This window comes from Bradyrhizobium sp. 63_E2_N1_3 (assembly GCF_052076005.1).
Classification (GTDB): Bacteria; Pseudomonadota; Alphaproteobacteria; order Rhizobiales; family Xanthobacteraceae; genus Bradyrhizobium; species Bradyrhizobium barranii.
Genome location: NZ_CP197235.1, coordinates 8,471,353 through 8,528,224, shown reverse-complemented (window position 1 = coordinate 8,528,224; position 56,872 = coordinate 8,471,353). Strand labels below are relative to the sequence as shown.

Annotated in this window: 51 protein-coding genes, 1 tRNA gene and 1 other RNA gene; 27 read left to right on the top strand and 26 right to left on the bottom strand. The window is 63.3% G+C overall.

Translation table 11 applies throughout. The features are described from left to right. Nucleotides 1-73: 73 nt before the first annotated feature. The 3 genes from AB7531_RS40605 to AB7531_RS40595 form a co-directional block, all read right to left on the bottom strand. On the bottom strand, nt 74-922 hold the full coding sequence (locus AB7531_RS40605; protein ID WP_063979827.1) for a transporter substrate-binding domain-containing protein: 849 nt from the start codon (nt 920-922) through the stop codon (nt 74-76). Nucleotides 923-1,364: 442 nt separating this feature from the next. Next, nucleotides 1,365-2,846, bottom strand: a complete 1,482-nt coding sequence (locus AB7531_RS40600; RefSeq protein ID WP_231143688.1) for a catalase — start codon at nt 2,844-2,846, stop codon at nt 1,365-1,367. Between the two features lie 115 nt (nt 2,847-2,961). Beyond that, nucleotides 2,962-3,603, bottom strand: a complete 642-nt coding sequence (locus AB7531_RS40595) for an HD domain-containing protein (protein WP_071909180.1) — start codon at nt 3,601-3,603, stop codon at nt 2,962-2,964. Between the two features lie 104 nt (nt 3,604-3,707). Here AB7531_RS40595 and AB7531_RS40590 point away from each other — a divergent pair, with 104 nt between their 5' ends. From AB7531_RS40590 to AB7531_RS40565, 6 genes are all read left to right on the top strand, one after another. Next, nucleotides 3,708-4,709, top strand: a complete 1,002-nt coding sequence (locus tag AB7531_RS40590) for a GlxA family transcriptional regulator (RefSeq protein WP_063985915.1) — start codon at nt 3,708-3,710, stop codon at nt 4,707-4,709. Nucleotides 4,710-4,815: 106 nt separating this feature from the next. Beyond that, nucleotides 4,816-4,912, top strand: an RNA gene (ffs, locus tag AB7531_RS40585) — signal recognition particle sRNA small type. Nucleotides 4,913-5,006: 94 nt separating this feature from the next. Next, the gene (locus AB7531_RS40580; RefSeq protein ID WP_063979824.1) at nt 5,007-6,845 is read left to right on the top strand and encodes a DNA polymerase III subunit gamma/tau; all 1,839 of its coding nucleotides are present in this window, start codon (nt 5,007-5,009) and stop codon (nt 6,843-6,845) included. A 123-nt stretch (nt 6,846-6,968) separates the two neighbouring features. Further along, a complete protein-coding gene (locus tag AB7531_RS40575) occupies nt 6,969-7,289 on the top strand; it encodes a YbaB/EbfC family nucleoid-associated protein (protein ID WP_028148995.1) in 321 nt (106 codons plus the stop codon). A gap of 1 nt (nt 7,290) precedes the next feature. Next, the gene (gene recR / locus AB7531_RS40570; RefSeq protein ID WP_063979823.1) at nt 7,291-7,893 is read left to right on the top strand and encodes a recombination mediator RecR; all 603 of its coding nucleotides are present in this window, start codon (nt 7,291-7,293) and stop codon (nt 7,891-7,893) included. Between the two features lie 26 nt (nt 7,894-7,919). Next, nucleotides 7,920-8,357 (top strand): hypothetical protein, encoded by a 438-nt coding sequence (locus AB7531_RS40565; protein WP_063979822.1) that lies wholly within the window; start codon nt 7,920-7,922, stop codon nt 8,355-8,357. Nucleotides 8,358-8,499: 142 nt separating this feature from the next. Here the strand turns inward: AB7531_RS40565 and AB7531_RS40560 are convergent, their stop codons facing one another. Together AB7531_RS40560 and AB7531_RS40555 are read right to left on the bottom strand one after the other, a co-directional pair. Beyond that, on the bottom strand, nt 8,500-9,864 hold the full coding sequence (locus AB7531_RS40560; protein WP_063979821.1) for an AmpG family muropeptide MFS transporter: 1,365 nt from the start codon (nt 9,862-9,864) through the stop codon (nt 8,500-8,502). A gap of 83 nt (nt 9,865-9,947) precedes the next feature. Further along, nucleotides 9,948-11,147 carry a DNA recombination protein RmuC gene (locus AB7531_RS40555; RefSeq protein WP_063979820.1) on the bottom strand — a complete coding sequence of 400 codons (1,200 nt, stop codon included), beginning with the start codon at nt 11,145-11,147 and terminating at the stop codon, nt 9,948-9,950. A 171-nt stretch (nt 11,148-11,318) separates the two neighbouring features. On the opposite strand from AB7531_RS40555, the gene def reads away from it, so the two are divergent. The 4 genes from def (at nt 11,319) to AB7531_RS40535 (ending at nt 14,001) form a co-directional block, all read left to right on the top strand. Beyond that, complete coding sequence (def, locus tag AB7531_RS40550) at nt 11,319-11,843, top strand: peptide deformylase (protein WP_063979819.1); 525 nt, start codon at nt 11,319-11,321, stop codon at nt 11,841-11,843. Between the two features lie 138 nt (nt 11,844-11,981). Further along, complete coding sequence (fmt, locus tag AB7531_RS40545; protein ID WP_063979818.1) at nt 11,982-12,905, top strand: methionyl-tRNA formyltransferase; 924 nt, start codon at nt 11,982-11,984, stop codon at nt 12,903-12,905. Continuing rightward, complete coding sequence (truA, locus tag AB7531_RS40540; RefSeq protein WP_231143687.1) at nt 12,905-13,642, top strand: tRNA pseudouridine(38-40) synthase TruA; 738 nt, start codon at nt 12,905-12,907, stop codon at nt 13,640-13,642. Before fmt ends, truA begins: the two co-directional genes overlap by 1 nt. 23 nt (nt 13,643-13,665) lie before the next feature. Further along, a complete protein-coding gene (locus AB7531_RS40535) occupies nt 13,666-14,001 on the top strand; it encodes a GIY-YIG nuclease family protein (RefSeq protein ID WP_063979816.1) in 336 nt (111 codons plus the stop codon). Nucleotides 14,002-14,142: 141 nt separating this feature from the next. Here AB7531_RS40535 and dapE read toward each other — a convergent pair whose 3' ends face one another. From dapE to rpmH, 11 genes are all read right to left on the bottom strand, one after another. Beyond that, entirely contained in the window at nt 14,143-15,309 is a 1,167-nt protein-coding gene (gene dapE, locus AB7531_RS40530; RefSeq protein ID WP_063979815.1) for a succinyl-diaminopimelate desuccinylase, read from the bottom strand. After that, entirely contained in the window at nt 15,306-15,944 is a 639-nt protein-coding gene (locus tag AB7531_RS40525) for a DUF805 domain-containing protein (RefSeq protein WP_063979814.1), read from the bottom strand. Before AB7531_RS40525 ends, dapE begins: the two co-directional genes overlap by 4 nt. A gap of 268 nt (nt 15,945-16,212) precedes the next feature. Further along, nucleotides 16,213-17,058: a 2,3,4,5-tetrahydropyridine-2,6-dicarboxylate N-succinyltransferase gene (gene dapD, locus AB7531_RS40520; protein WP_063979813.1), complete on the bottom strand. Its 846-nt coding sequence runs from the start codon at nt 17,056-17,058 to the stop codon at nt 16,213-16,215. Between the two features lie 233 nt (nt 17,059-17,291). Continuing rightward, complete coding sequence (locus tag AB7531_RS40515) at nt 17,292-17,984, bottom strand: pyrimidine 5'-nucleotidase (protein WP_063979812.1); 693 nt, start codon at nt 17,982-17,984, stop codon at nt 17,292-17,294. A gap of 206 nt (nt 17,985-18,190) precedes the next feature. Beyond that, nucleotides 18,191-19,177 (bottom strand): DUF1036 domain-containing protein, encoded by a 987-nt coding sequence (locus AB7531_RS40510; protein ID WP_063985919.1) that lies wholly within the window; start codon nt 19,175-19,177, stop codon nt 18,191-18,193. A 152-nt stretch (nt 19,178-19,329) separates the two neighbouring features. Beyond that, entirely contained in the window at nt 19,330-20,217 is an 888-nt protein-coding gene (gene argB / locus AB7531_RS40505; protein ID WP_063979811.1) for an acetylglutamate kinase, read from the bottom strand. A 192-nt stretch (nt 20,218-20,409) separates the two neighbouring features. Next, nucleotides 20,410-20,736 (bottom strand): DUF423 domain-containing protein, encoded by a 327-nt coding sequence (locus AB7531_RS40500; protein ID WP_063985914.1) that lies wholly within the window; start codon nt 20,734-20,736, stop codon nt 20,410-20,412. A 38-nt stretch (nt 20,737-20,774) separates the two neighbouring features. After that, entirely contained in the window at nt 20,775-21,428 is a 654-nt protein-coding gene (yihA, locus tag AB7531_RS40495; protein WP_063979810.1) for a ribosome biogenesis GTP-binding protein YihA/YsxC, read from the bottom strand. 139 nt (nt 21,429-21,567) lie between these two features. Beyond that, complete coding sequence (gene yidC, locus AB7531_RS40490) at nt 21,568-23,409, bottom strand: membrane protein insertase YidC (protein ID WP_063979809.1); 1,842 nt, start codon at nt 23,407-23,409, stop codon at nt 21,568-21,570. A 16-nt stretch (nt 23,410-23,425) separates the two neighbouring features. After that, the gene (rnpA, locus tag AB7531_RS40485) at nt 23,426-23,827 is read right to left on the bottom strand and encodes a ribonuclease P protein component (RefSeq protein ID WP_063979808.1); all 402 of its coding nucleotides are present in this window, start codon (nt 23,825-23,827) and stop codon (nt 23,426-23,428) included. A 28-nt stretch (nt 23,828-23,855) separates the two neighbouring features. After that, complete coding sequence (rpmH, locus tag AB7531_RS40480; protein ID WP_008542748.1) at nt 23,856-23,990, bottom strand: 50S ribosomal protein L34; 135 nt, start codon at nt 23,988-23,990, stop codon at nt 23,856-23,858. 362 nt (nt 23,991-24,352) lie between these two features. Here rpmH and AB7531_RS40475 point away from each other — a divergent pair, with 362 nt between their 5' ends. The 6 genes from AB7531_RS40475 (at nt 24,353) to AB7531_RS40450 (ending at nt 31,502) form a co-directional block, all read left to right on the top strand. Further along, nucleotides 24,353-25,852, top strand: coding sequence for an ATP-binding protein (locus AB7531_RS40475; RefSeq protein ID WP_094183985.1), 1,500 nt, complete (start codon nt 24,353-24,355; stop codon nt 25,850-25,852). Nucleotides 25,853-26,173: 321 nt separating this feature from the next. Further along, nucleotides 26,174-26,250 (top strand) — tRNA-Arg (locus AB7531_RS40470). A gap of 100 nt (nt 26,251-26,350) precedes the next feature. Beyond that, complete coding sequence (locus AB7531_RS40465) at nt 26,351-28,150, top strand: tyrosine-type recombinase/integrase (protein WP_441280274.1); 1,800 nt, start codon at nt 26,351-26,353, stop codon at nt 28,148-28,150. Between the two features lie 17 nt (nt 28,151-28,167). Beyond that, nucleotides 28,168-28,437, top strand: a complete 270-nt coding sequence (locus AB7531_RS40460) for a hypothetical protein (protein WP_441280273.1) — start codon at nt 28,168-28,170, stop codon at nt 28,435-28,437. Nucleotides 28,438-28,617: 180 nt separating this feature from the next. Further along, nucleotides 28,618-30,030 carry a hypothetical protein gene (locus AB7531_RS40455; protein WP_441280272.1) on the top strand — a complete coding sequence of 471 codons (1,413 nt, stop codon included), beginning with the start codon at nt 28,618-28,620 and terminating at the stop codon, nt 30,028-30,030. Between the two features lie 863 nt (nt 30,031-30,893). Next, nucleotides 30,894-31,502, top strand: coding sequence for a hypothetical protein (locus AB7531_RS40450; protein WP_441280271.1), 609 nt, complete (start codon nt 30,894-30,896; stop codon nt 31,500-31,502). Nucleotides 31,503-31,833: 331 nt separating this feature from the next. Here AB7531_RS40450 and AB7531_RS40445 read toward each other — a convergent pair whose 3' ends face one another. After that, nucleotides 31,834-32,379 carry a recombinase family protein gene (locus AB7531_RS40445; RefSeq protein ID WP_441280270.1) on the bottom strand — a complete coding sequence of 182 codons (546 nt, stop codon included), beginning with the start codon at nt 32,377-32,379 and terminating at the stop codon, nt 31,834-31,836. 248 nt (nt 32,380-32,627) lie between these two features. On the opposite strand from AB7531_RS40445, the gene AB7531_RS40440 reads away from it, so the two are divergent. Continuing rightward, entirely contained in the window at nt 32,628-34,004 is a 1,377-nt protein-coding gene (locus tag AB7531_RS40440; protein WP_441280269.1) for an ATP-binding protein, read from the top strand. A gap of 348 nt (nt 34,005-34,352) precedes the next feature. Further along, entirely contained in the window at nt 34,353-35,183 is an 831-nt protein-coding gene (locus AB7531_RS40435; RefSeq protein WP_441280268.1) for a DUF4145 domain-containing protein, read from the top strand. Between the two features lie 365 nt (nt 35,184-35,548). On the opposite strand, the gene AB7531_RS40430 is transcribed toward AB7531_RS40435, so the two are convergent. Then, the gene (locus AB7531_RS40430) at nt 35,549-37,621 is read right to left on the bottom strand and encodes a hypothetical protein (RefSeq protein ID WP_441280267.1); all 2,073 of its coding nucleotides are present in this window, start codon (nt 37,619-37,621) and stop codon (nt 35,549-35,551) included. A 169-nt stretch (nt 37,622-37,790) separates the two neighbouring features. On the opposite strand from AB7531_RS40430, the gene AB7531_RS40425 reads away from it, so the two are divergent. The 3 genes from AB7531_RS40425 to AB7531_RS40415 all read left to right on the top strand — a co-directional run bounded on the left by AB7531_RS40425 (nt 37,791) and on the right by AB7531_RS40415 (nt 39,563). Then, nucleotides 37,791-38,027: a hypothetical protein gene (locus tag AB7531_RS40425; RefSeq protein ID WP_063985912.1), complete on the top strand. Its 237-nt coding sequence runs from the start codon at nt 37,791-37,793 to the stop codon at nt 38,025-38,027. A 187-nt stretch (nt 38,028-38,214) separates the two neighbouring features. Continuing rightward, nucleotides 38,215-38,997, top strand: coding sequence for an alpha/beta fold hydrolase (locus AB7531_RS40420; RefSeq protein WP_063985911.1), 783 nt, complete (start codon nt 38,215-38,217; stop codon nt 38,995-38,997). Nucleotides 38,998-39,164: 167 nt separating this feature from the next. Beyond that, a complete protein-coding gene (locus AB7531_RS40415) occupies nt 39,165-39,563 on the top strand; it encodes a hypothetical protein (protein ID WP_063979804.1) in 399 nt (132 codons plus the stop codon). Nucleotides 39,564-39,700: 137 nt separating this feature from the next. On the opposite strand, the gene AB7531_RS40410 is transcribed toward AB7531_RS40415, so the two are convergent. The 5 genes from AB7531_RS40410 to AB7531_RS40390 form a co-directional block, all read right to left on the bottom strand. After that, the gene (locus AB7531_RS40410; RefSeq protein WP_063979803.1) at nt 39,701-40,120 is read right to left on the bottom strand and encodes a CBS domain-containing protein; all 420 of its coding nucleotides are present in this window, start codon (nt 40,118-40,120) and stop codon (nt 39,701-39,703) included. Nucleotides 40,121-40,235: 115 nt separating this feature from the next. After that, a complete protein-coding gene (locus tag AB7531_RS40405) occupies nt 40,236-40,706 on the bottom strand; it encodes an aminoacyl-tRNA deacylase (protein WP_028148973.1) in 471 nt (156 codons plus the stop codon). 203 nt (nt 40,707-40,909) lie between these two features. Then, complete coding sequence (locus AB7531_RS40400) at nt 40,910-41,230, bottom strand: hypothetical protein (protein ID WP_063979802.1); 321 nt, start codon at nt 41,228-41,230, stop codon at nt 40,910-40,912. Nucleotides 41,231-41,280: 50 nt separating this feature from the next. After that, a complete protein-coding gene (locus AB7531_RS40395) occupies nt 41,281-46,107 on the bottom strand; it encodes an NAD-glutamate dehydrogenase (protein WP_063979801.1) in 4,827 nt (1,608 codons plus the stop codon). A gap of 312 nt (nt 46,108-46,419) precedes the next feature. Then, entirely contained in the window at nt 46,420-46,605 is a 186-nt protein-coding gene (locus AB7531_RS40390; protein WP_193375933.1) for a hypothetical protein, read from the bottom strand. A 157-nt stretch (nt 46,606-46,762) separates the two neighbouring features. Here AB7531_RS40390 and AB7531_RS40385 point away from each other — a divergent pair, with 157 nt between their 5' ends. From AB7531_RS40385 to AB7531_RS40370, 4 genes are all read left to right on the top strand, one after another. Continuing rightward, nucleotides 46,763-48,913 carry a GumC family protein gene (locus AB7531_RS40385; protein ID WP_063979799.1) on the top strand — a complete coding sequence of 717 codons (2,151 nt, stop codon included), beginning with the start codon at nt 46,763-46,765 and terminating at the stop codon, nt 48,911-48,913. A 143-nt stretch (nt 48,914-49,056) separates the two neighbouring features. Then, nucleotides 49,057-49,215 (top strand): hypothetical protein, encoded by a 159-nt coding sequence (locus AB7531_RS40380; protein WP_187387830.1) that lies wholly within the window; start codon nt 49,057-49,059, stop codon nt 49,213-49,215. 609 nt (nt 49,216-49,824) lie between these two features. Further along, nucleotides 49,825-51,126: an aminotransferase class V-fold PLP-dependent enzyme gene (locus AB7531_RS40375; protein ID WP_063986745.1), complete on the top strand. Its 1,302-nt coding sequence runs from the start codon at nt 49,825-49,827 to the stop codon at nt 51,124-51,126. Between the two features lie 166 nt (nt 51,127-51,292). Then, nucleotides 51,293-51,733 carry a hypothetical protein gene (locus AB7531_RS40370; RefSeq protein ID WP_063979798.1) on the top strand — a complete coding sequence of 147 codons (441 nt, stop codon included), beginning with the start codon at nt 51,293-51,295 and terminating at the stop codon, nt 51,731-51,733. 26 nt (nt 51,734-51,759) lie between these two features. On the opposite strand, the gene AB7531_RS40365 is transcribed toward AB7531_RS40370, so the two are convergent. Together AB7531_RS40365 and AB7531_RS40360 are read right to left on the bottom strand one after the other, a co-directional pair. Next, nucleotides 51,760-52,782, bottom strand: a complete 1,023-nt coding sequence (locus tag AB7531_RS40365; protein WP_063979797.1) for an LLM class flavin-dependent oxidoreductase — start codon at nt 52,780-52,782, stop codon at nt 51,760-51,762. A 30-nt stretch (nt 52,783-52,812) separates the two neighbouring features. Beyond that, nucleotides 52,813-53,742, bottom strand: a complete 930-nt coding sequence (locus AB7531_RS40360; protein ID WP_063979796.1) for a LysR family transcriptional regulator — start codon at nt 53,740-53,742, stop codon at nt 52,813-52,815. A gap of 107 nt (nt 53,743-53,849) precedes the next feature. On the opposite strand from AB7531_RS40360, the gene styA reads away from it, so the two are divergent. Beyond that, nucleotides 53,850-55,100: a styrene monooxygenase subunit StyA gene (gene styA, locus AB7531_RS40355; protein ID WP_063979795.1), complete on the top strand. Its 1,251-nt coding sequence runs from the start codon at nt 53,850-53,852 to the stop codon at nt 55,098-55,100. A 24-nt stretch (nt 55,101-55,124) separates the two neighbouring features. Continuing rightward, entirely contained in the window at nt 55,125-55,610 is a 486-nt protein-coding gene (gene styB / locus AB7531_RS40350) for a styrene monooxygenase NADH-dependent flavin reductase subunit StyB (protein WP_063979794.1), read from the top strand. A 78-nt stretch (nt 55,611-55,688) separates the two neighbouring features. On the opposite strand, the gene AB7531_RS40345 is transcribed toward styB, so the two are convergent. Continuing rightward, nucleotides 55,689-56,780 carry an AraC family transcriptional regulator gene (locus AB7531_RS40345; RefSeq protein WP_224580953.1) on the bottom strand — a complete coding sequence of 364 codons (1,092 nt, stop codon included), beginning with the start codon at nt 56,778-56,780 and terminating at the stop codon, nt 55,689-55,691. Nucleotides 56,781-56,872 lie beyond the last annotated feature (92 nt).

The following is a 56,872-nucleotide window of genomic DNA, read 5'->3' as shown; positions in this document are numbered from 1 at the left end:
CCGCGGGTCAGACGTGGATGGCCGGGACAAGCCCGGCCATGACGATGTGGATACTTCAGGTGCTCATCACACCTTACAGCGAAACGCCCGGCGGAATGTCCGCTTCGGTCACGCCCACCAGCTCCATGTTGGTGATGATCGCGTTGCGGATGAAGCCGAGGCCCTTGTTGAAGTCGATCCAGGTGTTGACGTAGTCGCGGAAGGTCTTGTCGTTCTCGCGGCGGAAGCCGGCATTCGACGTGGTGGCGAAGATCGGCGTCGGCAGCACGAACTGGCCGAGCGAGGGATTCTTCTTCAGCACGGTCAGCGACAGCATGGTGATCAGGCACTGTGCGTCGACGCGGCCGGTTTGCAGCGCGGCGGTGGCATCGTCGGCGGTCTTCAGTCGCGAGATCTGCGCCTTCGGCGTCAGGCGGCTGACGACCTGGTCGTGGGACGAGCCCTGGTCGACGGCGATCTTGACGTCGGGCGAGTTCAGCTCGGCCCAGCTCTTCGGCTTGAAGTCCTTCTTGCAGAGGATGCCGAAGGCGTTGTTGAAGACCGGCACCGAGAAGTCGACCACCAGCGCGCGCTTCGGGGTCGGGTTGAGGCCGAAGAAGATGTCGATCTTGTTGGACTGCAGATCGAGCACCGAATTGCCCCAGGTGGTCTCGGTGATCTCGAGTTCAGCCTCCATGTCGTCGGCGAGCGCCTTGGCGATGTCGACATAGAAGCCCTTCCACTGGCCGCTGGCGAGGTCCTTCATGTAATAGGGCGCGCCGCCGCCGACCGCGCCGATCCGCATCTTCTTGGTGCGGCGAATGCGGGCAAAGGTCGATTCGCTGGGATCCGCTGCGGTCTGCGCCACGGCCGGTGAGGCCAGCGTGGCCGCAGCCATCGCGCCAAGTCCGACAATCGATGCGACATCACGACGTGTAACCATTTTGAGGAATCGCTTTTCTGGTTGGATGAAGGTGTGTGGTTGATCTCGCGCGAAAAATTCGCCCATCAATCGGCGTCAGCCGGCTGAAGAATGCTCAGGATCGGATTTTCGCGCACCCTTTGTTTCGGTTCCGGCAGGATTTCATAGAAAGGCGCTGCCGGGCGGGCCCTGTCAAGACTCGATTGCCTCAGGGATGTGCGGGGCCTCGAAGATAGGCAGGGAGCCTATCGGCTTGACGCATTCGGAGGCGAATTGCGGCGTCTGTGCTTCGCGGCAAAAATGCCGCGGCGATGCGCTACAGCACCGGCCGGCGGGCGCGTCGGCTCGAGCTATTTTCGCGAGAAAATTGATAGGTTTCGGCGGTTCGCTTTAAAAATGCGAACGGCGCCCTGTCGGCGCCGTTCGCCGAAGACGGCGAGAGCTCGGTGCGGATCGACCGACCCTATTCTGCGGCCTTTTCCGTTCCCTTGGCACGAACGGTCGCGAGGCGCGTCAGCGCGTCGCGGACGCCCGCGCCATAGGCGGGATCGGCCTTGGCGCAGTTGGCGATGTGCCGTTCCTGGATCGGGATGGCAGCGGCGCCGACAGCACGCGCCGTGTTGTCGAACAAGGCCTGCCGCTGGGCTGCGTTCATCTTGCGAAAGAGGTCGCCGGGCTGCCGATAGTGATCGTCGTCGATGCGGTGATCCCAATGTGCGGCTGCACCATCGATCTCGAGCGGCGGCTCGTTGAGATCGGGCTGGTCCGTCCACTCGCCACGGCTGTTCGGGAAATAGGTCGGCGTCCTCCCGAGATTGCCGTCGGTCCGCATTGCGCCATCGCGATGGTAGCTGTGATACGGGCATTTCGGCGCGTTGACCGGGATCAGATGATGGTTGACGCCGAGGCGATAGCGCGCCGCGTCCCCGTAGGAGAACAGCCTCGCCTGCAGCATCTTGTCGGGCGAGAAGCCGATGCCGGGAACGACATGGGCCGGCGAGAAGGATGCCTGTTCGACCTCGGCGAAGACGTTTTCCGGATTGCGGTTCAGCTCGAAATAGCCGACCTCGATCAGTGGAAAGTCCGCCTTCGGCCAGATCTTGGTCAGGTCGAACGGGTTGAAGGCAAACGCCTTGGCCTGATCGTCGGTCATGGTCTGCAAGAACATCGTCCAGCGCGGGAAATCGCCGCATTCGATGCTCTCGAACAGGTCGCGCTGGTGAGTCTCGCGGTCCTTGCCGATGAGGGCTTCGGCCTCGGCGTCGGTCAGGTTTTCGATGCCCTGCTGCGTCCGGAAGTGAAACTTCACCCAGGTCCGCTCGTTGGCGGCATTGATGAAGCTGTAGGTATGGCTGCCGAAGCCATGCATGTGCCTGAAGCTTCTGGGAAGGCCGCGCTCGCTCATCACGATGGTGACCTGGTGCAGAGCCTCCGGCAACAACGTCCAGAAATCCCAATTGTTGTCGGCGCTGCGCATTCCGGTTCGGGGATCGCGCTTGATCGCATGATTGAGGTCGGGAAAGCGCAAGGGATCGCGGAAGAAGAACACGGGCGTGTTGTTGCCCACCATGTCCCAATTGCCTTCCTCGGTGTAGAACTTCAGCGCAAAGCCGCGGATGTCGCGTTCGGCGTCGGCTGCGCCGCGCTCGCCGGCCACCGTCGAGATGCGCGCGAACATCGGCGTGACCTTGCCGATCTCCGAGAAGATCCTGGCCTTGCTGTAGCGGGAGATGTCATGGGTGACCGTGAAGGTCCCGAAGGCGCCGGATCCCTTGGCGTGCATGCGTCGCTCGGGAATCACCTCGCGATCGAAGTGAGCCAGCTTCTCGATCAGCCAGACATCCTGCAACAATGCGGGCCCGCGGCGGCCCGCGGTCATGATGTTGAGGTTATCGCTGACGGGCGCGCCCGTCGCATGGGTCAAACGTTTCGGCTCATCGGCCATGGGATGCTCCTGAATATGGGGTCATTGGCTATTGCGGCCCGCGTGCGAAATCTCAGGCTCGCATGGGTCCACAGCAGTCGATTTCGAGATCGCACTGTCCTTGCGCGAACGCCGGTCAGCCGTGCCAATGCGAGTTGCGGATGACGCTGCAGAAATTGCCGCGATGGAAATGCGGCTCCTTGTCGGCGATGACGTCGGCCTTGACGTTGCCGAACGTCGTATCGGGCCGATGCTTGATGCCGTCGTAGAAGGCCTGGATGATGTCTTCCTTGAAGTGCGGCGTGCGCGGAAACGCCTTCACGACCGCCTCGCGCTCCGCGTCGGAATATTCGTCGTAGGTGAGCCCGAGCACGTCCATCTCGACGCCCGCGGTCACCAGCGCGACGACGGGGTGCATGTGCTGGGGAACGCCCGGCGTGGTGTGCAGGGCGATCGCGGTCCAGACCGTGTAGGCGTCGGCTTCCGAAATGCCGTGGCTGCGCAGGAAGTCGCGCGCGGCGTGCGCGCCGTCGACCTCGAACCGCTCGTGCTGGCTGCCATGGCCCGGCATCAGGCCGATGTCGTGAAACATGGCGCCGGCGTAAAGCAGCTCGCGGTCGAATGTCAGCCCGCGGCGGACGCCGGCCATCGTGCCGAACTGGTAGACGCGGCTGGAATGGTTGAAGAGCAAATCCGTTTCGGTGTCGCGGATGTATTCGGTGATGGCACGCGCCAGCTTGCTGTCGGGAATGACGGCGGCCTCGGTGATTTCTGACATGAGCAGCTCCTGAAATTTTGGATCGCGTTTACTGTAAATCCGAGCTACGTTGTCTTAAATCAACGTAACACGTCAAAAACGGACAAATCCGGATCGAGGCGGACATGGGCGCAAAGCCGAAACCAAGGACGGTTGTGATCGTGGCACTGCCAGGCGTGCAGCTGCTCGATGTCGCAGGGCCGCTCGATGTGTTCGCTGAGGCGAACAACCAGGCCGGCTATCCCGCCTATGCCTTGTTCGTGGCGGGCGCGGAGCCGGGGCCGATCCGCAGTTCCTCAGGTATCCAGCTGATGCCCGACCGAATCGTCGACCGCGACTTCCAGGAGCCGATCGACACCTTGCTGGTGGCGGGATGCCCGAACGCGGCCGAAGTCCCGGCGGATGGGAGCGTGATCGACTGGCTGCGGCGGCGGGCTTCGCGGACCCGCAGATTCGGCTCGGTGTGCAGCGGGGCCTTCTTCCTTGCCGCCGCCGGTCTCCTTGATGGCAGGCGGGTCACGACGCATTGGGCGGTCGCAGACATGCTGGCCAGCAAATTCCCGTCGGTCACCGTGGACAAGGATGCCATCTACGTCACCGACGGCAAGCTCCGCACGGCCGCCGGCGTGACCGCAGGGCTCGATCTGGCGCTGGCACTGGTCGAGGAAGATCTCGGGCGCGATACGGCCATGAAGGTCGCAAGCCAGCTCGTGATGTTCTTCAAGCGTCCGGGTGGGCAGATGCAGTTCACCCGCAAGGGCGAGGCTGTTCCCGCCGGCCGCGCCGCGCTGCAGGAGCTGCAGCGCTGGGTCGCCGCCAATCCCGGGCTCGACCACAGCGTTGCGAGCCTGGCGACGCGCATGGAGCTCAGCCCGAGGCACTTTGCACGGCTGTTCCGCGCCGAGGTGGGCGTCACGCCTGCGACCTGGGTCGAGGAAGCCCGCGTCAATGCGGCGAGGCGGCTGCTCGAGTTTGGCAATGAAGCCCCGAAGCAGGTCGCGCTTCATTGTGGCTTCGCGGACGCCGATACGCTGCGTCGCGCGTTCAATCGTCACGTCGGCGTGACGCCCGCCGAGTATCGCAAGCGGTTTGCGCGAATCACGGAGGTTCCAGCTCGCCAGCACTGAGCCGGCTTCCGCGTCCAAATGGGCCGGCGGGGGCCGCCCAGCGGGGTGTGCGGGACCCACGGATACCCGCTTGCTTTCCCGACCTTTTGGCCCCAAATAGGGACCGGGAGATTGGCGGTGGACGAGCCACTCGCCAACCGGGTCAGGTCCGGAAGGAAGCAGCCCTAACGAGGTCCGGATCGGGTCGCTCGTCAGTCTCCTACCTGTTTTTCCGAGCGAATTGCGCCGGCGGGCTTCCCGCCAGCGCGCTCCTTTCCGCAAAAGCCGGGCGAAAGACATTCCATTGCGGATCGACCGATGACCGACGCTGGCGCCCCTCCCAACCCCGACAGCGCCGGCCAGGCCACCACGCCCTACCGGGTGCTGGCGCGCAAATACCGGCCCTCCAGCTTTGACGACCTGATCGGCCAGGAGGCTGTGGTCCGCACCGTCTCGAACGCGTTCGAGACCGGGCGCATTCCGCAGGCCTGGATCCTCACCGGCGTCCGCGGCGTCGGCAAGACCACCACCGCGCGTATTCTGGCCCGTGCGCTCAACTATGAGATGCCGGATGGATCGGTGAAGGGCCCGACCATCCACATGCCGACGTTAGGGGTGCATTGCCAGGCGATCATGGAAAGCCGGCACATGGACGTGCTGGAGATGGACGCGGCCTCGCACACCGGCGTCGACGACGTCCGCCAGATCAATGACAGCGTGCGCTACGCGCCGGCCAGCGCCCGCTACAAGGTCTACATTATCGACGAAGTCCACATGCTGTCGACGGCGGCGTTCAACGCCTTCCTGAAGACGCTGGAGGAACCGCCGGAGCACGCCAAATTCGTGTTCGCGACCACCGAGATCCGCAAGGTTCCGGTCACCGTGCTGTCGCGCTGCCAGCGTTTTGACCTGCGCCGGGTCGAGGCCGACGTGCTGATGAAGCACCTCGCCAATATCGCGGCCAAGGAGAACGTCGAGATCGAGCCCGAGGCGCTCGGCATCATCGCGCGCGCCGCGGAAGGCTCGGTGCGCGACTCTCTGTCGCTGCTCGACCAGGCGATCGCGCACGCGGCGGGCACCGTGAAGGCGGATGCGGTCAGGCAGATGCTGGGGCTCGCCGATCGCACCCGCGTCATAGACCTCTTCGATTCGCTGGCGCGCGGCGACATCGCTGCCGCTTTCAAGGAGTTCCGCGACCAGTACGACGTCGGCGCCGATCCGATCGTCGTGCTGTCGGACCTTGCCGAGTTCGTCAATTTCGTCACCCGCGTGAAGATCGTGCCGGCGACCGCCGACAACGTCGCCTATGGCGAGACCGAGCGCGTGCGCGCGCGGGATTTTGCCTCGAAGATCTCGATGCGCGTACTGTCGCGGATGTGGCAGATGCTGCTCAAGGGCATCACCGAGGTGCAGGCCGCGACGCGCCCGGCAGCGGCCGCCGAGATGGTGCTGGTGCGCATCGCCTATGTCGCCGACCTGCCGACGCCGGACGAAGCGCTCAGGATGCTGGAGCAGAACGGCGGCGGCTCGCCGGTCGTGGGCGGCGAAAGCGCCGCGCGCAGCGGCACGCCGGGTGCGCCGGTGGCCTCCGCGGCGCCGATTGCTTCGGCTGCACCCATGCGCGCACCGACCTCGTCACCGTCCGCGTTCGGCGGCGGCGCCGCCCGGCCGCAGATGGCGGCGCCCGCGCCGGATCCGCAAGGGGCCGCGCCCCAGCTGCGCATCACGAGCTTCACCCAGCTCGTCGCAGTCGCCGGGCAGAAGCGCGATCTCATGACCAAGGCCGCGCTCGAAGGCGACATGCGCCTCGTTCGTTTCGAGGAGGGCCGGCTGGAAGTCGCGCTCGAGCCCAACGCCTCCAAAACCATGATCTCCGAGCTCGCGCGAAAATTCGAGCTCTGGACCGGCCGGCGCTGGACCGTGATCGTCTCCAACGAGCAGGGCCAGCCGACGCTGCGTTCGGTGAACCACGCGGCGAAGCAGGAACATGCGCGCTCCGCCGAAGCCGATCCGCGCGTGCAGGAGGTGCTGTCGCGTTTTCCCGGTGCGAAGGTCGTCGAGGTCCGCAGGCTTGCCCCCGAGGCGCCGGAAACCAATATGAATGCGGACTATGGCAGTGACGATCCGCCCGATGGTTCCGACGGCGACGATCTCTAGAGCATGATCCGGACCCGAAGGGCCGCGTAGCGCAAAGTGTGAAGCGGTTTTCCGATTAGATCAGGCTCAAACCAAAAGTTAAGGCGCGATGACGAGTCATCGCGCCAACCAAGGACAGCACCGATGGTCGATATTTTCGGCATGATGAAGCAGGCGCAGCAGCTGCAATCCAAGATGCAGGAGATGCAGGATCAGCTCTCCAACGTCGAGGTCGAAGGCATCTCCGGCGGCGGTCTCGTCGCCGTGCGCATGACCGCGAAGATGGACGTGAAGGGCATCAAGATCGATCCTTCGCTGATGAAGCCGGAAGAGCGCGAGGTGCTCGAGGACCTGCTCGTCACCGCCCTCGGCGATGCCCGCCGCAAGGCCGAGACGGCCGTGCAGGAGAAGATGCAGGCGCTCACGGGCGGGCTCAGCCTGCCGCCGGGTATGTTCGGCCAATAAGATGGGTTCGGTTGCAGGTCCCGAAATCGAGCGGCTGGTCCAGCTCCTCGCACGGCTGCCGGGCTTGGGCCCGCGCTCCGCGCGGCGTGCGGCGCTGCATCTGATCAAGAAGCGCGAAGCGCTGATGATGCCGCTGTCCTCGGCCCTGCAGGTCGCGCTCGACAAGGTCCAGGTCTGCAAGACCTGCGGCAACATCGACACGCAAAATCCCTGCACGGTCTGTACCGATCCGAAGCGCGATGATGCAATCATCGTCGTCGTCGCCGATGTCGCCGATCTCTGGGCGCTGGAACGGGCCAATGCGACCCAGGGGCGCTATCATGTGCTCGGCGCGACCTTGTCGCCGCTCGACGGCGTCGGGCCGCAGGACCTCACCATCGACGCGCTGGTGGCGCGCGCGCATGCTGCCGAGGTGCATGAGATCATCCTGGCGCTGAACGCGACGGTCGACGGCCAGACCACGGCGCACTACATCACCGACCTGCTTCAGGACGCCAACGTAAAAGTAACCCGCCTGGCCCATGGTGTGCCGGTCGGTGGCGAGCTTGATTATCTCGACGAAGGTACGCTATCGGCCGCGATGCGGCAGCGGACCCTGTTCTAGCCATCCAGACTTACGGAACGGACGACATGACGAAACTTTTCGCCACACGATCGGCTTTGGTCGCGACGATGATAATGCTGGCGACCCCGGCCATCTCCGCGCAGCAGGACGACGGGGCGCCGCCGCCGCCGAAGCCCGGCAAGCCGATCAGTGCCGGCGAGGTGCTCTCGGGCGAATTGAACGCAATGAAGGTGCGCGACATCAAAAATGCCGGCAAGCGGATTGCGATGTACCAGATCACCTCGGAGCCGCGTCGACTGCCGGCGCCGAACGGGCTGTGCAATCTCGAGACCGGTCCTGAGACGTTCCAGCTCGTCACTTCGAGCGACGCGCAGGCCACGCAGCTGAAATCCTTCGTCGGCAAGGCGATCTCGGTCAAGGTCGACGAAGTCGCCTGCGCCAGCGATCCCGGCCAGATGAGCGAAGCCGTGATCACGAAGTGGAGCCTGATCAAGAAGCAGTAGGGGGCGCGGCTCCAGCCGAGCTACCGTAGGGTGGGCAAAGGCGCAAAGCGCCGTGCCCACCATTCTCCCGGCGACGATTCAGGTGGTGGGCACGCTTCGCTTTGCCCACCCTACGGCATCGCGGGCGTGGCGCGTGCCGAGTTTAAACCCTCACCGGCCCCAGCGCCTCAAAGTGCCCGCGCTTCTGCAGCCAGGCCAGTAGCACCAGGCTCGGGATCGCCACCAGCACGCAGATCACGAAGAACAGCGGCCAGCCCGTCGTGTCCGCCACGAAGCCCGCACTCGCTGACAGATATGTGCGCCCGACCGCGGCGAGCGCGGTGAGCAGCGCGTATTGCGTCGCCGTGTGCAGCGGATTCTGACACAGCGCGGAGAGATAGGCGACGAAGATCACGGTGCCGATGGCGCTGGTAAAGTTCTCGCAGGTGATGGCAAAGGCCAGCGCCCATTGGCTGGTGCCGACGAATGCCAGCCAGGAGAAGGAGAGATTGGCGAGCGCCTGCACCACGCCGCCGATCCACAGGCTGGTCGCGAGCGAATAGCGCCGCGCGAGGAAGCCGCCGGCAAAGCCGCCGATCAGCGTTGCCGCGAGACCAACGCCCTTCACGATCGCCGCATAATCGTTGCGGGAAAAGCCGAGGTCGATCACGAACGGCGCGGTCATGGTGCCGGAGAAGGCGTCGGTGAACTTGAACAGCACGACGAAGGCGAGCGCGGCGAGCGCATCCTTGCGCGACAGGAATTCCGAGAAGGCTCCGATCGCCGCGTGCAGCACGCGCGCGAACGCCGTCTCGGTTTGTGTCGCGGCTTCCGCCCGCACCGATTGCTCGGGCTCTGTCGCGGCCAGCGCGGTGATCGTGCCGATCAGCACCATCGCCGCCATCACCACGTAGCCCCACATCCAGGCCGACGCGCGCGGAATGCCGGTGCCCTCGAAGCCGGACACGATGAACAGCGCGCCCGCGGTCGAGACCAGCATGCCGATGCGGTAGGCCGCGACGTAGGAAGCCATTCCGGCAGCCTGCTCGCTCTCCGGCAGGCTCTCGACGCGGAACGCGTCGACCACGATGTCCTGCGTCGAGGACGTCGTCGCGACCAGCAGCGCGCCGAGCGCGACGTAGAACGGCGAGCGCGCGGGATCGGTAAGCGCCAGCAGCAGGATCGCGATGATCAGCAGCAATTGCGAGAACAGCAGCCAACCGCGCCGCCGCCCGAACGCGCGAGTGAACAGCGGCACATGCAGCGCATCCACCAGCGGCGCCCACAGGAATTTCAGCGTGTAGGGCGTGCCGACCAGCGCAAACAGCCCGATGGTCTTGAGGTCGACCCCGGCCTCGCGCATCCACACCAGCAGCGTCGAGCCCGACAGCGCCAGCGGCAGCCCGGACGAGAAGCCGAGGAACAGCACGATCAGCACCCGCGGTTGCAGGTACACGGCCAGGCCATCGCGCCAGGACGTGGGGGCCGTGTCGGGGCTGGCAGGGGAGGTCGCGTCGGGTGCGGTCATGGGGAGGTGTTAGCAGATTCTGGCTGCCACAAGTGAGGTGTCGTCGCCCGGTTAAGCCGGGCGACGACAGTGTGCCTCAAAACTCACTCCCCCGCCTGGAGCTTCCTCGGGAACAGCTCCGCGGCACCGGTTGCCACCAGATGCGGCCCCTCCGGCGCATCGGTCTTGCTGAAATCGAGCTCCTCGATTCGCCCGGCGCGCTTCTCGATCTTGTCGGCGGAGATCAGCACCTGCCGCACGTCCTCGTTGGCGTCGGCAAAATGCTTCTGCAATTTCAGCACGCGGTCGCGCAGGCGTCCCAAATCGTCGCCGAGCTTGATCACCTCGGTGCGGATCTGGTCGGCGGCGTCGCGCATGCGCGCGTCTTTCATGATCTGCTGCATCACCTGGATCGCGAGCATCAGCAGCGAAGGCGACACCAGCACGACGCGGGCGCGATAGGCCTTCTGGATCACGTCGTCGAAACCGTCATGGATCTCGGCGTAGACCGATTCCGACGGCACGAACATCAGCGCCATCTCCTGGGTCTCGCCGGCGACGAGATATTTGTCGGCAATGTCGCTGACATGCTTCATCACGTCGCCGCGCAGCCGCTGCGTGGCGATGCGCTTCTCCTCGTCGGTGCGGGCGTCGTGCAGCGCGGTCATCGCCTCCAGCGGAAATTTTGCGTCGATGCAGAGCGGGCGCTGGTCGGGCAGGAACACCACGCAGTCCGGCCGCTTTCCCGTCGAGAGCGTGAACTGGAACTCGTAGGCGCCCTTCGGCAAGCCGTCCTGGACGATCGCCTCCATCCTTGCCTGGCCGAAGGCGCCGCGCGACTGCTTGTTGGCGAGCACGTCGCGCAGGGTCGTCACCTGCGTGGTGAGGTCGGTGAGGTTCTTGTGCGCGTTGTCGATGATGCCGAGCCGCTCGTGCAGGGCGCGCAGGCTCTCCATGGTGTTGCGGGTCGAGTGTTCCATGGATTGGCCGACCCGATGGGTCACCGAATCCAGCCGCTCGTTGACCGCGCGCGCCATGTCAGCCTGGCGGCCGGCCAGCGCCTGGGTCATGGCGTCGGCTCGGCCGGCAGCCTCGCTCTGGGCGTGCAGCACCTGGCTGAGGCGCTCCTCGAGCTCGTCCGCGCGGATGGCATTGGCCATGGCGAGTTCCGCGCCGCGCCGCCCGGATCGCGCGATCACGACCGCGATCACCAGCAGCAGGATGACGACGAGGGCGCCGAAGCCGATCAGCGCATCGATCGTGCGGACCGGCCAGTCGCCAGCCAGGAAAATGATCTCGTTCATGGCGGCCCTTGTAGCCGATTCGACACCCTCCGCGAACGAATAGCGAACGCTTATGGTTAATAGCCCCCTAATTTTTATGGTTAACGAAACCTGAAGTTTTATGGTTAGCGGAGGGTTAACGGAGTTCCTCGCCGCATTGACCGCATCCGGCATGCGGCTTAAATCGCGGCCATGGCCCTCAGAGAAATCATCATCCTGCCCGACAAGCAGCTGCGTCTGGTCTCCAAGCCGATCGAGAAGGTCACGACGGAGATCCGCAAGCTTGCTGACGACATGTTCGAGACCATGTACGACGCGCCCGGCATCGGGCTCGCGGCGATCCAGATCGCGCAGCCCTTGCGGCTGATCACCATGGACCTCGCCAAGCCTGACCCGGACGGCGAGACAAAGCCGGAGCCGCGTGTCTTCATCAACCCTGAAATCATCGCATCCTCCGAGGATCTGTCGGTCTACGAGGAAGGCTGCCTCTCGATTCCCGAATATTACGAGGAGGTCGAAAGGCCCGCGAAGGTGCGGGTGCGCTTCACCGACCTCGACGGCAAGGTGCACGAGGAGGACGCCGAAGGCCTCTACGCCACCTGCATCCAGCACGAGATCGACCATCTCAACGGCGTGCTGTTCGTCGACTATCTGTCAAAACTCAAGCGCGACCGCGTGATCAAGAAGTTCGAGAAAGCCGCCAAGCGCGCGGAGTAGCCACGTCCTCCGCCGTCATGCCCGGCCTTGTGCCGGGCATCCACGTTCTTTGCCGCCGCGAGCAGCGAGAACGTGGATGGCCGGGACAAGCCCGGCCATGACGAGTAACTTGCTCGTTCCCGAGGATTGTCTCGTCATATGTCTCTCCGCCTGATCTTCATGGGTACGCCCGATTTCTCCGTGCCGACGCTGCTCGAGCTGGTCTCGCACGGCCACGAGATCGCGGCGGTCTATACCCGCGCGCCCAAGCCCGGCGGACGGCGCGGCCTGCAATTGCAGCCGACTCCGGTCGAGGAAGCCGCGCGAAAGCTCGGCGTGCCCGTGCTGACGCCGAAGTCGTTGAAGCCGCCCGAAGCGCTCGACGAGTTTCGTGCCTTTGATGCGGATGCCGCCGTCGTCGTCGCCTACGGCATGATCCTGCCGCAGGCGATCCTCGATGCGCCAAAGCTCGGCTGTTACAATCTGCACGCTTCGCTGCTGCCGCGCTGGCGCGGCGCCGCGCCGATCAACCGCGCGATCATGGAAGGCGATGCGGAGAGCGGCGTCATGGTGATGAAGATGGATGTCGGTCTCGACACCGGTGACGTCGCCATGGCCGAGCGCATCGCGATTCCCGACAACATGACCGCGGTCGATCTGCATGACCGCCTCTCCCGGATCGGTGCCGATCTGATGGTGCGCGCGATGGCCGCGCTCGCCCGCGGCGGGCTCCAGCTCAAGAAGCAGAGCGAGGATGGCGTCACCTACGCCGCCAAGATCGACAAGGCCGAAGCGCGGATCGACTGGTCCAGGCCGGCGCGCGCTGTGCTGCGCCACATCCACGGCCTGTCGCCGTTTCCCGGCGCCTGGGCAGAGCTTGAGAATGCGCGCGTAAAAATCCTGCGCTGCGAGCTGGCGAAGGGCTCCGGTGCACCCGGAGAGGTGCTCGACGACCAGCTCACGATTGCCTGCGGTGAGGGCGCGATCCGCATCCTCGAGCTTCAGCGCGAGGGCAAGGCGCGGATGCAGGCCACGGACTTCCTGCGCGGCGTGCCTGTGAAGCCGCCGATGCGGCTGGCCTGATGCCCCGCTACAAGCTCACCATCGAATATGACGGCGCGCCGTTCTTCGGCTGGCAGGTGCAGGACACGCTGCCTTCCGTGCAGGGCGCGCTCGAAGCGGCGGTGAAGGCGATGACCGGCGCGGATCTGCGCGTGCACGGTGCGGGCCGCACCGATGCCGGCGTGCATGCGCGCGGCCAGGTCGCGCATGTCGACATCGACAAGCAGTTTCCGCCGGGCCGGTTTCGCGACGGACTGAACGCGCATCTGCGCCCGCATCCGATCGCGGTGCTGGAGGCCGAGATCGTCCTTGACACCTTCGAGGCACGCTTCTCGGCCGTGAAGCGGCACTACCGCTACCGTGTCGTCAACACCCGCGCCAATCTCGCGCTTGATATCGGTCACGCCTGGCGCGTGCCGCGCCGGCTCGATGCCGATGCGATGCATGCGGCGGCACAACGCCTGCTTGGCAAGCACGATTTCACGACGTTTCGCGACACCGAGTGCCAGGCCAAGTCGCCGGAGAAAACGCTCGACCAGCTCGACGTGCACCGCGACGGCCGCGAGATCACGATTCTCACCTCGGCGCGCTCGTTCCTGCACAGCCAGGTGCGCTCGATGGTGGGATCGCTGGTCTGGGTCGGCGAGGGCCGCTGGACCGCGGACGATCTCACCGCAGCGCTCGAAGCCCGCAACCGCGCGGCGTGCGGCATCGTCGCGCCGCCTGACGGGCTGTATCTGATGAAGGTGGATTACTAGCGCCCGCTGCCGCCACAGACGTCATGGCCGGGCTTGTCCCGGCCATCCACGTGCGCCAACATGCAACCATGCATGGTGGATGGGTCTACATCCTGGCGAGCGCGCCAAACGGCATTTTGTATGTCGGTGTGACGAGCGACATTATTCGCCGCATCTATGAGCATCGAAACGGACTCGTTCCCGGCTTCACCAAGAAGTACGGCGTCAAGCTGCTGGTCTATTTCGAGCGCTATGAGGATATCCAAACCGCTATCCAGCGCGAGCACAACATCAAGCATTGGTCGCGGACGTGGAAGGTGAGGTTGATCCTCAGGGATAATCCCGAATGGAAGGATCTGTACGAGACGATTGTTCAATAAGTCGTGCCGAGCTCTCGCCACATCGTCATGGCCGGGCTCGTCCCGGCCATCCACGATCTTTCTTGTCAGGAGCGCCGAAGAACGTGGATGCCCGGGACAAGCCCGGGCATGACGGCGGTGGGTTGGGCGGCGATTAGCGCCCTACCCAAAATACCGCGCCAAAATCCCCCGATACACCTGCGTCAGCTTCTCCAGATCCACCACCGGCACGCGCTCGTCGACTTGGTGCATGGTCTGGCCGACCAGGCCGAACTCGATCACCGGGCAATAGCTCGAGATGAAGCGCGCGTCCGAGGTGCCGCCTGAGGTCGATAGTTCCGGCTTGCGCCCCGTCACCTCTTCGATCGCCGACACCGCAAGATCGGTGAACGGGCCGGGCTTGGTCACGAACACATTCGAGTTCGAGGGCTCCCAGACGATGCGAGCCTTGATGCGGTTGCCGCAGGCTTTCGTCAGGCGCGTCTCGACCAGCTCGCGCAAGGATGCCTGGGTGTGGTTGTCATTGTAGCGGATGTTGAATTTTGCGCGCGCCTCGCCGGGGATGACGTTGTTGGCCTTGTTGCCGACGTCCACCGAGGTGAATTCGAGATTGGAGGCCTGGAACTGCGCACTGCCATGGTCGAGCGGCTCGTCACTGATCGCCACGATCAGCCGCGAAATGTCAGGCACCGGATTGGCGGCGCGGTGCGGGTAGGCGACATGGCCTTGCACGCCGTCGACGAACAGCGTGCCCGATTGCGAGCCGCGCCGGCCGACCTTGATGGTGTCGCCGAGCGTCTCGACATTGGAGGGCTCGCCGAGCACGCAATGGTCGAATTTTTCGCCGCGCTCCGCGGCCCATTTCAACAGCTTGATGGTGCCGTTGACCGAGACGTCTTCCTCGTCGCCCGTGATCAGGAACGAGATCGAGCCCTTTCCATCGGCGCGCGGCGCGCCGCCATTGGCGGCGAGATGCTCGAGCACGGCTGCCACCGAGCAGGCGATGCCGCCCTTCATGTCGACCGCGCCGCGGCCGTGCAAAAAGCCGTCCTTCACCTCGCCCGAGAATGCGCCGACGCTCCAGGCGTTCTCGTCGCCGGGCGGCACCACGTCGGTGTGGCCGGCGAAGGTGATGTGCGGGCCCTCAGTGCCGATCCGCGCATAGAGATTGTCGACGTCGGCTGTGCCTGCTTCGCTGAAGGTCACGCGGTGGCAAGTGAAGCCGGCAGCGTTGAGGGCTTTCTCAAGCACGCCCAGCGCACCGGCATCGGCCGGGGTTACCGAGGGGCAGCGGATGAGATCGCGGGCAATCGAGAGAGCATCGGTCATGCGCCCCGCTTAACATGCATGCCGCCGGGTGGGCTAGCGCTGGGCGGCACCAATTCGAGCTCGCTTTGCTGGTCCCAGCTTTTTGCAGGGGACGAGCCGTCCTCGGTCTTGGCCAATGGATCAGGACCGAACCGGTTATCGCCGACGCTGCCTGATACGATGAACATCTCGACAAACCCCCACAGCCACGGGATGGACGCGACCAGCCAGAACGGAAGCATCCAGGTGGAGTTCGGCAGCAGGTCCGAGAACTGGTTGTACAGGCCGGGCAGGAAGAAGAACGGAACGAGCCACCAGCCACTCCTGTCGCGATCATGCAGCCGCTTGATCGCCGTCGCGAGATAGATCCAGAGGAACAGCGACAAGCCGAACGCCTTCAGGATCAGGTTGGTGCGATCAACGGGCGCCAGCGAGCGATAGGCCCGGGGATCGACCAGCTTGAAGAGGTCGTCGAGGCCGAAGTCGAAATCGAGTTTCAGGGATAGCTTCAACGCCCCCTCGGCGTTGATGAGGTGGATCACCTGACCGATCACCCCGAGCAGGGCCGCCAGCAACGCGACGATCAGCAGCGCCTGCCACAGCAAGGCGCGATTGATGCGGCCGTCGAAGCGAAAAAGATACCAGGTCCAGTCCATGGCGAAGGTTCCGGGCAGCGGAGGCCGTCCGGTGATTGGTCGCGATGGGGAGAAGGAGGGTTCGATACGGTAGCAAACCCGTCATCCCCGCGCAGCGGCGAAGCCGCTGTCGCTGGAGGTGCGAGTGGCGCGATGCAAAGCATCGCGCCGGGAGCCTCGAAGGATGGGCGGCCGGGATGTGGCGGCAGCCGGGCCGTCGCCCTTCGAGGGCCGCCGAAGGGGCGGCCACCTCAGGGTGACGGTAAGGGAATGGCGCTGGTGGCGCCGATCAATCCCGCAGCAGCTCGTTGATGCTGGTCTTCGAGCGCGTGCGCTCGTCGACGCGCTTGACGATCACGGCGCAGGCCGTGCTCGGGCCGATCTGGCCGTTCTTCATCGGCTTGCCGGGCAGCGCGCCGGGCACCACCACCGAATATTCCGGCACCTCGCCGATGAAGATCTCGCCGGTCTCGCGGTCGACGATCTTGGTCGAGGCGCCCAGGAACACGCCCATCGCCAGCACCGCGCCCTTGCGCACGATCACGCCTTCGGCGACTTCGCTGCGCGCGCCGATGAAGCAGTCGTCCTCGATGATGACGGGCTCGGCCTGCAGCGGCTCGAGCACGCCGCCGATGCCGGCGCCGCCGGAGATGTGCACGCGCTTGCCGATCTGCGCGCAGGAGCCGACGGTCGCCCAGGTGTCGACCATGGTGCTCTCATCGACATAGGCGCCGAGATTGACGAAGGACGGCATCAGCACGACGTTCTTGGCAATGAAGGCCGAGCGGCGCACCACCGAACCCGGCACCGCGCGAAAGCCGGCATCGCGAAAACGGTTCTCGCCCCAGCCCTCGAACTTCGAGGGCACCTTGTCCCACCAGGTCGCCTTGCCGGAACCGCCGGGAATGACACCCATGTCGTTGAGGCGGAAGGACAGCAGCACGGCCTTCTTCAGCCATTGATTGACCTTCCACTTGCCATCGGCCCCGCGCTCGGCGACCCGTGCCTCGCCCTTGTCCAGGATCTCCAGCGCCTGGTCCACGGCCTCGCGCACCTCGCCCTTGGTCGAGGTCGAGATGCCGTCACGCGCGTCGAAGGCGCTGTTGATGGTGGATTCGAGGGCGGACAGGGACATCGGGATTTCCTCTGGGGAATGAGAATTTTGGCGGATTGGGGCGCTTTTTCGGGATTTGGCGGGGAGGAGTCAAGGCATACTCCGCCGTCGTCCCGGGGCGCGCGAAGCGCGAGCCCGGGACCCATAGCCACGGGCAGTCATTTGGCGAGGATTCGGAGTAATCGATCTCGCGCCACAACCGCTCCCTGTGGTTATGGGTCCCGGGCTCGCTTCGCGCCTCGGGACGACGGCGGCTATTTGGGCGACAGCTTGCCCAAAAACCCCGTCAGGTCATCCGTGACGTGGTCGACATGGGGCGCGTCCCGGCCCTCCAGTTCCCAGTCCTCCCGCACCACTTCCTTGGTGCCATCAGGCACCACCAGCACGGTGGTCATGCCGAGCGCGTGCGGGACGGTGAGGTTGCGGGCGAGGTCTTCGAACATCGCGGCTTTGGTCGGATCGACCGCATGGTCGGCGAGGAATTTTTGATAGGTCTGCGGCGACGGCTTCGGCTCGAACCCGGCGGCGATGATGTCGAACACGCCGTCGAAATGCGTTGCCAGGCCGAGCCGCGCCAGCACGGCATCGACATGGTCGACCGAGCCGTTGGTCAGGATCAGCTTGCGCCCCGACAGTTTTGCTATGGCTTCGCCGAGCGCCGGGTTCGGCTCCAGCGGCGAGTGGTCGATCTTGTGGACGTAGGCGAGGTAGTCGTCGGCGTGCACGCCGTGCAGGGTCATCATGCCGCGCATGGTGGTGCCGAAGCGCTGATAATAATCCTTCTGGATCTTGCGCGCTTCCTCCGGGCCGACGTTCAGCCAGTTGCAGACGAACTCCCCGATCCGCGCGTCGACCTGCTGCCACAGATTGACGTGATGCGGGTAGAGCGTGTTGTCGAGGTCGAACACCCAGGTGTCGACATGGGCAAAGGTGCGCGAGGAGGTCATATCAAATCTCTATCGGTTGGGTGCAAGCGCCGCCCCACTCTCCGCTGTCGTCCCGGACAAGCGTAAGCGCAGATCCGGGACCCATAACCACAGGGAGGAATCGTTTGCGGGATCGTAGTTACATCGTGCCCAACAACTGCGGCCTGTGGTTATGGGTCCCCGCGTTCGCGGGGACGACAGCGGAGTTTGTGGCGCGGTCTGACCCATCACGGCATCGCAAAGCGCAGCGTCTTGCCGCCGCTCGACATATCCACCACGCCAAAACCCGTCGCCGCGAATCCGCGCGCGCCGCAATCGGCCTGCTCGTTGGTCTCGAACTTGGTCTCGCGCGTGCACAGCTGTTTGTCGCCGCCCCAGTTCAGCGGCTTGTCTTTCAGCTTGATGACGCGGTTGTCAGCATCGATGGCCTCCGCGAAGCTGAAGATCTGCTTCGGCTGCCCGGTCACATCGGGGTGCAGGCACGTCTTGGGATCGATGCGATACCAGCCGCGGCTGGTCACGGACTTGCCGTCGTCGGTGGCGACCGCCGCCATCACCTTGTGCGGCGTGTCGTTGCACCAGGTGAGGCCGGTTGCAGAAGGCGTCTGCACCGCATCGACCATGGTCTTGAAGAAGTTCGGCGACGACATGATGTCCGCCGCCAGTCCGCGGCTCTTCAGGAAGGCGGCAAGTGCTGCTTGCGTCTTCGGCCCGTCGACGCCGTCGATCGGCGCCGCGTCGTAGCCCGCGATCACCAGCAGCCGCTGGATGCCGGCGAGGCGGGCCTGCTCGTCGTCATATTCGGAATCCTCGGCGAGATAGGCCGTGAAATTGCCGTCCGCGGCTTGCGTCGGCGTGATCTGGGTGAACGCGGCCTGGGTCTGGCCGCTGCGGCATTGCCGCGCAGCCGCGATAACGAAATTGTCCTGTGCCACGCACAGCATGTCGCTGCCGTTCTGCGGGATTGGCGAGGCGCCGTAAACGCCGAGCGCGCGGGCGTTGAGCAGGATGCGGTCGGCGGTCAGCGTGCCCTGCACCACGACGCGGCAGGTGGCGGGATCGATCCTGAACCAGCCGCGCGTCGCGGTCGCCGCCTTGTCGTCGATGCCGATCGCGGCCTCGACAACATAGGACATGCGGTTGCAGATTTTCAGGTCGGCCAGGGCGGGCGCGGAGGAGAAGAAGAACGAGACGGCTGCCGCGGGCAGCGTCATCAGCAAGCGGGTCAGGGTCGAGCGGCGGGGACGACGCGCTCGCTCGACATGCCCGGCCTTGTGCCGGGCATCCACGTTCTTGGCGCGAGACGAAAGGTCGTGGATGGCCGGGACAAGCCCGGCCATGACGGCTTGCTTTGGCCCGCTCATCATCACTTATGGATCAGCGTTCCCGTGCCCGTGTTGGTGAAGAGCTCGAGCAGCACCGCGTGCTGCATCTTGCCGTCGATGATGACGACGCCCTCCACGCCCTGTTCGAGCGCGTAGATGCAGGTCTCGACCTTCGGAATCATGCCGCCGGAAATGGTGCCGTCGGCGATCAGCTTTCGCGCGTCCTTCACCGAAAGCTGCGGGATCAGCTTCTTCGACTTGTCGAGCACGCCAGGCACATCGGTGAGCAGCAGCAGGCGCTTCGCCTTCAGCGCGCCGGCGACCGCGCCGGCAAAGGTGTCGGCGTTGACGTTGAGCGTCTGGCCGTCCTTGGAGGTCGCGAGCGGCGCCAGCACCGGGATCAGCTCGTAGCCGATCAGCTGGTTGAGCAGCGTGAGGTCGACCTTCTCGGGGTCGCCGACGAAGCCGAGATCGATCGCCTTCTCGATGTTCGAACCCGGATCGACGATGGTGCGCGTCGTCTTCGACGCCTTCACCATGTTGGCGTCCTTGCCCGACAGCCCCACGGCCTTGCCGCCGGCTTCGTTGATGTAGCCGACGATCTGCTTGTTGACGGAGCCGGCCAGCACCATCTCGACGATCTCGATGGTCGCGGCATCGGTGATGCGCAGGCCCGCTGCGAACTCCGACTGGATGCCGAGGCGCTTGAGCATGGTGGCGATCTGCGGCCCGCCGCCATGCACCACCACCGGGTTGATCGCGGTCTGCTCGAGCAGCACGATGTCGCGGGCAAAGTTCTTCGCGGTCTCCTCGTCGCCCATGGCATGGCCGCCATATTTGATGACGATGGTTTCCTCGTCATACTGCTGCATGTGCGGCAGCGCTTCGGACAGGATGCGGGCCTGGTCGAGCGGGGAGATGTCGGTCATGAGGCGGATCTCGCTGGCGGGACTGTCGGTGCGCGTTCTATCCGATTGGCGGGCGCGGCGCAAAGTGTGACTGGCATGTCGCTCTCGTGTCCCCGGACGGAGCCTCGTAGCCCGGATGGAGTGCAGCGTAATCCGGGATTCTTACCGCAGGCACCGGCCCCGGATTACGCTGCGCTCCATCCGGGCTACAGGTCAGCGCTTTGCCACCACCGCTGCGAGCGTCACCGCCAGCCAGCTCAGGATCATCACCGTTCCACCCGTCGGCGCGGCATACGGAAACAGCGAGTGCCCCGCATATTGCCGCAAGGTGAGATCGCCCGCGAACAGCGCGGCGCCGATCACGAAGCCGAACGCCGCGATGAGGCCAATTCCGCCGTGCAGAAGGCCGCGCGCGAGCAGGGCGACACCTGCGAGTATGGCAGTTGCGTGAAACAGCAGCATGGCGCTGGCGGAGGCGAGCCGGCTGGCGTCGGCGCCGTGGGCCGAGGCGGCGGCCAGCGCGACGCCGGCGGCGCCCATCAAACCGGCAAGCCCAATCAGCAGGTGGAATGCAGGCGTCACGAGGTTCGCTCTTCCAGCAGCTTCGCCATCGCGGCGCGCAGTTCGGCCATGCCGGTCGAGCTCCGTGACGAGGTCGCGAGCACGTTCGGAAACGCCGCCGGATGTTTTGCCAGCGCGGCCTCGGTCTCGGTGATGCGGGACTCAAGCTCGGACGCCTTCACCTGGTCGGCCTTGGTCAGCACGATCTGGTAGCTCACCGCGGAACGGTCGAGCGTCCCCAGGATTTCGAGGTCGACGTCCTTGAGGCCATGCCGCGCGTCGATCAGCACGTAGACGCGTGCGAGTGAGGCGCGCCCCAGCAGGAATTTGTGGATCAGCTCGGTCCAGGACGCGACTTGCGTCTTCGGCGCCTTGGCGTAGCCGTAGCCGGGCATGTCGACGAGGCGCAGGTCCTTCTTGCCGGGGACCTCGAAGAAGATCAGCTCCTGGGTGCGGCCCGGCGTGTGCGAGGTGCGCGCAAGCGCGTTGCGGCCGGTCAGCGCGTTGATCAGGCTGGACTTGCCGACATTGGAGCGGCCGGCAAAGGCGATCTCCAGCCCGTCCATCGGCGGCAGCGTCGCAATCGAGGGCGAGGCCCAGATGAACTGCCAGTCGCGGGTGAACAGCTTTCGCCCGGTTTCGATCAGCTTCGCATCTTTGTCGTCGGTCATGCGAAGATCTCACCTCTCGTCATGGCCGGGCTTGTCCCGGCCATCCACGTCTGTCCACACGGTACCCTCCAAAACGTGGATGCCCGGGACAAGCCCGGGCATGACGATGTGGAGGCATTTGCGCCCAACAATGACTGCGCTACGTCGCCTTCTTCGCGAACGTCGCCTTGAGATTGTCGAACAGCTCCACCTTCACGCCGTTGCGGCGCATGATGAAGCTCTGCTGGAGCACCGAGAGCGTGTTGTTCCAGGCCCAGTAGATCACGAGACCGGCCGGGAAGCCCGCCAGCATGAAGGTGAAGATCAGCGGCATCCAGTTGAAGATCAGCTGCTGGGTCGGATCCGGCGGCGTCGGGTTCAGCTTCATCTGGAACCACATCGTGATGCCCATGATGATCGGCCAGATGCCGAGCGCGAGGTAGTGGCCGAACACCGGAATCGTCGTCGGATCGAACGGGATCAGGCCGAACAAGGTGAAGAGGTTGGTCGGATCGGGCGCGGAGAGATCCTTGATCCAGCCGAAGAACGGCGCGTGCCGCATCTCGATGGTGACGAACAGCACCTTGTAGAGCGAGAAGAACACCGGGATCTGGATCACCACGGGAAGACAGCCGGCGACCGGATTGATCTTCTCCTTGCGGTAGATCTCCATCATCTCCTGCTGCTGCTTCACCTTGTCGTCGGGAAAGCGCTCCTTCAGCGCCTGGAGCTGCGGCTGGACCGACTTCATCTTCGCCATCGAGGCGTAGGACTTGTTGGCCAGCGGGAAGAACAGCAGCTTGACGATCACGGTGACGAGCAGGATCGAGATGCCGAAATTGCCGAAGAAGCGGTAGAAGAAGTCGAGGCCGAGGAACATCGGCTTGGTGATGAAGTAGAACCAGCCCCAGTCGATCAACAGATCGAAATGGTTGAGGCCGAGCTCCTTGTTGTAGCCGCCGAGGCCGGCGAACGGGAACACGCCGACCACGCCGGCTTCCTTGGCGCCGGCGAACAGCCGCGCGTTCGCAGTCGCGGTGCCGCCGATCGCGACGGTGACGGGGTCGAGCAGATAGTCGGTCTGGTAGGTGTGGACGTTGCCGACCGGGTTCGACGAGAAACGCGCCTGGAGCTGCGCACTGGTGTCCGGCAGCAGCGCCGAAGCCCAGTACTTGTCGGTGATGCCGAGCCAGCCATTGGTGGCCTTGAAGTTCACCGCCTTGGCTTCGTCGATCTTCTTGTAGGCGTATTCCTGCAAGCCATCGAGATAGCCGATCAGGCCTTCATGCAGGATGTAATAGCCGGAGACCTGCGGCGTGCCGTGGCGCGAGATCAGCGCGAACGGGTAGAGCGTAACAGGCGCGTTGCCGACATTGCTCACCTCGTCCTTGAGCGTGAAGAGATAATGGTCGTCGACCGCGATGGTGCGGCGGAAGGTGAGGCCCTCGCCATTGTCCCATTTCAGCACCACCGGCGTCGTCGGCGTCAGGCTGCCGCTGCCGTCCTGCTGCCAGAGGGTCTGGGCGTCCGGCAGCTTGGCCGTCACGCCCGTCGCCGGCACCCAGCCGAACTCGGCGTAATAGGGTTCTGCGGTGCCCGAGGGCGAATAGAGCACGATCGGCGGCGACTTCGGGTCGACCGTCTCGCGGTATTGCACCAGCGCAATGTCGTCGATGCGGCCGCCCTTCAGCGAGATGCTGCCGGCAATCCGCGGCGTGTCGATCTTCACGCGCGGGCTGGCTGCAATCGCGCTTTCGCGGGAAACGACCGGCTGGGCCTGGTTCGCGGCCGGTGTTGCCGGCTGGGCCGCGCTGCCGGGCTGCGGCGCGGCGCCCGGCGTTGCGGAGGCCGTCGGCTGCGGCGTGTTCTTCTGGAGCTCGGCCTGCGCCTGCTGCTGGGCGCGCTGCTTCTCCATCGCCGGCACATTGTAGAAATATTGCCAGGCGATCAGGACGAGGCCCGACAGAATGACGGCGAGGATGGTATTGCGATTGTCGGTCATCACTATTGTCTCGTCATCAATCCGGTTTGCGGCTGGTCGCAGGAGCGGGGCCGGGCCTTGAGCCGTCGGTTCTTGAGCCGCGTCCCTTGTGCGTATGCCGCGCAGGCTTCGTGAACGCTATGCGCAGATCGTCGAGCATGGTGGCGAAGTCGCGCGAGAGCGCGTCCCTTCGGCCGACCAGTACATAGTCATGATGGGGCTGCATCGACACCGGGTCGAGCCGCTTCACCAATTCGCGAAGCCGGCGCCGGATGCGATTGCGCTGGGGGGCGTTGCCGTTCTTTTTGGTAACGGTGAAGCCGATCCGGATCGGGCCGCTGTCGTCGCGGCGGCGGCTTTGCAGGACGAACGCGGGACTATTCGCCCGCGCGCCATTGGCAACGGCGAGGAAATCCGCTCGCTGCCTCAGCCGATCCATGATGAAATCCCAAAAATGGGGGTCCGGCTCAGGCGCTCAGACGCTTGCGGCCGCGGGCGCGGCGGGCGGCGAGAACCTTGCGGCCGCCGGCAGTGGCGAGACGGGCACGGAAGCCGTGACGGCGCTTGCGCACCAGTTTGCTGGGTTGATAAGTCCGCTTCACGGGTTTTTCTCCGCTGACCGGGCAATTTGCCTGTAGAATTGATGATAAAGTCCGGAAGATGCGGCCCAAAACGGGCCCTTTTCGGCCCCAAGAGAGCCGCTCCCGGCGTGCGCACCGGGTCATCGCGGACAATTTGCGCGGCTTATATGCGAGCGTCTTCTTTTCGTCAACGTCGCAAGAGCGCGCTGTTCCGGTGAATATCACTGTTTGTGCGGGGTTTTTAACCCTTGAGGTGGCGACTCGCGATATCAGAGCTTACATCCCACCTTGAGAGATTAGCGATCCGTAATTTGACCGGCCCCCGGCCGGGTCGCATCCTTCATCAGCCAGGCTCTATTACAAAGCCAACAGGGGCGAATTTCGTGGCAGCGACAGACCTCCAGCCGGTCCATGATACGGATCAGCCGGGCCAGCCGGCGATGCGGCCGCGTGGGCCCAGCGGGCTCGGGCTATCCGGCAAGCTGCTGCTGCTCACCGTCCCCCTGGTGATGATCGCCGCTGTCCTGCTCTACGTGCCCGCCATCGCCAACTTCTGGGTCAACCGGCTCAATGACCGCGTCGCGGCGGCTAACACCGCCGCGCTGGTGCTCGACGCCGCCCCGCTCGGCATGGTCCCCGAGTCGCTGTCGCGCGAGATCCTGAAAAGCATCAATGCGCGTGCCGTCGCCATCAAGATGGGGCAGCAGCGACGGCTGCTCGCCAGCGACAACCTTCCCACGGCCATCGAGCATGACATCGACCTGCGCGACATGACGGTGTGGGAGGCGATCACCGGCTCGTTCCGGATGATGCTGGAGACCGGCAACCAGGCCATCCGCATCGTCGGGCCCGGCGTCGGCAATGCCCAGTTCATCGAGATCGTGACCGATGAGCTGCCGCTGCGGCAGCAGATGTATCGCTTCTCCCGCAACGTCGTGGTGGTCGCGCTGATCATCGCGGTGCTGACCGCGGGCCTCGTCTATCTCGTGCTGCATTATCTCTTCGTGCGCCCGATGCGGCGGCTGACCGCGAGCCTGGTCGGCTTCCACGAAAACCCCGAAAGCTCGGCGCGGATCATCGTGCCAAGCCAGCGCAGCGATGAAATAGGCGTCGCCGAGCGCGAATTGTCGGACATGCAGCGCGATCTGATGTCGATGCTGCACCAGAAGAGCCGGCTCGCCGCCCTCGGCCTCGCCGTCTCCAAGATCAACCACGATCTGCGCAATCTGCTCGCGTCGGCCCAGCTCCTGTCCGACCAGCTCGCCAGCGTGCCCGATCCGCGGGTGCAGCGCTTTGCGCCGAAGCTGGTGCGCTCGCTCGAGCGCGCCATCGCCTTCTGCCAGTCGACGCTGTCCTACGGCCGCGCCCAGGAAGCGGCCCCCGACCGCCGCATGATCATGATCGAGCCCGTGGTGCTGGAGGTGCGCGAAACCGCGGGCCTCGCCAGCGACGCCTCGATCGCCTGGGTCGCCGCGATCGAGCGCGGGCTTGCGGTCGATGCCGATCCCGACCAGCTCTTCCGCGTGCTGCTCAACCTCGTCCGCAACGCCGCCCAGGCGCTGGAAAGCCATTCGTCGGGCGACGGCGGCGCCCAGCAGATCCGGATCACGGGAAAGCGCGAAGGTGCCGTCGCCATCCTGGAGGTCTCCGACACCGGCCCCGGCGTCCCGCAGAAGACCCGGGACCATCTGTTCGAGGCGTTCCAGACCTCCGGCCGCCCCGGCGGCAGCGGGCTTGGCTTGGCGATCGCCGCCGAGCTGGTCCGTGCCCATGGCGGCGAGATCCATCTGGTCGAGGGCACCATCGGCGCCACCTTCCGGATCGTCATCCCCGACCGCCCCGTGGAACTCCTCTCCATCCGCAACGAGCGGCAGAGGGCGTAGTCGGCCAGCGACCGAGCCTCTTTCGTCATTCCGGGTATCGAGCACTCATCTATCCGTCATTCCGGGGCGCGACGAAGTCGCGAGCTATGGTGCGCTATTGCGCACCTGAGAATCCATAACCACCAGCCGGGGTTATGGATTCCGGGCCTGGCCCTTTGGGCCATCCCGGAATGACACCGAAACCCTCATCTCCCTACAAAATCTCCCCAATCCAGACCTTGCCAATCGAGGCAAGAGCGGTTAGTCAGAGCGCTCTTTCGCACCCCTCCGGCGCTGTCCGGAGGCTGCCTGCGGGCCTAGCCCGCACTGTTTGCGAAAAACGCGCCCGTAGCTCAGCTGGATAGAGCATCAGACTACGAATCTGAGGGTCGGACGTTCGAATCGTTCCGGGCGCGCCACTCAACTAACTTCCCATTGAGAATCAATAACTAGCGCAGATACAAGCACTTAGCTGCCGTGTGGTGGTCACAAACGGTGGTGCTAATTGTGCGTGTGTTGATGGGTGTCATCAAGGATAGACACGGGACTTATTGCGCCCGGAAGACGGTGCCGGAGAAGCCCGAGGGATTGCAGGCGGCGGTCGCTCGCGAGTTGAATAACGGCAAGGCAGCGCAGAAGCACCTGAAGAAGTCGCTGGGCACCAAGGACCTTCGTGAGGCCAACATACGTGCCAAGCCGGTGCTGGCTGAGTTCGACCGCATCATAGCCACGGCCAAGGCTCGCCTTGCTGAAACCACGGCGCCCCTAGCCAAGCGCACCAGCCTGAATGACACCGAAATAAAGCGTATGGCCGAGTGGGTGTACGCTACGGCGCTGAGGGAAGATGAAGCGCTAAGGTTTTCGGGCAGGCTAGAGACAATCGGACCAAATGGCGAGAATGTTAATGAGGATGCTCTGGGGGACATCTTACGCGATTGTCAGCAGCAGTTTGCTTTCGGTGATGTTTCTTTCGCCGAGCAGCGCGCCCAAAACGCCCTAGTAGCCTTCGATATCACGCTAGACCAAAGCAGCACGGCCTATCACGAGCTGTGCATCGAAAGCGCCAAGGCGTTCCTTCAGGCCCTTGATGACATTGGGCGCCGTTATGTGGGGGCAATTATTGAAACTCCGCGCCTGCCTGATCCGAAAGGCGTAGGCGCCCACGACGAAGGCGGAACGCTGCAAGATGCGCTAGCTGGCTGGAAGCGTCACAGGGCGCGCCCCAAGCGCACCGCGGACGAATTCGGGCGCAGTGTGGATATGTTTATCCAGCTTCACGGCAACACATCCGTAGCGGCAATAAAGAAGGCCCACGCGCTGGAGTTTCGCAAAACACTTCAGGACGTGCCCCGCCACCGAAATGGCGACTTGCTGGGCGCAACGCTGCCTGCCCAGGCCGCGTGGGGCAGAGAGCACCCAGAAGAGCCAAGGATCACCGCAGCCACAATCAACAAGCAGCTTGGCGCCGTCCAGTCCATCTGCATCTGGGCCAGCGACAATGGGCTTGTGCCGGATGACATTCAGTGGACTGACCCCTTCAGCAAGCTAAGACTGCCGGAGGAGCGTTCCGAGCGCACGTCCTTCGAGATTGCGGAGCTTCAGTCACTGTTCAATGCGCCGGTGTTCACTGAGCACGAGTTCCCGTTGGGGGCGCATGGGGCCGCTGGGTTCTGGTTGCCGGTGCTGGCTCTCTTCACAGGCGCTCGACAGGCTGAGCTTGGAAGCCTCTCCGTTGCTAATGTGCGGGTGGATGCTGAGACGCGAGTGCCATTGCTCTACTTCGTGACCGAACGAGCTCGGGGGAAGCGCGTCAAGACCGACGCCTCCGAGCGCGCTGTGCCCGTGCATCCCGAAGTGATCCGCTTGGGCTTCCTTAGTTACGTTGAGGAGCGGCGGAAGGCTGATGGTGCAGACGCTTGGTTATTTCCCTCAGTGGCCCCCGACAGAGGCCGCGCGGGCGTACCTGCATGGTCACAGTGGTTTGGCCGCTATCTGCGCGCTGCGGGCGTGACGGACAAGGCCAAGGTCTTTCACTCCTTCCGCCACACGGTGAAGGACGCGCTACGGCGTGGGCGTGCGGATAGCGAGATACGCGAAGCTTTGATTGGGCACGCACAAGCATCCTCGGTGAGCTGGGGCTACGGCGCCAACGCCATGCTGTCGCGGTTCGGCGCTGCTGGATTGTCTGACGCCATCAACTGCATTTCCTATCCCGGCCTTGACTTGTCGCGGGTCAAGCCACTGGGCGTACCACCGCGTACACGCGACAACACCAAGACAACTAAGGGACACCGGACGCATACCGGGGAACAAGGATAGCACGGAGGCTTCTAGATATGGCGTACGACGACGACGAAAATGAACTGGATCGTTTTGTAGATGCAGTTCGGGGAAACCGCTTCGATGCGGTCGCGAAGACCCTCGGTATGTCGAGCAACAACCTGTTCGACATCGTGGAGGCCGCGGCCGACCCTGAGAGCCTGAAGAACATGCTAATGTATGAGCAACAAGATGGGGCGAAGAAGAAGCGGCTCTTCGACATCTTAGCCGCAGGGATGAGCCGGAAAGGTGAGGAATTGCTCGCATGGATGGGAGGGCTGAAGTAATGGCGTTCGCGCACCCAGGAGAGCCCGACCGTCGCATGGGCCGCGCGTTCGGTAACAAGAAGCCGACGGGCGCGAACGAGTAAGCGGCGCAATAGCTAGCGAACACCTAAAGGTCGCGCCGGGGCAGCCTGTGCTTCGGTGCGGCCACCGTCACCTGATAGTAGAGCAGATGCAAGCAGAATGACCGACAATGCCGACTACAGCACGCTGACCGAGCGGGCCGCATGGGAGCCGAAGACTCCAAAAGAGGAGCGCGAGGCACTTGACAAGGCACCCTTGGCAACGCTGCGTGCCCAGCCAGCGAATGCGCAGGTAGCGGCGCTCGTGAGCGGGTTAGCCCAGCGCTACAGAAGGCCGAGCACTGCGAAGGGCAAAGCATACGCGCGGGACAAAACCCTGATGAAGCATGTGACAGCAGTGGCCGCGTTCATTGCCGATCTGCTGGCTGCTATCGAAAGTGAACGCAGCGAGGGCTGGCTTAGGTGCTCGCTCAAGAAAAGCGACTACACCAATCAGCGTGTCACGTGGCGGATGTTCGACGCGGTGCGCCAAGCGTTCACCGAGGCAGGGCTAGTGGAGCACAAGCCGGGATATCCGGGCTCTTATCAGTTCGACAATCCGGGACCGATGGTAGGGAAGCTCACGAGGTACAGGGCCACGTCGTCGCTCCTCGCCGCGTGCGAAGCTCATGGCGTTACGCCAGCGAACGTGCGGCAATGCTTCAAATTCGACGAGGTGATGCCTTCAGAGCTGGTGCAGCTAACCTCGCCATCGCACAAGACGCCGAACACCGAGAAAGTGCAGCAGCTCCGCGCACAGGTGGCTGAGTTCAACTCTTTCTTGGCTCAGCACACGCTCACGCACCCACAGGTTAAGGTGAAGCATCTTGGCTGGGTAAGGAAGTTTCACGAAGCGAGCAATCTTCAGACCTACAGGTGGGACAAGGGTGGTCGCCTGTATTCCTACCCGCGAGATGCCGAGTGCTATCAGCACCTAAGTGAGGTTACGCGACTTGGGATGCGGATCGACGGCGAAGGTGTGGTCGAGATTGACATCTCGTCCTCGTACCTCACCATCTTCTATGCTTGGTGCGATCAGCAACTCGACACCGACGCGGATGCCTACGCTGGCATCCTTGGGCCTAGTGAGCTTGATCGGCAGGTAGCAAAATTCTGGATCAATGCGTCATTCGGCAACGGCAATCTCCTGACACGATGGTCCAAGGAGTTCACTGAGGGTTTCCGAGAGCGCTTGGCAAAGAAGGGCATTCCGCCAGAGGCGTTCGACACCAAGGCGTACCCGATGTCCCTGATCAAGAAGCGCGCTCTACAGCGTCACCCCCTGCTTGAGCGATGGGGTGGAGAAATCCGAGGTCGGGTTAGTGGCTGGGCCGATCTGATGTTCGCTGAGAGCGAAGTCATCATCGCCACCATGCAAGAGCTGATTGGTAAGGGCGTTCCCAGTATGCCGGTCCACGACAGTTTGATCGTCCAAGCCAGCAAGGAAGCCTTGGCCGCAGATACCCTGTCACACCAATTCCGCGCCCATACCGGGGTGGTTCCAAAGCTAAGTGTAAGCAGGCCCGGCTTCTGATGCAGTCATCCATAAACGCACCAGCTAACTATCTATAATTGCTAGCTATAAGTCTCTGTTATTAGCCATTGTCTGGCTCCCCTGATCTACCCCCAGAGACCCCACCATATCGTGGAACGAATGTTTGGGGGGGGCGGGACCGAATGTCCGTATATGTGCATCGGGTGCTGCTACTGGCTTTGGGGCCGAACAGGGCTGAATCTACAAATGCCCTGTGGGACTCTAGGAAGCCCGTGGGCGCCTTTGACGTTATTCCTAGACAGCCCGGCGGCTCGCCGTAGCGCCCACCAGAGGACTCCGCTGAGTCTCCTAGGGGCATCGGCGCCAGTGCCATGCGGGGCGGCCATAGTCCCACCGGGGCCAGCTCCCGGGAGCCCAATCGGCACTCATCGCGAGGTACACCGCCCTCTTTAGCTGAGCAGAGGCCAAAGGCTTTAGCCCGGGCTTTTGGAAGCCGGGGCCCCAGCAACGATAGGCCAAGGGCCCCATCGGGAGCCGGAGTCCCTCAGCTTCCGATTAGCTGACGGCGGCTGGCTGCTGTTTCCCGTTCAAAGCCCGTTCGAGAATGTTTGCGATTGACTGCGCGTACCAGCTGCCCCTCGGGCCCTGGGGAGACCGCGCAGGCAGCACTAGCCCTTCACCGTCCCCACTGCGCTCCCACGAGCCATCTGAAGCCTCGGGTCGCCCAAGGTGAACCTCCGAGCCTTGGCGGCTAATGGAGCCTGCGGGACGCGACATGTAAGAACCGTCGTCTTAGGTGGAACTTTAGGTCGTTGACCTAATGTTGGATTTGAAGTAAGGTACGTCCCATTGGGGCCACCTAATTTGAAAAATCCCGCACCTAAGAAGATGGAGTATTACCTATGAGGATTTCTAATTCGCAACTGTTGAACGCTGGCGTTTCGCTGATGGAGGGCGCGGGCAAACCCCTCAAGCCCGTCTCGACGACAGATGGGCGCGTGAAGAAGTATCTTCTGCCCGATGGCCGCACCGTGCGGGGGCGAACCTGTAATCTCCACCAAGTTCCCATGGTCCGCACCAAGACCGAGGTTTCCTACGACGGCATCCCGGAGCGCATCCTACGGGGCGTAAAGGAGACGGACTTCATCCTTGCGGCAGTTCCGGAAGTGGAGCGAACACCGGGCTCGATCAAAGCATTCCTCATCCCGACGGAGGTGGTCTTGGAGCAAATCCATGCTGCTGAGCGAGTAGGGCGCAAAGACTGGTCCCTTCGCCTCAACGAGCCGATTTGGGCGAAGTACCGTCTGCCCGGTACAGCCTATTCAGCCACCATCCCGTCAGACAGCGAGGCTGACGACATGGACGAGGAGCCGGAGACCGAGGGGGAGACGGCACCGATCCGCTCGCTGTCGCTTGGCGAGGTGATTGCGAATGCGAGACAGGCCATCGCAGAGGTCGCCGGTGTGCCAGTATCGGCGGTGAAAATCAGCATCGATCTGTCGTCGACCTGACTACCTCTGCCGTCAAACAGCCTCATGGAATGGGTCGGGTTCTAAGCTGCCCGGCCCATTCATTCTCTACTATGCCCAGTTTACCCCTTTGTTGTTTTTCAATGTAACCGGGCTACCGGCGGCCCGGTGCTGATTTGGTAGCTGTTAGCTGCACGTCCGAAGCCGGTACTTTCAGCGGAGCACACCGCCCCGTTCAGCCGAGTAGCGGCCTTGGCCTTTAGCCCGAGTTTCTTGAAATAGGGGCCCCAAAAATCTCCGGGAGGGGCCCCATGTCGGCCCCGGAGTCCCTTAGCTAAGCTATGCGCAGCTAAAGTAGGCGGCGCTTTGATCCTCAGCCCTCCTCTAGAACCCGATAGACCGATGCGCGGCCAATCTTGAGGGTCTTGGCGATGTCCGACGCTCCCATGCCTTGTGCTCGCAACGCCTTGACCTGTGCAGGATCGATGGAAGCCTTGCGCCCTTGGTACACTCCGCGCGCCTTGGCATCCGCAATGCCCTCAAGCTGACGCTCTCTACGGAGGTTGGTCTCGAACTCAGCGAACACTGACAGCATGTCCAGGAAGCACTTGCCTGCTGCCGTGCCGGTGTCGATAGGTTGTTCGGTCGCCTTGAGGGATGCGCCGCGCGCCTTCACAGTGCGCACGATATCCTGAAGGTCTCCAACAGAGCGCGCGAGACGGTCAATGCGCGTTACCATGAGCGTGTCACCGTTACGCAGGAAGTCGAGAACGGTGCGAAGCTCCTCACGGCCCGCCGTCGTGGTGCCGCTACGCTTCTCCGAACGGATCAGGTCACAGCCTGCCGCGCGCAATGCGTTCTCTTGCAGCTCTAGATTCTGATCTGTGGTGCTAACTCGGGCGTAGCCGATGACGGTCATTGAGGGACGTTCCTGTCTCGTTAGGTTCTAGACCACGAGACAATGGCGTCTCGAAATAGAGAAGTCAACCCTAATAAGACAATATTTGCGTCTCGCGGCAATGTCTCGGGAGGGCATACCTAAACGGGACAGGCTGTTGAAGCAAAGTGGGGGAGAAGCTCTGGCGTCGGCGCAATGACAGGTTGAGGTTCCACCGGGATCTTCTACCCTGAGGGAATCTTGTCCCGCCTCATCGCCCTTTGGTTCACATGGACACACGGCAAATCACCACCGAAGAAGCCGACATTATCCTCGGCTACGACGAAAACCATTTCCGCGATGCCAAAGCGAAGGAGATTGCCCCAGCGAAGCTCTCGCGATCCATCTCCGCTTTCGCCAACACCGCAGGCGGTGAGCTATTCGTAGGCGTCGCCGAAAACGATGACGGCACCAGGACATGGAGTGGGTTCGAAAACGTCGAAGCAGCGAACGGACTGGTTCAGGTCCTGGAGAGCCTCTCTTCCTTGGGCAACCTCTACTCTGCGCAGTTCCTAAGAGCGCCCGACAAGCCAGGAATTGTGCTCCACATAAGCGTCCTGAAGACCCGAGAGATAATCAAATCAACGCAGGGTAATGCCTACGTTCGACGCGGCGCACAGAACCTCGGCGTCAATGGAGACGAGGCGCTAAGGCGCTTGGAGTTGGACAAGGGCCTCTCCACGTTCGAGGACGACACGGTCAACGTACCCCAGGACACGGTGACAAACTCGGTGACGACTATCGAGTTCGTGCTCTCACAGGTGCCGAGCGCGGAGCCTGACGTCTGGCTAAAGTCACAGTTTCTCCTGGTGAACGAAAAGCCGACCGTCGCAGGCGTGTTGCTGTACGCAGACGAACCGCAAGCAGCCCTTCCGAAGCGGAGTGCGATCAAGGTGTTTCGGTACGCGACTAAAGAAGAAGGAGGTGACCGCGAAACGCTCTCTTTCGTCCCCCTGACCATTGAAGGGCCAATCTACGACCTGATTGTCAAAGCCGTGTCCACGACCAAGGAAATCGTTCAGAGTATAAAGCGCATGGGTGAAACGGGTCTGGAGGAAGTCACCTATCCCGACGAAACCCTGCATGAAATCATCACCAATGCGGTGCTGCACCGCGACTACAGCCACCAAACAGACGTTCAGATACGCATCTACGATGATCGGATTGAAGTAGAAAGTCCCGGTCGGTTTCCAGGCCATGTGACCCCAGCTAACGTCCTGACCGAGCAGTTCGCTCGAAACCCCAAGCTCGTCCGGCTGATAAACAAGTTCCCCAATCCGCCGAATAAGGACGTGGGGGAGGGACTGAACACGGCCTTTGCGGCCATGAGGCGTATTCGCCTGAAGGAGCCTGAAATCACCGAGGCAGAAAACGCGGTCGTTGTTTTCATCCGTCATGAGCCGCTGTCCTCACCCGCCTCGACCGTTATGGAGTACCTGGAGAGCAATCCAACCATTACCAATGAAATTGGGCGAGGGATCACGGGTTTGAGGCGTGACGTGCAAATGAAGGACGTTTTCGTAGCACTTCGGAAACGGGGGCTGATCGAGCAAGTACCTGGGCAACGAGGGCGGGCTTCGGCGTGGCGAAAGAAGGACCCGAAGTAGCTCTGGTCAACAGCACAGTCGCGGTGGCTTTCCCAGTGATCAACGCGGGCCAGCGTTTGTATTGGCCGCCCCTCAAGCCAGAAGACCTCACGGAGCATGCTGCCTCTGTGCAGGCCGCGAGCCTTGGCTACTCGGGCGGTCGATTTACTTTCGGGCGATACACCTGTGCAATTCGTTGAGCGATCCTCCAGGGCTTGAGGCGCTTGGTGTCGCGGCCGTTGAGCACGAGCAGAAATGCCTGTGCGTTGCATGTGACGGGCGAATGGAAATCTTTCATGAGGGTAAGAAAGAGTGGGCCACTTGCCCGGTGTAGACGACGCTGCGCCGCCGCGTGGTGGGTGCCAGTAAATGCCCGTGAAGCCAAAGAATAGTGTGATCGCCGAGCGCCTTGAAAGCTTGCTCGCCTCAACAAAGCGGAGTGCACACAACGTGAAGTTAGGTTCGAACTGGACTTGTCCGTACTGTCGCCACGCGCAGGTCGTATCCGCCGAACGCATCCATGATGTGGACTCAGAGTTGGAGGTTCATGGATCCAGGTTAACTACGCCGTATCTCAGAGTAACGGCAGTAGTTTGTGCCAACGATCAGTGCAGGGAACTCACGCTTAGCGCCGGGCTCAGCTCAATAGTCGTAGCAAAGACACCGGTCGGCACTCACCGGCACGTACGTCGGCCGGGCAAAAGTTGGACTCTGTTGCCGCCGTCTACCGCAAAGCCGCAGCCCGATTGCGTGCCAGAACCGCTTCGCGCGGACTACGCTGAAGCTTGTGCAATCCGAGACCTAAGCCCGAAAGCATCGGCCACCATCATTCGACGCTGCCTTCAAGGGATGATCCGGGACTTCTGTGGCATCAAGAAGGGCAGGTTGATTGATGAAATCAAAGAGCTTCGAGCGCTCGTTGAAGCGGGGAACGCACCGCGAGGCGTTCAACACGACAGCGTAGATGCAATCGATCACGTAAGAGGGATCGGAAACATTGGCGCCCACATGGAGAAGGACATTAACACAATCATAGACGTTGACCCCGATGAGGCCCAGCGACTGATTGAGTTGACGGAAATGCTTTTCGAAGAGTGGTATGAAGCCCGGCATAGGCGTGAGCAGCGCCTCCAACAGATTGGAGCCATTGCGGCAGAGAAGGCGCAGGCCAAAGCGGCCCCCAAGGCAGGTGAACCTTAGACGAGATCATCACCCGCCGCTTGTAGGTGGTCACAGAAGGTGGTACGAGCGGCAAGGCAGTCGTGCTGATTTCTCGTTAGTTTTCAATGTGGAGAGCGTGCCTCGGTCGCCTCGTTCCGGGCGCGCCATTTGCAGTCTTGTTCCACTGCAGGAACCCCCTAGTTTCTAATGGCCCGTTATTCATTTGCCGTTCAAGGCATCGTTCCTATATTGTGCGCCTACGGAAATGGAGTGGGCCATGCTGCGCCTCTTCGGAATTTATGCTTTTGGGATGCTCCTGACGCTGGCTGCTCTGTCGCCGGCGTTGGCGACCGTGACGCCTCCGTAAGCCTGCGCCCTTGATCGGACCACGCGAACAGGTGAGCCTATCCGCTCAGGTCGGCTCGTGCCTTCTCAATCTTCAAAAGCTGCTGCCTTAGCAACTCCTGAACCGAGACGGCGAGGCTCGGTGCGATTCGCTCCAGATATGGCCGATGCGATCGTTCGCGATCGATCCTGGCCAGATCATCGACGACTTGCATTCCGAGTTTGACGGCGCGCTCGGCTTCGTCGAGCCGCTTTTGCTGGGCGACCTGGTCATCCAACTTGGCGCGCAGCATGGTATAGACAACGGCGTTCTCGGCGAACCCGAGCAGCGATTGCCCATAGATCACCTCCCGCTCCGGAAATTTGGTGCCGCACGACATGTCGAAATTGGCGAGTCGATGGGCGGCGTCGTTCACCGCTTCGGCAAGTTTCGCGGCGTAGTCTGGATGCTCCAGTGCCCGGTGGATATAGGTGTACTCCATGGTCACGTAGGACGTGTACAGGCCCCCCCAAAGCTTCATCCGTGTTTGCGATTCATCCGATTCGCATGTTGCCGGCCGCTTGAAGGTGAGCGGGCATGTCGTGGGACACTGCTTATTCAACGCCTGGAAGAAATCGACCTTCAACAACCGGCTCTTGAGGCCGTCGATTGTCTCCTGGAGATTTTGCAGGTGCTCCGTCCGGACGATGGTGGCTGCTTGTGAGTTCTGGTCTTCCAGCCATTCTTCCACATAGGTTACGAGCATCGCGCGTATGCGCAGGGCGAACCATTCGTCCCTGACCTGCAGCATTGGATTGGCCGCATATCTTCGCTGTTGTTCGTCGCTTGAATTTGTCTCCCGTCGTTCTCGGAGCCAGTTGTCCAGAACGGCGGCTGCAGCCTCGTGTTGTCCAGCTTGCGTCATCAGGCTAGCACGACCGATCGCGAAGTAAGGCAGCGTCTCCAGCCCGCGCCGGTTGGCTGGCTGTGGTGTGATCATCTTCTCCAGATTTCGGAAAACATAGTCGAGCCGGTCCTGGACATTGTCCGACCTGGCTGCGCCATCCGACCGGGTGAACTCGGACAGCGTTTCGCGCAGGCACCGACCGGCATACGTGTCGTCGTCGATTGACGCCGGTTTTTCGTTAGGAGGGCAATAGATATCATACCATGGCTTGCAGGCCTCGAAGGTTTTTGGAGACGTCGATGACAAGGCGATATCCACCGCCATGCGAAGGCCGTTATGAACGAAGTCCGAGCTGACCTGCTTCAATCCGGCTTCGAACTCCCTCGGGTCGATTGCCGGGCCGCGGGCGGCCGCTCGGCGATCGAGTGCTTCAAGTCGGCGGAATACGTTGCTGTAGCTTGCGAGATATCTTTCGACAGGACCGGAATCCGCGGATTGCTCGAACCAGGCGGACAGACACTGCAACGGAAGTGCGATGGTGGACTGCGTGAACGTCTCGCTGCTGCGCAAGTCGTCGACCGGCATATCCGAAACCGGCCTATCCTGCGGCCTTCGGGTGAATATCTCGGTCAAATAGTCCTTGTCGCGTCTGATGATGAGGTGAAGCCTCGCGAGATTTTGCAGGCCGTTCGGTCCCCCGGCCGCATATGTTTCCTTGCTGGCGCTCGGAATGGTCGTCGATGCGAGCCGATCCCGGCTGCCCTGCTCCTTGGATGCAAACGACAATTCGGCGACGCCGAGCTTCACGGATGACAAGCTTCTTGCGTACTGCTTGATCAGGCCCGACCCCTCGCCACCGAGGACTCCCAGGAGGAACAGGAGTGCCAAGCCCGCCCCTGCGAACATCTGGCCGCGGGTCAAGTCCTCATTGGCGCGGTGAACGACGACACTGTTGATCCAGATCGCAAACAGCGGGCCGAAGATGAAGCCAATGATGACGTTGACCTCATACCTCGCGAGTGTGCTGAATGGTGATGAGACCTCATGGATGGTCAGGACACCAAGCAGGATTACAAGGACAATCAGAAATTGGACCATCCTGCGCAACGCCCGTGCAGCAGGCCCTTGCAGACCCAGGGTTTCCTCGCTGAATTCTATGAAGCTTCCCTGTGGCGGCCATTGCGTGAATGCAATCAACTCGAACAGCGCGAATGCTATGGTGGCAGACAGGATGAATGCAGTCATTCGCGGTGCCCCTCTCGCGTGTCCCGACCAGCGGCGGACGCAGTCAACAGAGCTGCTCGATCGACTGCGCAAAAAAACCAATGCGGGGCGCATTATAGATATGGTGTAGCTTATGGTTGCAAATGCTTTCTGATGTGACTAAAATTTCGCGTGGCCGGGATTTCCACCAATGAAGCTTTTTTCGCAGATCATGCTGATTGTCGTGGGACTCGGTGTGATCTATTTCGGCTGCAATCTGCTGTTTCAGCACGAAACGAATGAGTTCGCGTTCCAGAAGAATCTTCTGGCCACGTTCCAGACAGAGTATCATTGGCGGTCGATCGGCGTTGCCTATGGCGGCATCGCCACGGTGATAGTCGGGGCTGCAATGATGGCCGTTGCAGCCATCGTGGCCCGCCTCGGCTGAAATCACCTCGGGTCGCAATCCGGTTACGTCGCGAGCGGCTGCCGGAGCGCGCTACTCGCGCCTGGCTCACTCCGGCAGTTGCACCGCGGCGAAGCGGCAGTGCCCATCTTTATCGGCCGTGTGGCGCCGGTTAGATTGAGGACCGGCCAGAGACGCCTGGACATTTCGGTGAATACGGAGATGACCCATGAAGCTCGCGCATAACGGAATCCAGCTGTCCTTCGACATTGCCGGCGCGGGACCGCTTCAATTCCTGTTCGTCCATGGCCTCGGCGGGGATCGCACGCATTTTGCGCCGCAGATGGAGTATTTCGCCCGTCAAGGTCGGGCATTGAATGCCGAGCTGCGGGGGCATGGTGAGAGCGACAAGCCGCAACAGGCGTATTCGATCGAAGGCTTCGCCGATGATCTCGTCTTTCTGTGCAACCGACAGCAGATCACAAAGCCGATCATCGTGGGTCAGAGCATGGGTGGCAACATGGCGCTCGAAATCGCCGCCCGCTATCCGGACTTTCCTGCAGGCCTGGTGCTGCTCGACTCAGGGGTGCTCTTCCCTGCCTCGGCAGGGACGGTGTTCGCCGGGTATCTGGAGGGCTTAAGGGGCGCGAATTTTGCGGACGAGGTACGGAAGATCGTGGCGGACTCCTGTCTGCCGACCGACCGATGCCGCGCCCATGTTGAACAGACCTTTCTGGCGACGCCACAGCACGTGCTGGTGTCCACGTTTACAAGTCTGTTTCCCTGGGATGTGCATCGGGCGCGTGAATGCGCCCAGGCGTGCCGGGTCCCGGTGCTCTACATCGAAGCGGCCCATCGGCTCGCGGATCTGGATCGTTTTGCGGAGCTGTGTCCGCAACTGGTCACGGCCAAGGCCGTCGGCTCCGGGCATTTCCTGTCGCTGGAAGTGCCGGAGCAGATCAACCCGATGATCGACCGGTTTATCTCGCTCTACGTGCGAAGACCCGGGTAAGCTTCGTCATCGGCCGTGACGCGCCGCGACCGGCGTCCGTCGGGAAGCCACAATGCGCTGCCGGGCAGGGACGAAACCCTTTGCAGGCCGGGTGAAGCCGGCCGGAAACAAACCGGGCCTAACCTCCCGGGAGCTTTCCCGTCCAACCCGATTCAAGGGAGGATTTTATGAAAGCAGCGCTCTTGGTCCTGTCGCTTCTTGGCCAGCCCACGATTCCGATTTCAGACCGTGTGCCCATCTTCAATGTGGAAGCCCTTTGCCGGGACGTTTCCGCCGACGACAAGGCCTCAGGGCTCACCCTGGCGCAGGACGCCGGCGAGTGCGTGCGTGACGAGACAATTGCGCAGCAACAGCTGAGCTCGACCTGGCTGACTGTTCCGGGCCCCGCGCGCGCTAGTTGCGAAGGCGAGGCTGCGGCAGGGGGAATAGAAAGCTATGTCGATCTACTCACCTGCCTGCAGATGGCAGGTTGGGCGAATCCGACTCCGCCGCCGAAGCCCCCGCTCAGGGGAGCGAGCAAGATGCGGAACGCCAAGAATGAGCTGCGGAACGAATTGAAGAATTAGCTGCGCAGGTGACAATGGGGACGAGAAGACGGCGGAGCAGCTTCTTGGCAGGTCGCGTATCATAGCCTGCGCGTTCGCCGGCAGCGGGGTCCTGCGAGCGATGCGACGAAGTTCCGGGCGCCGGGTGGCGGTCGCCATCAATGATGGGCCGACACGCCCTTGACGCATTGGGTCAACAGATCAACGCTGGCGAATTGGCTGACATCGCCCAGGCTGATCATGCCGACCATCCGCCTGCTCTTGTTGATCACGGGCAGCCTGCGGATTTTCAGCGTCTCCATGTGATGCACGGCTTTCGCCAGATCGTCGTCTTCCCGGCAGCAATGGATGCCTTCGGTCATCACGTCCCGCGCCGTCATGCGCGCGGCGTTGAAGTTCTTGCTCGCGAGGCCTTTGCAGACGATGTCGCGATCGGTCACCATCCCGATCAGATGGTCGTCATCGCCGATCGGAATGCAGCCGATGTCGTGCCCTTGCATCAACTTCGCGATCTCGGTGATCGGGGTGTCCGGGCTGACCCAATCGACACCCTTGTGCATCACGTCCTTGACCTTCATGGAGGACCTCCGTTGCGAACGCAGCCCCCGTGACGTGATTATACTACGAACCGGGCGCGACCGCACGCGCGCCGCGACGAAGGCGCAGGAAAAATCATCCCGCCGCCATGCTGCGTCAACCGTGCGTGCTGAAGCGTCCATGCGGCGCATTGGCCGTCAGCCGTTCAAACTGTGCATGCGTCAGGTGAAGCAGCGTCTCATGGTCGCCGGCTTCGATATAGATCTCGGGCTGCGCCCGGATGCTGTCATCGACGATGAGATCGAGCCCGTAGCATCGGCCTACCGCCGGAACGGCTCCATGCGCGCAGTCCGCGAACAGCCTGTTGATCTCGGTTTCGTTCGCCATCACGAGATCCGCGCCGAGCTTCTCCTTCAAGTCCGGCAAGTTGAGACGGTGCGATGCCGGAACGATCGCGAGCATATAGCCGCCGTCATGGCGCAGCACGACGGCCTTGGCGAAACGATCGCCCGAGACGTGGCAGGCCTGCGCCGTGCGCGCGGATGACATGGTGAAAACGTGCGGGATCTCGACATACTGGATGTTCTCGGCAGCCAGGTATCGGTGGAGCGTGGGGGCAATGGTCATGGCGTAGCCTTTCGGATGGATATGCGAGCCATCCATCGTGAGGCTGCCCCGCCGCACGATGGGCGGCCGCGTGATTGCCGGATGCCAGCATAGGCCTCGCGCTCGAATGCGGCAATCGAGTCGGGGGTTCAGATCGTTCCGGGCGCGCCTTTCCGCTTCGTTTGCCGCCGATCGATTGTGGCTTTTGCTGCGCTTCTCGTGTCCTACGGGATCCTTGCCACAACGTTGGGCCGGTTCTCCCTGAGCCACGCGACGGCCTCGGGTCCATCGACGACGCACGCGAAGGTTTCCCAGGTCGGGTCCTCCAGGGATTCCGATTGCAATCGCTTCGCCGCATATTCGACGAGGTCGTGCAAGCCTTCGTAGCCTCGCCGGTGTTCGAGGGACTCTGCAATCGCCGTGCTGGTCCAGCCTCGTCGGGCCAGATCGACAATGCTCGGAGCGTCAGCCTCGCTGAACCACGGTGTGGCATCGAACTCGATGCAGCGGACATTATCGGCGGTGTGGCAAGTGGCGTGGATCATGGGGTTCCTCCGTTCGCCGGCTCAGTTTCACATCGCTGCCTCGCACGCTCTCAGACTTTGACCAGGTCCCCCAGCAGGTTCGCCGCCACCGTCAGCTTGGCAAGCGTCAGGCCGCTGGCCGCAATCTCCTCGACCGAGCGGCGGATACGCGCCGCTTCGGGGTGAGCCGCAAGCCACGTCTCGACGGCCTGCTGGCCGGACTGGCCGGTTGCCAGCATATCCGCGGCCAGTCTTCTCTCGGCGCTGGCGATCTGCTCGACGGCGCGATCGACCGCCATGCGTTCGAAATAATCATTTGCCGGCACGCTGCGCGCGGCGGCGATGATGCGGTCGAGACGGAAATTGGCTTCCGCAGCGAAGAAGGTTGCGGCAGCATCGCCGATGGCGCGGGAGGTGCGCTCGGCGACCGTCACGATATCGGGTGCCGCAATCAGAGGGTCGAGATCGGCGAGCTCGCCGGCGAGGCCGGCCGGGACGCCGGCATCGGTGAGTTCCTGGCGCCGCTTGCCGCGCGCGGCCTGCAGGTCCGGCGGCAGTGTGGTGTCGAGGGAGGCCGCGATCTCGCGGATACCCGGGCCAAAACGCCCGATGACCGCCTCGAGGCCGTCCTTGAAATCGACATTGCGCACGTACCAGACCATGCGGGAAATCAGGAGGTCCTGGACCGTCGCGCAGAGGCCGAGCTGCACCTGCCCGTCGATCCGGGTGTCGAGCGCGTCGATCGCGTCATTGAGCCGCCTGAGCTCGTAGATCGCGTCCACCGCCACCTGCGCCATGACGATGGTGGAGATATCGGCGTCGGTCTCGTCGGTCAGGCGGACGACACACGCCGGGCCGCCGCGGTTGATCACGGCATTGACGAGACTGGTCGCGATGATCTCGCGTCGCAGGCGATGGAGCTCGACCGCGGCCGGGAATTTATCGGGAACCTCGCGCGGAAAATACAGGGACAGTCTGCGAGCGAGGTAAGGATCATCAGGCACGCTGGTGAGGAGCAGGTCCTCGTAGAGCGTCAGCTTGGCGTAGGCGAGCAGCACGGCAAGCTCGGGCCGTGTCAGGGCCTGGCCGCGCCGTGTCCGCTCGGTGAGCGCTGCGTCGTCGGGCAAGAACTCCACGGCGCGGCTGAGCAGGCCGCGCTGCTCGAGCGACTGCATCAGGCGGGTGAGGAAGCCGGTCTCGGCCACGCCCTTGCGCTCGGCCAGCGAGAGCGCCAGCGTCTGCAGATAGTTGTTGCGCAGCACCAGCGTGCCGACCTCGTCGGTCATCGCGGCCAGCAGGCTGTTGCGATCGGCGAAGCTGAGGCGTCCCTCGCGTTCGGGGCGCGCCAGCGCGACCTTGATATTGACCTCGACGTCGGAGGTGTTGACGCCGGCCGAATTGTCGATGGCGTCGGTGTTGAGCTTGACGCCCTTCTGTGCCGCTTCGATGCGGCCGCGCTGGGTGACGCCGAGATTGGCGCCTTCGCCGATCACCCGGGCGCGAACGTCAGTGCCTGCGATGCGGATCGGATCGTTGGCGCGGTCGCCGGCCTGATCGTCGCTCTCTGCCGATGCGCGGATATAGGTGCCGATGCCGCCGAACCACAACAGGTCCGTGCGCGCTTTCAGGATCGCCGTCATCACCTCGAACGGCGTGGCCTGCTCCTTGTCGAGATCGAGCAGGCTGCGGACTTCCGGTGCGAGCGGGATCGCCTTGAGCGTGCGCGAGAACACGCCGCCGCCCTGCGAGATCAGCGACTTGTTGTAGTCCTGCCAGCTCGATCGCGGCAGGTCGAACAGACGCTTGCGCTCGGCGAAGCTGGTCGAAGGGTCGGGGGAGGGATCGATGAAGATGTCGCGATGATCGAACGCGGCCACGAGCCTTGTCGCCGGCGAGAGCAGCATGCCGTTGCCGAAGACGTCGCCGGACATGTCGCCGACGCCGGCAGCCGTGAACGGCATGGTCTGAATGTCGGTGCCGAGCTCACGGAAGTGGCGCTTGACCGCCTCCCAGGCGCCGCGCGCCGTGATCCCCATCTTCTTGTGGTCGTAGCCCTGGCTGCCGCCGGAGGCGAAGGCGTCGCCGAGCCAATGGTTCTTCTCGGCCGAGATCGCGTTGGCGACATCGGAGAAGGTGGCGGTGCCCTTGTCGGCGGCGACCACGAGGTAGGGGTCGTCGCCGTCATGGCGCACGGTGGAATCGGGCGGCACGACGGCGTCGCCGTCGAGATTGTCGGTGAGCTCGAGCAGCGAGCGCACGAAGATGCGATAGGCCGCGGTGCCTTCCGCGAGCCAGGCGTCGCGATTGGACGGTGGCGGCAGGCGCTTGGGCACGAAACCGCCCTTGGCGCCGACCGGCACGATCACGGCGTTCTTGACCTGCTGCGCCTTCACGAGACCCAGGATCTCGGTGCGGAAATCCTGCGGCCGGTCGGACCAGCGCAAGCCGCCGCGCGCGACCTTGCCGAAGCGCAGGTGAATGCCTTCGACCCGCGGCGAGGAGACGAAGATCTCGTAGAGAGGCCGCGGCGCCGGCAAATCGTCGATCCGCCGCGCGTCGAACTTGAAGGAGATGACCGGACGCGGATGTCCATCGTCGCCGATCTGCCAGAGATTGGTGCGGATGGTTGACTGCACCAGATTGGTGAAGCGGCGCAGGATGCGGTCTTCATCGAGCGAGGCGACGGATTTGAGCTGCTCCTCGATCTCGGCAAGGAGTGCCGTCTCGCGCGCCGAACGCTCGCGATCGGTAAGCACGAGGCGTGGATCGAGGCGGGTCTGGAACAGTGCGACGAGGGTGGCCGTGATCGCGGCGTTCTTGCGCAAGGTCTCCCACATGTAATCCTGGGTGAACGGAGCGCGGATCTGGTGCAGATAGCGCGACAGCGCCCGGATCGTCGAGACCTCGCGCCAGCCCAGCGCGGTGCGCAGGATCAGGGCGTTGTATCCGTCGGATTCGGCGCGATCTGTGACCACCGCCATGATCGAGGCTTCCAGGCGATGGCTGAATTCCGGGTTGATCTCGATCGGCTGGCCGTCGCTGGTCTCGATCGTCATCTCATGCAGCCAGACCGGCTCCGGCCTGTTGCCGGGCACGATCTGATAGGTGCGTTCGTCGACCACGCGCAGGCCGTGATTTTCGATCACCGGCACGCGGTAGGACAGCGATAGCGGTGCGGCGTCGGAGAACACCTTGAGGCCGAAGCGCCTGGGATCGTCCTCGCCCTTGTCGCGGTGCACCGAGATCGTCACCGGGCGTGCCGGCGTCAGCTTTTCGATGGTGGCGATGTCGGCGATGGCCTGCTCCGCCGTGAAAACCTCGGTATAGCCGCCGCTAAAGGCCTGGGCATAACGATTGGCGATCATGCGCGCCCGCATGCCGTCGGTCGACGCGGTGAGCGCGGCCTTGAGCTTGTCGGTCCAGGTCGCGGCAATGGCGCTGATGCCGGCTTCGAGCGCGGCGCGCTCGACGACGGGCGTTTTGCCTTCATAGCGTCCGATGATGAAGTGGACGCGCGCCAGCGCGCCTTCAGGGAACGATACGTAGGACGCCGACAGGGTCCCCTTGTAGACCTGCGACAGGAAGGCTCCGACGCGCGTGCGGACGTCGGTGTCGTATTTGTCGCGCGGAATGAAGGTGAGGATGGAGACGAAGCGATCGAACTTGTCGACCCGCGCCAGCGCCCGGACGCGCGGGCGCTCGTAGAGGATCAGGACCTCGATGACGAAGTTGTAGAGCGTGTCGACGTCGATCTGGAACAGCTCGTCACGCGGATAATCTTCGAGGATATGCATGAGCGCCTTGCCCGAATGGCCGTTCGGGTCGAAGCCGGCGCGCTGCAGCACCCGCGCAACCTTGTGGCGCACATAAGGGATCTGCCGCACCGAGCGGGTATAGGCGCCGGAGGTAAACAGGCCGACGACGCGCAATTCGCCCTCGAGCCGGCCGTCGGGTGCATAGAGCTTGATCCCCACATAATCCATCCGGATGCGCCGATGGACGAGGCTTGAGACATTGGCCTTGATGACGATCAGCAGCGTCGGCTCGTGCATGAACTCGCGGATTTCCGATGTCATCACCACCATTTCGTTGCCGCGTCGCAGGACTTTCACGTCGGGATCGCGCAGGATGCCGAGGCCTTCGCCGGTGGTGATGTCGTCCGACGCGTCGCTGTCGGGCGAGAAGCGATATTCGCGCACGCCGAGGAAGGTGAAATTGTCCGCGCAGAGCCATTGCAGGAACTGATTGGCTTCGGCGACCTCGTCGATCGGCAGCGGCGGCGGATTGGAAGCGAACGTCTTGATTGCCTCCTCGACGCGGTCACGCATGGCGCGCCAGTCGGTGACGCAGGCGCGGACGTTGTTCAATGCCCTGGTCAGTCCGTCGATCAGCTTCTGGCGATCGGCGTCGGCGTCCAGGCGGGTGATGTGGAGGTGAATCAGGCTTTCGCGAACGCCTCTTGCTCCCTCCGGCAGTGCTTCGCCGTAGAATCTCAGCAGCTTGCCCTCGGCATCGCGCTCGACGGCGATGATCGGGTGGGCGACGAGGGTGACTTCGATGCCCTGCTCGGCGAGTTCCGCCATCGTGGAGTCGTACAGGAAAGGCATGTTGTCGTTGAGAATCTCGAGCACGGAAATCTCGCGCCCGTTCGGCAACGTCGGATTGACCACGCGGATATCGGCGCTGCCCGACGTGCGCCGCTGCACATGCTCCCAGGCTTGCTCCGCCAGGACGGCAAGCGAGGCGGCATCGTAATTGTCGAGATCCTCGATATTGCTGTAGCCGAACAGGGGCTCGGCAAAGGCCCGCGGGCTCTTGCCCGGCGGCACGCTGCCGGCTGCATCGCGGATCAGGGTTGCCCGGGCCTTGTCGTCACGCCACGCCATCATGTCCTCCATTTGCCGCGCCGTCCGACCGCAGTCGCGATCCTCAGCCTAATTCTGGAGTGCATCTCGTCGAGCACCGCGATCGAGTGGATACGCAAGATCCTCGGTCTCGTGCGTCGGCGACTTCCGGCGACAATACTACGATCCCGGAGCGAAAGGCGCACGCTGTTGTGAGGCGTGCCGAAATTCCCGACGGCAGCGGCGCTGACGGCCGCCGAATCATTGAGGCGAGAAAAATCACGAGCAATTTCAAATCTGTATGAGCTCGTGGTTTTATTCTGAATGGCGCGCTGGAGCTCCGTTCCGATTGCGCTGCAGCGGGCTCTAGTGAGTGCGGGTCAGCTCCACGCCATCGACCACCATTTTCCAGGTTCCCGCTTCCCGGTGAGGCGGCGTCGACACCTCGAATGTCGTCGAGAGGAATGCAATGCCGACGACGAAATGATCGCCCTCGAACTGCCGCAGCGGAGCGTTGATCGACGTCGTGGTGGTCGCGCCAGCCCGGTTCAAAACCGGACTCGCCGATGCAGCGCGGCGCATCGGCACGCGCGTTAACAGATTGTTCATTGAGCACGGCGCGCCAGCCGTAACCGCCGGTTAACCATGGATATTTACGGTGTAGCAAGCCTCTGAACCGGGGCTGTCAGTTGATTTCGAGTCCAACCTTATGGCGTTCGGTCGAAGCGCATCTCCGCGAAGCATCGCCCCGACGGAGCCTGCGGCTTCGTGGGAAGCGCCGCGGGCTGCGACGGCGAAGCCTGACAGCGCTGCTCCTGCGCTGATCAAGGGATCGCTGACCGTCACCGGTGCGCTCTCCTTCCTGCGCGAGAATGGCCGGCGCATCCTGACGCTGGCGCTGGCGCTGTTCGCCCTGGGCGTCATTGTCCTGATGGTCTTGCCGGTCCGGTATGCCGCGACGGCCCTGGTCGTCGTCGATCCCCGCGAGCTGCGCGTCACCTCGGAGCAGGACGTACTGCCGGGCATCGGCCAGGATGCCGCGGCACTTCAGAGCCAGATCGAGATCGCCAAATCGGACGGCTTTCTCCGCCCCCTGATCGAGCAGCTCAAGATCGCCGACGACGCGGACATCGCGGGTGGTTACACCGACATGACGCGCCTGCTCGAAAAATTCCGCAACCGTCTCGATATCTCGCGCCGCGGACTGACCTACGTCATTGCGATTTCATTCACCTCGAACAATGCGGAACGGGCCGCGCATTACGCCAATGCCATCGCCGAGGCGTTCGTCGCCAGCCAGGGCCGTGTCCGCACCGAGGCGACGGACGAGGCGGCCGACTGGCTCAAGGACCGGCTGAAGGCATTGAACGAGCGCCTGCGCGTATCGGAAGATGCCGTTGCCGCCTTCAGGTTCGAGCACAAGATACTCAATGCCGGCAAGGATTCCACGACCCAGCAATTGCGGGTGACCGATCTCAACCAGCAGGTCTCCGCTGCTCGCGCGCGCACCGAGGAAGCCAAGGCGCGTTACGAGCAGGTGCAACGCGATCTCAAGGCCAATGTCGAAGGTCCGGTGAAGCAGGACCTTCTGAGCATGCTGCGCGCGCAGCGCTCGACCCTGAACGATCAGATCGCGCAGAAGAAAGCGGTGTACGGCGACCGCCATCCCGACCTCGCGATCTCCTACAGCCAGCTGGCTGACATCAACAGGCAGATCGAGGTCGAGCGGAAGAAGAACATCGACACGGCGAAGTCCGAATATGAGGCTCAGCTGGAGCAGCAGAACGCGCTGGAAAAGCAGCTCAGGGCGGTCGAGACGCAGATGCTGGTCGACGGTCAGGCACTCGTGAAGCTGCAGGAGCTGCAGCGCGACGCCGATGCCAACAAGAACATCTACGAGCAGTTCCTGTCGCGGTTCAAGACGACCAACGAGCAGCGCCAGCTGCAGAGCTCCCAGACCAAGATCGCCTCGCTCGCCATTCCGCCGATGCGCTCGACGCGTCCGCCCCTCGCCTTGCTGCTCGCGGCGCTCGCGATCGGCTCGATCCTGACCTCGACGGCGGCCGTTGCGGCGATGGGAAGCATGTCCGACGGGCCTGCGCCTGCCGAGGCTCCTGCTCAAACTCCTGCTCAAACTCTTGCGCGTGCTGAAGCGGCGGAGGCGCAAGTCCAGCGACCGGCCCCGGCCGCGCGCCAGCCCGAGGCGATGCCGAACCTGCCTGTCTGGGCCCGCATTCCCGATCTGGCGCCTGGCGCCGTGGCCAACACTGTATGGCAAAGGCCAATCACTGCGACGGCCGAGCTCGATCTCGGCGCATATCTGCGTCCGCTTCTCGAGCGGATCGATCGCGCGCCGGTGCGTGGCTGCAAGGTCGCCCTCGTGTTGTCGGTCGGCAAAGGTGCCGGCGGCAACACCGTTGCGCGCTCGCTCAATCGCGCGGCGGTGAATCGGGGCATGATGAGCGTGCTGATCCGGCTCCAGCCGGAATTCGCCGGTGCCCAGCCTCCGGTGACCGAATGGCAGGACGGCTCCACCACGGCAGGGCTCCAGTCGATCGACGAGCTGCTGAGCGCCGGCAGAAAAGCCGATGCGCGGCCCGAGGACGATATTCGCTCGGAGTTCGATCTGATCGTCGTCCATGCGAGCAATCTCGCACTTCAGCCCGACGCCATCGCGCTGGCCGCGCACGCGGATCTGATCATCCCGGTGGTCCGCGCCGGCGAGCTCGGTTCGGCGGCGATGCGGCGGGTCACCGCTGCGCTGTCGAGGTACAACACCGTGCCGACCGGTCTCGTCGTCAATCACGCGCCGGCGGGTTCGGTGGCGCCTGAGGGCAGCGCGTTAAGCAGGGCGGTTTGACGATGCCGACCGGTGGCAAAGCTACGGCTTGCGTCTGAGGCGCAGCACGCAAGCGCACCTGTAATCTGCTTCACACGCAAACGCGCCCAATCACGCTAGATGAACCAGGGCCCGCCTCCGCGCGGCCCGGTTCGGAGCTGGCGATGATGGCTGCACTGGCAAAGGTGATATCCCGCGCGACGAGAACCAACGTTGATGTCGAAACCGTAAAGGTGCTCGTGATTTTCTCGGGCGCGGGCTTGCTGCTCTCCCTCGTCGCCGCGATGATCTACGGACAGGCCGTCAGCGCCGCCTTGTTCTGAGATCGCGCGAGTTGATCCCCAGGAGCCCGCCCAAAGCGGGCGTCTCGCAGGTGCCGGCCTTGCATTCGAGCCGTCATTGACGCCGCGAGGCGGCGCCCGCAGGATGCGGCGTCTCCAATGCGCGACTATTTCGGCTCGGGATTGCGGCGATGACTTCTCAAGCTCACTCCGCAACGTTGGTGCTCATTGCCCGAATACCGCCTGAGGGTATCGAGGCCTTCCGCGCCTACGAGGATGCCGTCTTGCCGCTATTCGCTGCGTTCAACGGGCGTGTGTAGCGTCGTCTTCGAAATCCGGATGGCACGATCGAGGTGCACATCGTCAGCTTCGCATCCGATGCGGACTTCCAAGACTATCGCAATGATCCCCGGCGCCTTGCGCATGCCTCATTGTTGGAAAAATCGTCCGCGAAGCTGGAATTGCTTTCGATGGCGGACGTCTCGCAATGGCCGGTGACATCGGCGCCGGGATGATCGACGGGGCAATGACCGAAATGTAACCGGGCGGCCGGGCATCATCGAACTGTCATCCCTTCGTCATGCGCGCTCTATGGATCGCTGCTCCCTTCGCCGCGCATCGTGGGGGGCTGATATGCATCTGAATGAGACAATGTCGTCCGACCGCCGGTCGATCCTGAAGGGCCTCGCGGCCGCAGCCGTCACGTCCCTGGCGGCACCGGCCATGGCAGCCGACGGCCTGCCGGCGCAGCCGACCGGAGCGGCGGCCGCCATCGCCACCGACAATGCCTATTGGGCGGCGGTGAAGGGGCTCTATTCAGTGACGCCGGATGTCGTCAATCTGGAGAACGGCTTTTGGGGCATTATGGCCGAGCCGGTGAGGCGCGAGTTCATTCGCCAGACCGATATGGTCAACTATCAAAACACCTACTACGCGCGGCAGCGCGCGGGTGCGGATTTCGAGGCCGTGCGCATCAAGGTGGCCCAGGCGGTCGGCGCGGCGCCCGAGGAGATCGCGCTCACCCGCGGCGCGACCGAAGCGCTGCAGCTCCTGATCGGCGGCTACAACATGCTGAAGCCCGGCGACAGCGTTCTCTACGCCGACCTCGACTACGATTCGATGCAGTACGCGATGAACGCGCTTAAGGCGCGCCGCGGTGTCGACGTGGTCAGGTTCGATGTGCCGGAGCCGGCCACCCGCCAGGCCGTGCTCGACGCCTATGCCCGCGCCCTCGAGGCGAATCCCAGGACCAGGCTCCTCCTCCTCACCCATGTCAGCCATCGCACCGGCCTCGTCATGCCGGTCGCCGAGATCGCCCGCATGGCCAGGGTCAAGGGCATCGACACCATCGTCGACGCCGCGCATTCCTGGGGGCAGATCGACTTCAGGGTAGGCGAGCTCGACGTCGATTTCGTCGGCTTCAACCTGCACAAATGGATCGGCGCGCCGCTCGGCGTGGGCTTCCTCTACATCAGGAAGGATCGCCTCGCCGACATCGATCGTGACATGGGCGACGAGGATTTTGCGGAGACCGATATCCGCTCGCGGGTGCACACCGGCACGGTCAATTTCGCGACGGTCCTGACGGTGCCCGCGGCCGTGGCGCTCCATCAACAGATCGGCGCGGCGGCAAAGCAAGCCCGCCTCCGCTATTTGCGCGATTACTGGGTGAGCCGCGCCCGCGGATTCAAGGACATCGAGATCCTGACGCCGGATGAGGTCGGCTCATATGGCGCGATCACGTCCTTCCGTCTCGCCGGCAAGACCAGCAAGGCGGACAACGATGCTATCGTCGTGAAGCTGAGGGATAGCCACAAGGTCATGACGGTGCGCCGGGCGGGCGTCGCCAAGGGCCAATGCATCCGTGTGACGCCGGCGCTCTTTACCGACGAGGCCGATCTCGACCGCCTCGTCGAGGCGCTCGCCGTCGTCACGGGGACGAAGACGGGGTAGGCCCGGGCGCGGGACTGACATCACCACGAATTCACGGGACTTCATCCTCCGCGCATCTGACAAATGTGAGATGCGGGGGCGTCCATGAGCCCTGGCCGCCCCATTTTATCGGCCCACGGTCTGGTTTATCTCTGTCACTCCGGTGCCCTGCGCAAGGAGGAGACGCGTGCTCGACCATATTCTCAGATTCGTGACGCTCGGATCGATCATCGTTGGCATGGCTGCGATCTATGCGGCGCTACACACCAACAATCGGCGTCTGGGCGCGGACATCTTCCTTCGATATTCCGACCGGGTCTCCGACCTGCGACGCCGCCTTCCGGTCGCGGCATTCCTCGAGCGAGGGGCTGCCGGCGACATTGAGATCACACCGGAAGAGCGCCGGGCGGTACACGAGATCATTCATTCGATCTTCGAGCTCTACGAACTCAAGGTGCATGGCTTCTTTCCGCCGGCGATCTGGAAGATCAGGGAGCCCGATATCGAACGGCTGCTCTCGCTGCCGGTCTTTCAGCAGGAACTGGCGGGCCTGGAGGGCCGATATACGAGACATCCGCGTTTGACAGCTTGGCTTGAGAAGATCAGGGGCCAGCGCGAGACGGCCTGACTTTCGCAGTGAATCGGTCGGCGGTCTCACCGCCAGCCAAGCGCCGGCGCGACGTGCTTCAAGATCGCCTCGATCGCATGTGCGCAATAGTCGACGCCGAGCTGGTTCGGAATCGTCAGCAGCAGCGTATCGGCCTCGGCGATCGCCTCGTCCTGCCGTAGTTGCTCGATCAGTGCCTCCGGCTCGGCCGCATAACTCCGGCCGAAGATCGCACGCGTTTGCGGGTCGATGAAGCCGATCTGGTCTTCGCCTCCGCGCTCCCCGCCGAAATAGGCGCGGTCGCGATCATTCATCAGCGCGAAGATGCTGCGGCTGACGGACACGCGGGGCTCGCGGGCGTGGCCGGCCTCCGTCCACGCGGCGCGATAGCTCCGGATTTGCGCCGCCTGCTGCACATGAAAAGCTTCGCCGGTCTCGTCGTTCTTCAGCGTCGAGCTCTGCAGATTCATGCCGAGCTTCGCTGCCCACACCGCGGTCGCGTTCGAGCCGGCGCCCCACCAGATCCGTTCGCGAAGGCCCGCCGCATGCGGTTCGAGGCGCAGCAGCCCCGGCGGATTGGGAAACATCGGTTGCGGATTGGGCTCGGCAAAACCTTCGCCGCGCAACAGGTCCAGAAAGACCTCCGCATGGCGCCGGCCCATGTCGGCATCGCTCTGGCCGTCGGCCGGGCGATAACCAAAGTAGCGCCAGCCGTCGATCACCTGCTCCGGCGAGCCGCGGCTGATGCCGAGCTGGAGCCTCCCGCCGGCGATGAGATCGGCGCTACCCGCATCCTCGATCATGTAGAGCGGGTTTTCGTAGCGCATGTCGATCACGGCCGTGCCGATCTCGATTGTGCTGGTTCTCGCGCCGACGGCGGCGAGCAGCGGGAAGGGCGAGGCCAGCTGGCGCGCGAAGTGATGCACGCGGAAATAGGCGCCATCCGCGCCGAGCTGTTCCGCCGCGACGGCCAGCTCGATGGATTGCAGCAGCGTGTCCGCCGCCGAGCGGGTCTGCGATTGCGGCGAGGGCGTCCAGTGTCCGAAGGACAGAAATCCGATCTTTTTCATGGGCGTCATTTAATGATGGCGGGGGCGGCGTCAACCGCCTGCGCCGGCGGTGCGGGTATGCGACGGGGCTGGCGCGAAATGCTCGGCGCGGTCGACCAGGAGATCCAGAAAGCTTCGCGCGCGCAACGACATCCACTGCGTCTCCGGATAGACCGCGTGCAGGGGCAGCGCGGCGATGGTGTACTCCGGAAGCACATGTTCGAGCTCGCCGCTGCGAAGGCCCTCCGCGGCATTCCATTCGGGCAGGATCGCGATGCCGAGATGCTGCATCGTCGCCTCCTGCATCGCATCGGCGTCGTCGACGTGAATGGGTCCGTTGATCGATGCGACGTGACGGCCATGCTCGGATTCGAAGGCCCATTGCTGCGCCGGCGACATCCGCGAATAGACGATGCACTGGTGCGAGCTGAGATCGTCAGGTGTCCGCGGCAGCGGGCGGCCGTGCAGATAGGTGGGTGTCGCAACAAGATGGCGCTGCACGGTCCCGAGCCGGCGGGCGACCAGCGTGCTCGCTTCCAGGTTTCCAATGCGCAGCGCCAATTCGATGCCTTCTTCCACCAGATTGACGAACCGCTCGCTGAAGCGGATGTCGACCCGCACTTCCGGATAATTCCGAACGTACTCGGCGATGACGGGCATCACGTAGCGCCGTCCGAACGACGACGGCACGCCGATCCGGAGCGTGCCGGTGGGGCGGGGTGCGGCCTGTTCGACACTCGACCGCGCCATGTCGAAGCTGTCGAGGATCTGCCGCGCGAGATCGTAGATCCGGTGCGCTTCGGCCGTCGGCTTCAGTGTGCGCGTCGTGCGCGAAAACAGCTGCGTGCCGAATTCGCTTTCAAGCATCGCAATGCGCTTGCTGATCGCGGGCTGGCCGATTCCGAGCTCCTTGGCCGCAGCCGAGAAGCTGCCGCCCTCCAGGGCGCGAACGAAAGCGCGCAGGCAATCGATCCGGTCCATAATTCATTCCGATCTGGAATAAATTATATCCCATTTATTCCGTAGTGCGCAACTCGGCGGGTCGCTAGGCTCCCTCAAAACAAGCATTCACAGGGGAGGAGACGAAATTGGCACGCCATATCGGAATTGTCGGCGCCGGCATCGCCGGCCTGCATCTCGCGCTTTACCTGCAGAAGCACGGCGTGGACGCGACGATCATCACGGATCGACCGCCCGAGGAATACAAGAACATCCGCCTGCTCAACACCGTCGCGCATCACCACGTGACGATCGCGCGCGAGGACTATCTCGGCGTCAATCACTGGAGCGATCCGAAGGACCATTATTACTACCACGATCACGTCTTCAATTTTCCGCAGCCGCTGAGCTTTCGCGGTGATTTCTCGAAGCCGAGCCGCGCCGTCGACTACCGGATCTATCTTCCTGCCCTGATGCAGGATTTTGTCAGCCGCGGCGGCAAGATCGAATATCGCCGCATCGAAGAGCGCGACATCCGTCCGCTGGTCGCCCGTTTCGATCTCCTGGTCGTCTCGACCGGCAAGGGTCCGCTGGGCCAGCTCTTCACTTACCGGCCGGAGCACACCCCCTATTCGCAGCCGCAACGGCGGCTGTGCGTCGGGCTTTACACCGGCATGCGGCAGCCCGATCCCATGAACGTCACGCTCTCGGTGTCTCCAGGCCATGGCGAGATGATCGTGATCCCGACCATTACGTTCGGCGGTGTCGCCAACGCGCTGCTGATGGAGAATGTGCCGGGCGGCGACATGGAGGAACTGGCCACGCTCAGCTACGACGACAACCCGAAGCACTTCTTGAAAGTGCTGCTCGGCAAGCTCGAGAAGCATCACCCGACGACCTACGACCGCATCGACACCGCGCGCTTCGATCTCGCGCAGCCGCAGGATCTGCTGCAAGGCGGCGTGGTCCCGACGGTGCGCAACACTGTGGTCGAGTTCGACGACGGCAAATGCGCGATCGCGCTCGGTGACGTCCATGCGATCGTCGATCCCATGATGGGCCAGGGCGCCAATGTCGCCTCCTATGCGGCCTTCGTGCTCGGCGAGGAGATCGTCAACGCGGATGCGCTCGACTTGCGCCTGTGCGAGAAGATCGAGCTGAAACGACAGGATCGCGTGCTGGCGGCCTCGCGCTGGACCAATGTGATGCTGCAGCCGCCGACGGAAGCGCTGGGCATGCTGATCGGCGCGATGAGCCAGAACCCGGCGCTGGCCAACGAGTTCACCGAGAATTTCAACTACCCGGACCGGCAGTGGGACCGCATCTGCACGCCGCAGCGCATCCAGGCCTGGATCGAGCGCATGTCGGCGCCGCCTGAGCCGGTCAGGGCGATTGCGTGAGGACCGATGCGAGTGGGGATTGACATGCCGCGCGCCAATCCGGCCTCATTCCGCGAGGCCGCATCGCGCTTTACGACCGGTGTCGCGGTGCTGACCGCGCTGGACGAGCACGGCCGCGTCTGCGGCATGACCGCGAACAGTTTTGTCACCGTCAGCCTGTCCCCGCCGACCGTGCTGGTGTCGGTCATGCCAGGACGCATGCACCGGGCGATCTCGGCGACTGGACGCTACTGCGTCAACGTCCTGCCCGAGCATGGCCGGGACCTGTCGCGGCACTTCGCGAGCCAGCCGAACACCGGCGCGACGCCGGATTACGTCATCGTCGACGGCCTGCCGCGTCTGTCGGGCTGCATGGCCTGGTTCGCCTGCGAGGTCACACGCCACGTCGATGTCAGCGACCACACGCTGATCATCGCCGAAGTTTCGAGCTGCGACTATCGCGACACTACGCCGCTGGTGTTCTTCTCGAGCCGGTATCATCTCGGGCCGGGCGTGCCGGTGGATCGGTGAGGGTTGCAGCGGTCCGCGGCTTGAGTGGATCTGGTGTTTTCCTGGCTGCATCGGGGCGCTTTGGCGTTACCGCCGGGACTAGCTTGCCCTGGCGTTCTTTGCGCGAGGGGGCGTATCGTTGACGTTGTCGGCGCGCTTGGGATCGTCCGCGGCACGCCATTGTCGTGGCGTCATTCCGGTCCAGCGCCTGAAGGCGTGGGTGAATGCGCTGACTTCGCCATAGCCGAGCAGCCAGGCGGTTTGCGAAATCGGCAACTCGTCCTTTTTCAAATAGCTTTTGGCGAGGTCGATTTTCAGCTCGTCCATAATGCCGGTGAAGGTCAGTCCTTCCGACGCGAGGCGCCGCGCCAACGTGCGGTGGCTCATGCCGAGCCGGCGCGCGATCTCCTCAGCCCGTGCCTCGCGATGGGGAAGCAGTGGCGCGATGGCATTCTCGACGCTCGATCTGAGCGAAACTCCCCCAGGCTTCCGATGTGCAAGCGCCTCCTCGCAGAAGGTCACCAGCAGATCGTTCAAGTGGTGATCGGCACTTTCGATGGGCATCTGTCCCACGGACTGAGGGAAGGCGATCTCATCGACGTCTGATCCGAACTCGATCTCGCAACCAAGGAACGACCTGACCTCCGCGGGCATCGCTCGACGGCGATGGGCGACTTTGACACGGCTTGGCACCACGCGGCGGTTGGTCAGTGCGCGGTTGATTCGAATGATAGAGGTCACCCAGAATTCGATCTGGTGCCGATCCGACCGCCGTTCCACGCCGACATAGCTCAACGCAATCGCCATGTCCTTCGCGGCAAATCGCAGTGAAATTCCCTCGTTCGCGAGGCGGCAATAGCGCTCCGTCTTTGACAATGCTTCAGCGACTGTCCCGGATGAGGCCGCGACATAGTAGAGCAGGCCGATCTCACGAAGGTCGAAGTCCCGTGCCAGGTGAAATCCCAGGGCGTCGTCGTGCAGCGCCTCGGCACCAAGCTCCAGAAACTTGATCTGGCTTTCAACGCTAAGCCGCGCCTTGCGGTCTTGGATCTGCTCGAGGGTCAATCTGGCCTTGGACAGCAAGCCGTCCGCCTGAATGCCGGCTTCGCGCAGGCGGGCCCACACCAGGCGGGCGATGCCGCCGGTCGCACTGGGCATGGCTTGCAATTGGGGCGAACGGGCAGCAGCCACATCGAACCCTTTCGTCGTTGCCGCTGCGGCCTTGAGTCCTCGGCTCGCGCATCGGGATCGCGGCATAGAAAATCAAGTTATTGGCTCACGAT

Bases quoted from the DNA above. Each gene is read 5' to 3' on its own strand.
- AB7531_RS40445 (WP_441280270.1), bottom strand. From the start codon at position 32,379: ATGACCGTCATCGGCTACGCCCGAGTTAGCACCACAGATCAGAATCTA.
- AB7531_RS40425 (WP_063985912.1), top strand. From the start codon at position 37,791: ATGAAGCTTTTTTCGCAGATCATGCTGATTGTCGTGGGACTCGGTGTG.
- AB7531_RS40510 (WP_063985919.1), bottom strand. From the start codon at position 19,177: ATGACGCTGCCCGCGGCAGCCGTCTCGTTCTTCTTCTCCTCCGCGCCC.
- AB7531_RS40525 (WP_063979814.1), bottom strand. From the start codon at position 15,944: ATGGACTGGACCTGGTATCTTTTTCGCTTCGACGGCCGCATCAATCGC.
- AB7531_RS40385 (WP_063979799.1), top strand. From the start codon at position 46,763: ATGGCGTTCGGTCGAAGCGCATCTCCGCGAAGCATCGCCCCGACGGAG.
- AB7531_RS40400 (WP_063979802.1), bottom strand. From the start codon at position 41,230: ATGATCCACGCCACTTGCCACACCGCCGATAATGTCCGCTGCATCGAG.
- AB7531_RS40430 (WP_441280267.1), bottom strand. From the start codon at position 37,621: ATGACTGCATTCATCCTGTCTGCCACCATAGCATTCGCGCTGTTCGAG.
- yidC (WP_063979809.1), bottom strand. From the start codon at position 23,409: ATGACCGACAATCGCAATACCATCCTCGCCGTCATTCTGTCGGGCCTC.
- AB7531_RS40600 (WP_231143688.1), bottom strand. From the start codon at position 2,846: ATGGCCGATGAGCCGAAACGTTTGACCCATGCGACGGGCGCGCCCGTC.
- AB7531_RS40465 (WP_441280274.1), top strand. From the start codon at position 26,351: ATGGGTGTCATCAAGGATAGACACGGGACTTATTGCGCCCGGAAGACG.
- truA (WP_231143687.1), top strand. From the start codon at position 12,905: ATGCCCCGCTACAAGCTCACCATCGAATATGACGGCGCGCCGTTCTTC.
- AB7531_RS40555 (WP_063979820.1), bottom strand. From the start codon at position 11,147: ATGAACGAGATCATTTTCCTGGCTGGCGACTGGCCGGTCCGCACGATC.
- AB7531_RS40460 (WP_441280273.1), top strand. From the start codon at position 28,168: ATGGCGTACGACGACGACGAAAATGAACTGGATCGTTTTGTAGATGCA.
- AB7531_RS40405 (WP_028148973.1), bottom strand. From the start codon at position 40,706: ATGACCATTGCCCCCACGCTCCACCGATACCTGGCTGCCGAGAACATC.
- AB7531_RS40605 (WP_063979827.1), bottom strand. From the start codon at position 922: ATGGTTACACGTCGTGATGTCGCATCGATTGTCGGACTTGGCGCGATG.
- AB7531_RS40515 (WP_063979812.1), bottom strand. From the start codon at position 17,984: ATGACCTCCTCGCGCACCTTTGCCCATGTCGACACCTGGGTGTTCGAC.
- def (WP_063979819.1), top strand. From the start codon at position 11,319: ATGGCCCTCAGAGAAATCATCATCCTGCCCGACAAGCAGCTGCGTCTG.
- AB7531_RS40440 (WP_441280269.1), top strand. From the start codon at position 32,628: ATGGACACACGGCAAATCACCACCGAAGAAGCCGACATTATCCTCGGC.
- fmt (WP_063979818.1), top strand. From the start codon at position 11,982: ATGTCTCTCCGCCTGATCTTCATGGGTACGCCCGATTTCTCCGTGCCG.
- AB7531_RS40415 (WP_063979804.1), top strand. From the start codon at position 39,165: ATGAAAGCAGCGCTCTTGGTCCTGTCGCTTCTTGGCCAGCCCACGATT.
- AB7531_RS40500 (WP_063985914.1), bottom strand. From the start codon at position 20,736: ATGGGCGCCGCCGGCGTCGCGCTGGCCGCCGCCTCGGCCCACGGCGCC.
- AB7531_RS40380 (WP_187387830.1), top strand. From the start codon at position 49,057: ATGATGGCTGCACTGGCAAAGGTGATATCCCGCGCGACGAGAACCAAC.
- AB7531_RS40365 (WP_063979797.1), bottom strand. From the start codon at position 52,782: ATGAAAAAGATCGGATTTCTGTCCTTCGGACACTGGACGCCCTCGCCG.
- AB7531_RS40450 (WP_441280271.1), top strand. From the start codon at position 30,894: ATGAGGATTTCTAATTCGCAACTGTTGAACGCTGGCGTTTCGCTGATG.
- argB (WP_063979811.1), bottom strand. From the start codon at position 20,217: ATGACCGACATCTCCCCGCTCGACCAGGCCCGCATCCTGTCCGAAGCG.
- recR (WP_063979823.1), top strand. From the start codon at position 7,291: ATGGGTTCGGTTGCAGGTCCCGAAATCGAGCGGCTGGTCCAGCTCCTC.
- AB7531_RS40455 (WP_441280272.1), top strand. From the start codon at position 28,618: ATGACCGACAATGCCGACTACAGCACGCTGACCGAGCGGGCCGCATGG.
- AB7531_RS40595 (WP_071909180.1), bottom strand. From the start codon at position 3,603: ATGTCAGAAATCACCGAGGCCGCCGTCATTCCCGACAGCAAGCTGGCG.
- AB7531_RS40590 (WP_063985915.1), top strand. From the start codon at position 3,708: ATGGGCGCAAAGCCGAAACCAAGGACGGTTGTGATCGTGGCACTGCCA.
- AB7531_RS40580 (WP_063979824.1), top strand. From the start codon at position 5,007: ATGACCGACGCTGGCGCCCCTCCCAACCCCGACAGCGCCGGCCAGGCC.
- AB7531_RS40375 (WP_063986745.1), top strand. From the start codon at position 49,825: ATGTCGTCCGACCGCCGGTCGATCCTGAAGGGCCTCGCGGCCGCAGCC.
- AB7531_RS40360 (WP_063979796.1), bottom strand. From the start codon at position 53,742: ATGGACCGGATCGATTGCCTGCGCGCTTTCGTTCGCGCCCTGGAGGGC.
- rnpA (WP_063979808.1), bottom strand. From the start codon at position 23,827: ATGGATCGGCTGAGGCAGCGAGCGGATTTCCTCGCCGTTGCCAATGGC.
- AB7531_RS40435 (WP_441280268.1), top strand. From the start codon at position 34,353: ATGCCCGTGAAGCCAAAGAATAGTGTGATCGCCGAGCGCCTTGAAAGC.
- AB7531_RS40565 (WP_063979822.1), top strand. From the start codon at position 7,920: ATGACGAAACTTTTCGCCACACGATCGGCTTTGGTCGCGACGATGATA.
- dapD (WP_063979813.1), bottom strand. From the start codon at position 17,058: ATGTCCCTGTCCGCCCTCGAATCCACCATCAACAGCGCCTTCGACGCG.
- yihA (WP_063979810.1), bottom strand. From the start codon at position 21,428: ATGACCGACGACAAAGATGCGAAGCTGATCGAAACCGGGCGAAAGCTG.
- AB7531_RS40395 (WP_063979801.1), bottom strand. From the start codon at position 46,107: ATGGAGGACATGATGGCGTGGCGTGACGACAAGGCCCGGGCAACCCTG.
- styB (WP_063979794.1), top strand. From the start codon at position 55,125: ATGCCGCGCGCCAATCCGGCCTCATTCCGCGAGGCCGCATCGCGCTTT.
- AB7531_RS40535 (WP_063979816.1), top strand. From the start codon at position 13,666: ATGGCCGGGCTTGTCCCGGCCATCCACGTGCGCCAACATGCAACCATG.
- AB7531_RS40410 (WP_063979803.1), bottom strand. From the start codon at position 40,120: ATGAAGGTCAAGGACGTGATGCACAAGGGTGTCGATTGGGTCAGCCCG.
- AB7531_RS40575 (WP_028148995.1), top strand. From the start codon at position 6,969: ATGGTCGATATTTTCGGCATGATGAAGCAGGCGCAGCAGCTGCAATCC.
- AB7531_RS40560 (WP_063979821.1), bottom strand. From the start codon at position 9,864: ATGACCGCACCCGACGCGACCTCCCCTGCCAGCCCCGACACGGCCCCC.
- AB7531_RS40420 (WP_063985911.1), top strand. From the start codon at position 38,215: ATGAAGCTCGCGCATAACGGAATCCAGCTGTCCTTCGACATTGCCGGC.
- dapE (WP_063979815.1), bottom strand. From the start codon at position 15,309: ATGACCGATGCTCTCTCGATTGCCCGCGATCTCATCCGCTGCCCCTCG.